This window comes from Roseivirga seohaensis subsp. aquiponti, from assembly GCF_001267955.1.
In the GTDB taxonomy this organism is placed as follows: domain Bacteria; phylum Bacteroidota; class Bacteroidia; order Cytophagales; family Cyclobacteriaceae; genus Roseivirga; species Roseivirga seohaensis.
Genome location: NZ_JSVA01000022.1, coordinates 1 through 57,671, shown reverse-complemented (window position 1 = coordinate 57,671; position 57,671 = coordinate 1). Strand labels below are relative to the sequence as shown.

43 protein-coding genes (1 of these 43 running past the window's edge) are annotated in these 57,671 nt (G+C 40.5%); 28 read left to right on the top strand and 15 right to left on the bottom strand.

Annotated elements, in window-relative coordinates; translation table 11 throughout:
• The 5 genes from secDF to OB69_RS16775 all read left to right on the top strand — a co-directional run.
• On the top strand, nt 1-1,540 hold the 3' portion of the coding sequence (gene secDF, locus OB69_RS16795) for a protein translocase subunit SecDF (protein ID WP_053224920.1). It extends 1,496 nt beyond the left edge of the window; only the last 1,540 of its 3,036 coding nucleotides appear in the window; its start codon lies off the left edge, out of view; it ends in the stop codon at nt 1,538-1,540.
• A 93-nt stretch (nt 1,541-1,633) separates the two neighbouring features.
• The gene (locus OB69_RS16790; RefSeq protein WP_053224919.1) at nt 1,634-1,885 is read left to right on the top strand and encodes a hypothetical protein; all 252 of its coding nucleotides are present in this window, start codon (nt 1,634-1,636) and stop codon (nt 1,883-1,885) included.
• The gene (locus OB69_RS16785) at nt 1,882-2,295 is read left to right on the top strand and encodes a DUF2721 domain-containing protein (RefSeq protein ID WP_053224918.1); all 414 of its coding nucleotides are present in this window, start codon (nt 1,882-1,884) and stop codon (nt 2,293-2,295) included. Before OB69_RS16790 ends, OB69_RS16785 begins: the two co-directional genes overlap by 4 nt.
• A gap of 227 nt (nt 2,296-2,522) precedes the next feature.
• Nucleotides 2,523-2,978, top strand: a complete 456-nt coding sequence (locus tag OB69_RS16780; RefSeq protein ID WP_053224917.1) for a MarR family winged helix-turn-helix transcriptional regulator — start codon at nt 2,523-2,525, stop codon at nt 2,976-2,978.
• Between the two features lie 174 nt (nt 2,979-3,152).
• Nucleotides 3,153-4,166, top strand: a complete 1,014-nt coding sequence (locus OB69_RS16775; RefSeq protein ID WP_082338218.1) for a threonine aldolase family protein — start codon at nt 3,153-3,155, stop codon at nt 4,164-4,166.
• Nucleotides 4,167-4,186: 20 nt separating this feature from the next.
• Here the strand turns inward: OB69_RS16775 and OB69_RS16770 are convergent, their stop codons facing one another.
• Nucleotides 4,187-4,714 carry a DinB family protein gene (locus OB69_RS16770; protein ID WP_053224915.1) on the bottom strand — a complete coding sequence of 176 codons (528 nt, stop codon included), beginning with the start codon at nt 4,712-4,714 and terminating at the stop codon, nt 4,187-4,189.
• A 265-nt stretch (nt 4,715-4,979) separates the two neighbouring features.
• On the opposite strand from OB69_RS16770, the gene OB69_RS16765 reads away from it, so the two are divergent.
• On the top strand, nt 4,980-5,852 hold the full coding sequence (locus tag OB69_RS16765; protein WP_053224914.1) for a lysophospholipid acyltransferase family protein: 873 nt from the start codon (nt 4,980-4,982) through the stop codon (nt 5,850-5,852).
• A 69-nt stretch (nt 5,853-5,921) separates the two neighbouring features.
• Here the strand turns inward: OB69_RS16765 and OB69_RS16760 are convergent, their stop codons facing one another.
• Both OB69_RS16760 and htpG read right to left on the bottom strand, forming a co-directional pair.
• Nucleotides 5,922-8,426, bottom strand: coding sequence for an ABC transporter permease (locus OB69_RS16760; RefSeq protein ID WP_053224913.1), 2,505 nt, complete (start codon nt 8,424-8,426; stop codon nt 5,922-5,924).
• 463 nt (nt 8,427-8,889) lie between these two features.
• Nucleotides 8,890-10,782: a molecular chaperone HtpG gene (gene htpG / locus OB69_RS16755; RefSeq protein WP_053224912.1), complete on the bottom strand. Its 1,893-nt coding sequence runs from the start codon at nt 10,780-10,782 to the stop codon at nt 8,890-8,892.
• A gap of 301 nt (nt 10,783-11,083) precedes the next feature.
• Between htpG and OB69_RS16750 the strand changes: the two genes are divergently transcribed.
• Nucleotides 11,084-12,235: a DUF4221 family protein gene (locus OB69_RS16750; RefSeq protein ID WP_185096919.1), complete on the top strand. Its 1,152-nt coding sequence runs from the start codon at nt 11,084-11,086 to the stop codon at nt 12,233-12,235.
• A gap of 10 nt (nt 12,236-12,245) precedes the next feature.
• Here the strand turns inward: OB69_RS16750 and OB69_RS16745 are convergent, their stop codons facing one another.
• From OB69_RS16745 to OB69_RS16735, 3 genes are all read right to left on the bottom strand, one after another.
• Nucleotides 12,246-15,389: a T9SS type B sorting domain-containing protein gene (locus OB69_RS16745; RefSeq protein ID WP_053224910.1), complete on the bottom strand. Its 3,144-nt coding sequence runs from the start codon at nt 15,387-15,389 to the stop codon at nt 12,246-12,248.
• A gap of 208 nt (nt 15,390-15,597) precedes the next feature.
• On the bottom strand, nt 15,598-16,728 hold the full coding sequence (locus OB69_RS16740) for a P1 family peptidase (protein ID WP_053224909.1): 1,131 nt from the start codon (nt 16,726-16,728) through the stop codon (nt 15,598-15,600).
• A gap of 26 nt (nt 16,729-16,754) precedes the next feature.
• Nucleotides 16,755-22,094, bottom strand: a complete 5,340-nt coding sequence (locus tag OB69_RS16735; protein WP_053224908.1) for a T9SS type B sorting domain-containing protein — start codon at nt 22,092-22,094, stop codon at nt 16,755-16,757.
• Between the two features lie 219 nt (nt 22,095-22,313).
• Here OB69_RS16735 and OB69_RS16730 point away from each other — a divergent pair, with 219 nt between their 5' ends.
• Nucleotides 22,314-23,348: a PorP/SprF family type IX secretion system membrane protein gene (locus OB69_RS16730; protein WP_053224907.1), complete on the top strand. Its 1,035-nt coding sequence runs from the start codon at nt 22,314-22,316 to the stop codon at nt 23,346-23,348.
• Nucleotides 23,349-23,354: 6 nt separating this feature from the next.
• Entirely contained in the window at nt 23,355-24,602 is a 1,248-nt protein-coding gene (locus OB69_RS16725) for a M48 family metallopeptidase (RefSeq protein ID WP_053224906.1), read from the top strand.
• A gap of 3 nt (nt 24,603-24,605) precedes the next feature.
• Here OB69_RS16725 and OB69_RS16720 read toward each other — a convergent pair whose 3' ends face one another.
• From OB69_RS16720 to OB69_RS16705, 4 genes are all read right to left on the bottom strand, one after another.
• A complete protein-coding gene (locus OB69_RS16720) occupies nt 24,606-26,291 on the bottom strand; it encodes a BamA/TamA family outer membrane protein (protein WP_053224905.1) in 1,686 nt (561 codons plus the stop codon).
• A gap of 361 nt (nt 26,292-26,652) precedes the next feature.
• The gene (locus OB69_RS16715) at nt 26,653-27,687 is read right to left on the bottom strand and encodes an NAD(P)H-dependent glycerol-3-phosphate dehydrogenase (protein ID WP_176699981.1); all 1,035 of its coding nucleotides are present in this window, start codon (nt 27,685-27,687) and stop codon (nt 26,653-26,655) included.
• A complete protein-coding gene (locus tag OB69_RS16710; protein ID WP_053224903.1) occupies nt 27,680-29,383 on the bottom strand; it encodes a 1-acyl-sn-glycerol-3-phosphate acyltransferase in 1,704 nt (567 codons plus the stop codon). The genes OB69_RS16715 and OB69_RS16710 overlap by 8 nt, the downstream gene beginning before the upstream one ends.
• A gap of 55 nt (nt 29,384-29,438) precedes the next feature.
• On the bottom strand, nt 29,439-30,569 hold the full coding sequence (locus tag OB69_RS16705; protein ID WP_053224902.1) for an aminotransferase class I/II-fold pyridoxal phosphate-dependent enzyme: 1,131 nt from the start codon (nt 30,567-30,569) through the stop codon (nt 29,439-29,441).
• Nucleotides 30,570-30,630: 61 nt separating this feature from the next.
• On the opposite strand from OB69_RS16705, the gene OB69_RS16700 reads away from it, so the two are divergent.
• The 17 genes from OB69_RS16700 (at nt 30,631) to ftsZ (ending at nt 50,338) form a co-directional block, all read left to right on the top strand.
• A complete protein-coding gene (locus tag OB69_RS16700) occupies nt 30,631-31,578 on the top strand; it encodes a lipid A deacylase LpxR family protein (RefSeq protein WP_082338216.1) in 948 nt (315 codons plus the stop codon).
• A 115-nt stretch (nt 31,579-31,693) separates the two neighbouring features.
• Complete coding sequence (locus OB69_RS16695; protein WP_053224992.1) at nt 31,694-32,668, top strand: polyprenyl synthetase family protein; 975 nt, start codon at nt 31,694-31,696, stop codon at nt 32,666-32,668.
• Between the two features lie 184 nt (nt 32,669-32,852).
• Nucleotides 32,853-33,956, top strand: coding sequence for a CaiB/BaiF CoA transferase family protein (locus OB69_RS16690; RefSeq protein WP_053224900.1), 1,104 nt, complete (start codon nt 32,853-32,855; stop codon nt 33,954-33,956).
• Nucleotides 33,957-34,337: 381 nt separating this feature from the next.
• Nucleotides 34,338-34,784 carry a division/cell wall cluster transcriptional repressor MraZ gene (mraZ, locus tag OB69_RS16685; protein WP_053224899.1) on the top strand — a complete coding sequence of 149 codons (447 nt, stop codon included), beginning with the start codon at nt 34,338-34,340 and terminating at the stop codon, nt 34,782-34,784.
• A 7-nt stretch (nt 34,785-34,791) separates the two neighbouring features.
• Nucleotides 34,792-35,700 carry a 16S rRNA (cytosine(1402)-N(4))-methyltransferase RsmH gene (gene rsmH / locus OB69_RS16680; protein WP_053224898.1) on the top strand — a complete coding sequence of 303 codons (909 nt, stop codon included), beginning with the start codon at nt 34,792-34,794 and terminating at the stop codon, nt 35,698-35,700.
• Between the two features lie 9 nt (nt 35,701-35,709).
• Nucleotides 35,710-36,090, top strand: coding sequence for an FtsL-like putative cell division protein (locus OB69_RS16675; RefSeq protein ID WP_053224897.1), 381 nt, complete (start codon nt 35,710-35,712; stop codon nt 36,088-36,090).
• Complete coding sequence (locus OB69_RS16670; protein WP_053224896.1) at nt 36,080-38,185, top strand: penicillin-binding protein; 2,106 nt, start codon at nt 36,080-36,082, stop codon at nt 38,183-38,185. Before OB69_RS16675 ends, OB69_RS16670 begins: the two co-directional genes overlap by 11 nt.
• 3 nt (nt 38,186-38,188) lie before the next feature.
• Nucleotides 38,189-39,652: a UDP-N-acetylmuramoyl-L-alanyl-D-glutamate--2,6-diaminopimelate ligase gene (locus tag OB69_RS16665; protein ID WP_053224895.1), complete on the top strand. Its 1,464-nt coding sequence runs from the start codon at nt 38,189-38,191 to the stop codon at nt 39,650-39,652.
• Between the two features lie 75 nt (nt 39,653-39,727).
• A complete protein-coding gene (mraY, locus tag OB69_RS16660; RefSeq protein WP_053224894.1) occupies nt 39,728-40,942 on the top strand; it encodes a phospho-N-acetylmuramoyl-pentapeptide-transferase in 1,215 nt (404 codons plus the stop codon).
• Nucleotides 40,943-41,140: 198 nt separating this feature from the next.
• Complete coding sequence (murD, locus tag OB69_RS16655) at nt 41,141-42,469, top strand: UDP-N-acetylmuramoyl-L-alanine--D-glutamate ligase (RefSeq protein WP_053224893.1); 1,329 nt, start codon at nt 41,141-41,143, stop codon at nt 42,467-42,469.
• A gap of 20 nt (nt 42,470-42,489) precedes the next feature.
• Nucleotides 42,490-43,650 (top strand): FtsW/RodA/SpoVE family cell cycle protein, encoded by a 1,161-nt coding sequence (locus OB69_RS16650; RefSeq protein WP_053224892.1) that lies wholly within the window; start codon nt 42,490-42,492, stop codon nt 43,648-43,650.
• 5 nt (nt 43,651-43,655) lie between these two features.
• Complete coding sequence (gene murG / locus OB69_RS16645) at nt 43,656-44,765, top strand: undecaprenyldiphospho-muramoylpentapeptide beta-N-acetylglucosaminyltransferase (RefSeq protein ID WP_082338213.1); 1,110 nt, start codon at nt 43,656-43,658, stop codon at nt 44,763-44,765.
• Nucleotides 44,762-46,138, top strand: a complete 1,377-nt coding sequence (gene murC / locus OB69_RS16640; RefSeq protein WP_082338211.1) for a UDP-N-acetylmuramate--L-alanine ligase — start codon at nt 44,762-44,764, stop codon at nt 46,136-46,138. Before murG ends, murC begins: the two co-directional genes overlap by 4 nt.
• Nucleotides 46,135-46,902 carry a cell division protein FtsQ/DivIB gene (locus tag OB69_RS16635; protein WP_053224889.1) on the top strand — a complete coding sequence of 256 codons (768 nt, stop codon included), beginning with the start codon at nt 46,135-46,137 and terminating at the stop codon, nt 46,900-46,902. Before murC ends, OB69_RS16635 begins: the two co-directional genes overlap by 4 nt.
• Nucleotides 46,903-46,992: 90 nt before the next feature.
• On the top strand, nt 46,993-48,300 hold the full coding sequence (gene ftsA, locus OB69_RS16630; RefSeq protein WP_053224888.1) for a cell division protein FtsA: 1,308 nt from the start codon (nt 46,993-46,995) through the stop codon (nt 48,298-48,300).
• A 57-nt stretch (nt 48,301-48,357) separates the two neighbouring features.
• Nucleotides 48,358-48,711: a four helix bundle protein gene (locus OB69_RS16625; protein ID WP_053224887.1), complete on the top strand. Its 354-nt coding sequence runs from the start codon at nt 48,358-48,360 to the stop codon at nt 48,709-48,711.
• A 61-nt stretch (nt 48,712-48,772) separates the two neighbouring features.
• Nucleotides 48,773-50,338, top strand: coding sequence for a cell division protein FtsZ (gene ftsZ, locus OB69_RS16620; protein WP_053224886.1), 1,566 nt, complete (start codon nt 48,773-48,775; stop codon nt 50,336-50,338).
• A 396-nt stretch (nt 50,339-50,734) separates the two neighbouring features.
• On the opposite strand, the gene OB69_RS16615 is transcribed toward ftsZ, so the two are convergent.
• Nucleotides 50,735-51,331, bottom strand: a complete 597-nt coding sequence (locus OB69_RS16615) for a ribonuclease HII (protein WP_053224885.1) — start codon at nt 51,329-51,331, stop codon at nt 50,735-50,737.
• Nucleotides 51,332-51,385: 54 nt separating this feature from the next.
• Between OB69_RS16615 and OB69_RS16610 the strand changes: the two genes are divergently transcribed.
• On the top strand, nt 51,386-51,934 hold the full coding sequence (locus OB69_RS16610) for an NUDIX domain-containing protein (RefSeq protein ID WP_053224884.1): 549 nt from the start codon (nt 51,386-51,388) through the stop codon (nt 51,932-51,934).
• Nucleotides 51,934-53,298 carry an MATE family efflux transporter gene (locus tag OB69_RS16605; RefSeq protein ID WP_053224883.1) on the top strand — a complete coding sequence of 455 codons (1,365 nt, stop codon included), beginning with the start codon at nt 51,934-51,936 and terminating at the stop codon, nt 53,296-53,298. The genes OB69_RS16610 and OB69_RS16605 overlap by 1 nt, the downstream gene beginning before the upstream one ends.
• A 20-nt stretch (nt 53,299-53,318) precedes the next feature.
• On the opposite strand, the gene OB69_RS16600 is transcribed toward OB69_RS16605, so the two are convergent.
• From OB69_RS16600 to OB69_RS16580, 4 genes are all read right to left on the bottom strand, one after another.
• Complete coding sequence (locus OB69_RS16600) at nt 53,319-53,999, bottom strand: lysoplasmalogenase (RefSeq protein ID WP_053224882.1); 681 nt, start codon at nt 53,997-53,999, stop codon at nt 53,319-53,321.
• A 154-nt stretch (nt 54,000-54,153) separates the two neighbouring features.
• Complete coding sequence (locus OB69_RS16595) at nt 54,154-55,356, bottom strand: MFS transporter (RefSeq protein ID WP_053224881.1); 1,203 nt, start codon at nt 55,354-55,356, stop codon at nt 54,154-54,156.
• Nucleotides 55,357-55,394: 38 nt separating this feature from the next.
• Nucleotides 55,395-56,472, bottom strand: a protein-coding gene (gene prfB / locus OB69_RS16590; RefSeq protein WP_157608615.1) for a peptide chain release factor 2 whose coding sequence is annotated in 2 segments (ribosomal slippage) — nt 55,395-56,411 and nt 56,413-56,472 — 1,077 coding nt in all. Because the reading frame shifts where the segments join, the coding sequence is not laid out codon by codon here.
• A gap of 166 nt (nt 56,473-56,638) precedes the next feature.
• A partial coding sequence (locus tag OB69_RS16580; RefSeq protein WP_053224878.1) for a RagB/SusD family nutrient uptake outer membrane protein occupies nt 56,639-57,671 on the bottom strand: 1,033 nt, incomplete at its 5' end.

Genomic DNA, 57,671 nt, shown 5'->3' with positions numbered 1-57,671 from the left:
AGTAACTTCAATTTTGGCAGGTTTGGCCATTGTGGTTATTTTCATGATTTTCTATTATGCTAAGGGTGGAATTGTAGCGAACGTAGCTTTGCTTTTCAACATCTTCTTTATTCTTGGAATCTTGGCCAACCTAGGTGCGGCCCTTACTTTACCGGGTATTGCAGGTATCGTGTTGACCATTGGTATGTCGATTGATGCGAACGTACTTATTTTCGAAAGAATTAGGGAAGAAATGCGAAACGGTATTCCTGTTTTGCAAGCCATATCTTCGGGTTACCAAAAAGCTTACAGCTCTATTATTGATGCCAACGTAACTACATTCCTAACAGGTGTTATTCTTTACGTTCTGGGTCAAGGTCCATTGAAAGGATTTGCCGTAACCTTAATGATCGGTATTATCTGTTCATTCTTTTCAGCGGTATTTATTACTAGAGTTATCATTACCTACATGACTAAGAAAGGAAATGATAGCAAGCTTAGCTTTGATACCCCGTTGTCAAAAGGTTGGTTAACCAATGTTCACTTCGATTTCTTAGGTAAAAGAAGATTGGCATATGTAATGTCGAGCATTGTAATTGCAATTGGTATTGTATTGATGGCAACCAATGGTTTGAGACTTGGTGTAGACTTCCAAGGAGGTCGTTCTTATGTAGTGAATTTTGATGAGGCAATGACTGCTTCTGACATTAAAACATCACTTTCTGGAATGGAAACTTTCGCTAATTCAGGTATTGAAGTGAAAACTTACAATACTCCGAATATGCTTAAGATCACTACCTCATATATGATCGAAGATGAGTCGGTAGAAGCTGATGCTACCGTTAAAGCAGCATTGACAGATGCCTTGAGTCAAATTACGAATAAGACATTTGTGGATGGAACGGTTGATAATGTTGAAGCTGGCCAGTTTATCATTGGTGGTTCATCTAAAGTATCTCCAACCATTGCAGATGACATTAAGAATTCATCTCTTGAATCATTCGGTTTGGCTATTTTGGCCATCTTCTTCTATATCCTTATTAGGTTCCGAAGATGGCAATTCTCGCTAGGTGCAATTATCGCCTTGATCCACGATTCATTAATCGTATTATCTGCCTTTGCGATTGCGGGCTTATTCGGAATCAATTTCGAGGTAGATCAGGTATTTATTGGTGCCTTGCTTACCATTATGGGTTATTCAATAAACGATACCGTGGTTGTATTCGATAGAATTCGTGAAAATTTACAGCTTAAGGGTTCTAAAGACCTAGTGGGTACTTTCAACGAGTCGATCAACAGTACCATTAGCCGTACATTGATTACTTCAATGACTACTTTGATTGTGGTAGTTGTCTTATTCATCTTTGGTGGAGAGGTACTAAGAGGCTTCTCTTTCGCTTTCATGATCGGTATTATTGTAGGTACTTATTCTTCAATCTTTATCGCATCACCAATTGTGGTTGATTTGTCTAAAAAGACTTTAGGAAAGGCTGCTGATAAGGAGCAGGAATACGCTAGAGCAAAGGCAAGTGCCAAAGCTTCGGCCACTGCGAATCAGTAAAGTTAATAGTCCGAATACATAGAACTTAAAGGAGTCTCATCGAGGCTCCTTTTTTTATGTGTATGTCGTTACATTCTTCATTAACTTTGAAATATGAAATCTAAGATAGAGAAGCGAATAATGGTAGTTCTAGTGATCGTCACTAGTATCTGTTTGGTGCTACAATATGTAGTAGGAGTCGATAACTTCTCTGATCCCGTGATGGCCAAATACTGGATAGAAATTGTTCTTTACCCTTCAGTATTGGCAGTATTGATCCTAGGTTGGCGCCTCACTTTAGATAAAAAAATAGAGGGGAAAGAGCAGCGTAAAAAGAGACATGAAGACTTAAAACGCGAACATTGAATATAGATATCTCAACTCCAGCATTACTTTTTCCTGCCATTACGCTTTTGCTTTTGGCTTTCACTAACCGTTTTGTAGCCTTAGCTACCCTTGCGCGTGGTTTACGGCAAAGGTATTTAGATCATAATGATCCGCCCGCAACAATACTTGGCCAGATTAAAAATTTAAAAGTGCGCCTTTTGCTAATTCGGAACATGCAGGCGCTCGGAATCGCTAGTTTTTTTTGCTGTGTGCTAAGTATGGTGCTCATGTACTTGCGCGAACAACAAACTGCCGACCTTGTGTTTGGAGCCAGCCTTTTTCTTCTACTTGCTTCACTAACACTTTCCTTTATCGAAACCCAGATTTCTACCAAAGCCCTAAATTTAGAGCTTAGCGATTTAGAGAAAAAGTCTATCAAGAAGGTATAGAGTGCCTTTTTAGCCTGATTGAATTCCTGAAAACCGGATTAAATTCTCATTTCTTGTGTCTTATAAACCATTAAGGGCAGAAGCGTATTAGCTATTCTCAATACTTGCTTAATCAGGGTTTGACTCCATGTTTTTTGCGTGATTGAAAATTTGTGCTCATTTTTTTTATTAAAATACTTGTCTGAACAACTATTTTAAGTATATTGAATTAGATTTACCATCTACTTATGGAATTCGGTAAGACTCTCTTTCACCTGAATAGCAATCTTGGCTATAATCTTTACCGTACTTACCTGCTCTTTCACAGAGAGTTGATAAGGGCGCTGAAGGGGTATTCGGTTACTCCTGAACAATGGCAGGTTTTGATTATGCTTTGGAATCACGGAAGTGTAACTCCAACTGAAATCAGTCGGGTTACACTTCAGGATTTACCCTCAATTTCGCGCATGCTAGTGCGAATGGAGCGTAATGGCTGGATTGTAAAAGAAGGGAATGAAGCAGACGGAAGGTCTTTTCGGGTAAAACTTACTCAGCGTGGTGTGGAGAGTAAGGCAGAAATGATGAAGTCTATGGAGGTGCACTTTGCTAAATTTTTAAAGAGTGTGCCCGCACAAACGAATTACAGTATTAAGCAAGAGCTAGTAAAGCTGCGCACAATGCTAGGAGATTACACACCCAAATAATGACAGACGGTCAGGTCATTTTGGAGCTGGTTCAGCTTCAAGTCTCTAATGTTTAGGTTGAAACGGAGATAATCCGGTTAGGAACATAAGGTTCCTGACCGGGAAATGACTCGAATAAAAACATTTGCACTTCCTCCCTTTTCATCATAGATTCCGATCCTAAAAATTACTCACTTGATAGATTTAAGAAGCGATACTCTGACAAAGCCTACACCTGAAATGCATGCTGCTATGATGGCCGCAGAAGTAGGCGATGATATGTTTGGTGAAGACCCAACCGTAGCTGCTTTAGAAAAAAAGGCTGCCTATATGTTTGGGATGGAAGCTGCACTCTATTGTGCTTCTGGCACCATGACCAATCAAATTGGAATCCGGTTACACACCACTTTACAAGACGAGGTAATCTGCCATAAGTATTCGCATATCTATCTTTATGAAAGTGGTGGAATTATGTCGAACTCTGGGGTTTCTGTTCGTCTTTTAGAGGGTGATCAAGGTAGAATTACGGCCAAAGATGTGAAGGCGGCCATTCAGCCAGACGACATTCATTCACCGGTTTCGCGAATGGTTTCGCTAGAGAACACCATGAATAAGGGCGGGGGAAGTTGTTATGACTTTGACGAAATTTTAGCCATTAAAAAAGTCTGTACCGAAAATGGTTTGGCCTTCCATTTAGATGGCGCCAGGCTGTTCAATGCCTTAGTAGCTAAAAACCAGAAGGCAGAAGATTACGGCAAAGCTTTCGATACGATTTCAATTTGTCTTTCAAAAGGTTTAGGCGCTCCGGTGGGCTCATTGTTATTGGGATCTGCTGATAAAATTAAACGAGCCAAACGTGTGCGTAAGGTAATGGGCGGGGCTTGGAGGCAAGCGGGATACATTGCTGCGGCTGGTTTGTATGCTTTAGAAAACCACATTGATCGCTTGGCAGAGGATCATAAAAACGCCCAAACTATAGCCGATACTTTGCAAGGCTTAGATTATGTGGAAGAGATTTATCCTTGTGAAACAAACATCTTGATTTTTAGAATAAGTGACCGATATACCAACGAATCGTTTTTAGCGAAACTTAAGGAGCATGGTGTTTTGGCTTTTGGTTTTGGCCCTCAGCTTATTCGTTTTGTAACCCACTATGATTTTACCCAAGACCATTTGACGGATCTTTTACAGGTTTTGAAAAAGCTATAAAGGGGAGTTTGAGTATTTTCTCAAACTCCTTTTAAGTAAATCTTGATCAGGTTACGATGGTGATCTGCATGATGAATTGTGAAATACATCATTTCACGTACAGTGATTTTACCTAATAATGGATGGGGAAGAATGAACTCGTCTAGTTGTGCTTCGGTCCATTTATCGAGTTTTTGGTTAATGGATTCGATATTGCTTTGAAGCTGATTGATGAGTTTTTCTTTTTTATTGAAATCAACTTTTTGAGGAGAAAAAGCAGCACTTGCTACGCCACCCAAACTCAGTTTTTCTTTATATCGCTCTACCAATTGATCAAAGGTTTTTGAAGAGCGATTGGCTTTGCCAAACTTAAATTTGACCAGAAATTTAGGTAAACCCATAGCCTGATTTAACGGAGAAGTACTTTTTATCAAATGTTCCATTTGCTGCCCAGCCGACCACTTACCTTCTGGGGCATATTCAAACTCATCTTTAGTGAGTGAATTACAGCTGTTTATAAAGTTTGAATAAGCAGTGCTAAGCCTATTTTTAATTTGATCTTTTTCCATTGTTCTTGTCCTTAGAATGAAGGTAGAACATCTTTCTGTGATGGGCAAAAAAGAAAACCGAGTCATCCTTCTGATTGCTCGGTTTTTCAACTAACTAAAACACTTTGTTATATACCACTTTAACTTACGATGTATTGTTCACTAGTGGATTTAGCAGAATGGAAAATAATTTTAAGTTTCTTTAAATCAATTATTAAGGTTGTTGCGATTGCTTTTATAAGCTTTTTTTGAAGTCTCCAATTTCTCATTTCTCTATCTTTGCGCGATGTTTTTAATCAGGCTTATATCATTGCTTCCGTTTTGGTTTTTGTACGCACTTGGGAAGGTGATTTCTTTTTTGCTCTACTATACTGTGGGCTATCGCAGGTCTGTAATTCGTGAAAATTTAAGCAAAACATTCCCAGGCTTATCGAATAAAGAACGCTTCAAAGTTGAAAAGGCATTTTATATTCAATTCACTCAGGTTTTTATTGAGTCGATTAAGGCTTATCGTTTTAAAAGGAAGGATTGGGAAAAGCGTGTGCCGCTAGTGAATGCTGAGGCGATGCTTGAATATTTAGTTCAAGGGCAACCAGTGATTCTACTTTCGGGCCATACTGCCAATTGGGAGTGGCCAGCTTTTTCTATTGGGCAACAGATAGGGTATCCAATGGAGTTTCTTTACAAGCCAGTTAAAAACCCAAAATTTGATCAGTTAATGATCAACCTGAGAACTCGTCATGGAGGCCGTGCGCTACCTAAGGATTCCGCATTAAGGCAAATCATTAAGCGTAAAAATGAACCAAGAATCATAGGTATATTGGCCGATCAGCTGCCTTCAATTGGAGCAGATAAGTATTGGATTGACTTTCTTAATCAGCCTACGGCTTTTTATACTGGGCCTCAAAAGATTGCTCAAATAGTGAATTACCCAGTCTTCTATTCGGCTACCAGAAGAACATCAGAAGGGCATTATGAGGTTGAATTTATTCCCGTAATGACCCCGCCATACCAGAAAGGAGGGCAAGAAATTGTTCAGAAATTTGCGGAACTGCTTGAAGAAACCATTCGCCAGAATCCTTCTGACTATTTATGGTCGCATAAGCGCTGGAAGTATGATCAAAAGAAGGAAAAAGAGGTGCTTCTGGCTAATAAATAATATCGATAAAGGTGGGGTTGTCGCTATAACTCTCCAAAAGTTTTAAACTTTTGGAGAGTTGGATATTCCCTATTCATCCCTCAATGCCTCAACTGGATTCCTATAAGCCGATTTTAAAGACTGGAAACTGATGGTTCCCCACGCTATAAGTAAAGCGGAACCACCAGCAATAATAAATACCGTAGCGGTTATTGGGGTTTGGTAAGCAAAATCGGACAACCAAGTTTTTACTGCATAATAGGCCAAAGGCGTTGCAATTAGGATTGCAATGATTACCAATTTGGTGAATTCACTACTGAATAGGAGCACAATGTCTTTTACGCTAGCACCCAATACTTTTCTTACCCCTAATTCCTTGGTACGCTGCTCTGAAGTAAAGGCTGCCAGTCCGAATAAACCAATACAGGCAATTGATAAAGCCATTACCGTAAAGATATTGAGCACAGATGTCATGCGTTGCTCGGTACGGAAACTGTTTTCGAAATCTTGATCCATAAAGCTGTACTCAAAGGGAAGCCCAGGTTTTATGGAGGCCAATTCGGTTTTTACTTCATCTAATAGCTTAGACATTTTCTCTCCAGAATTTACCTGAGTTGGATCAACCCGGGCAGAAAGGTAGGAGGTGCCAATATTGTAGAGTTCACCATTGCCTTTATGGGCAATCATTAATGGACTGATGCTCATTCTTAGGCTGTTGTAATTAAAGTCTTCTACCACACCAATCACCTCAAACTTTGGGCTCTCTGAACCTGGGAAGGTAAGGTGTTTGCCAAGCGGGCTATCAATGTCATAGGTTTCGGGGCCACCAAAACCTAAGGCTTTTGCACCAGAAACATTCAGAATAATGGCGTACTTGTCGCTCGCCATGTTATCGTCAAAGTTCCGTCCTACAATAAATTTCGGATTTAACAGGTCGATGTAGTCTTCGTCTACAATCAAACGATTAAGAGTAGTAGGGTTATTTTCGGGGCCTTCGGCTTTGTATTTATCCTCATTATAAATATTTGGGGCTACTAAATCTGAATAACCTACCTGGGTAAATGCGGAGTTTTGTTGCAATCTGTTTTGCAAAGCCACAATACTCGAAGGATCCATGAGCTCCAGATTATGTACCTGAAGAATATTTTCTTTTTCGAAACCAACATTATAATTGGCGGTATAGGTCAGTTGCTTCTGAACAAAAAACGTGGTGATAATAAGGGCTACGGAAATGGTGAACTGAAAAACGACTAAGGTATTTCTAATTCCTTTTCCTCTAAAGCCATTGCTAACTTTGCCTTTTAAGGCTTGAATAGGTTTGAAAGAGGAAAGGTAAAAGGCAGGATAACTGCCCGCTATAAGACCCAAACCCAAAATAAACACTAATATTCCCCCTAAAAACAACGGGTTAGATAGTTCGGCTTGAAGTGAAAGGGTTTTGTTGGCAATTGTGTTGAACGAATTAATGAACAGTTCACAAAGAATGAGTGCAATAGTTGTGGCTGCTAGAGCAAAAATTACAGATTCGAAAATGAATTGGTTAGCGATTGATTTTCTACCTGAACCGAGCACTTTTCTAACGCCAACTTCTTTGGCCCTTCCTGCCGATCGTGCGGTAGAAAGGTTCATAAAATTGATACAAGAAAGCATAAGTACAAGGATTCCTACAGCGCCAAATATTTTGACATAAGCGATATTGCCCGAAGGCCCTATTCTATTTCCTGTAATTGGCGAATACAAGTAGGCTTTGCGAATGGGCTGCATGGTGAGTGTCCACTTTTTACCATCAGGAACAAACTCTGCATAGGATTCGCCAAAGGCACGTTCTACGGCTGGGGCCGCCCACTTTGGCGGAATGGCCTGTAGTTTTTCATTGATTTTTGAGAGATCGGCACTGGGAGCGACTTTCACATAAGTCACAAAGGTTGTCCAAACCCATGTCCATTGACGCGCCTCGATATGACGGTAAGTACTCATCGAAGTCATCATATCGAACTGGATATGGGAGTTAGATGGGATGTCGTCTAAAACAGCCGTTACTTTAAACGACCCCGAGTTTTCGCCTTGTCTTACTTCTAAAATTTTACCCATTGCGTCTTCTTCCCCAAAATACTTGGTGGCCATGCTTTTGGTAATGATAATGCTCAAGGGTTCTACTAAGGCCGTTTCAGGGTTTCCTTCTAAAACAGGAAAAGAGAAAAGCTTGAAGAAATTGGCCTCTGCTGAATAAACTCTTGCTTCTTTAAACGAAACAGGATCACCATTTTTTGGTTCATAAGTGACTAAGTTCTCACCAGAATCATGAATGCGCAGTACCTCCGTAAATTCCGGAATATCTTCGCGAAGTGCTACCGCTACTCCAGGGGCAGTGGAGGCAAACTCCGCATCCCAATCGCCCCAAATTAAGGGTTGGTTAATTCGATATACTTGATCGGCATCTTTGTGGAAGTTGTCATAAGACAATTCTTCTTGAACATAAAGGCTAATTAGTAGGCAGGCGGTAATGCCAATGGAAAGCCCAAGAATATTGAGAATGGTGAATTGTTTGTTTGCGATGGCGTTGCGCCAGGCAACCTTGAACATATTCTTCAGCATGGGAATGAATTTAGGTATTTCTGTTGGTTTGTTTCCAAAACGAGTGCCAAAAGAAAGTAGGGGTTTAATAGCTGAAATGGCTGTTTCTGTAGCACATAGCTTTTTGTTTTGTGCCCTAGAGAACAGTAGTGTGCGGTGACGGACGGTGGGGGTGTGTTGAAGTTAGGATGTGTTGAGGTGTTTGGGTGTTGAAGAGTTGAAGTTAAATTTAGCAGTCATGCTGAGCTTGACTCAGCATCCCTAACTATGATACGCATAAATTTCTCTGTGAGAATTTCGGAGAACCTGCAACAGGAAAGAATCCACCCCAGCCCCGCCAGCGGGGTATATTCGAGGTTCATTAAAGTGTTGATGTTCAACTCTAGCAGTCATGTTGAGCTTGTCTTTAGCCATATCTATAGATACAAAAAGCCTCAATCCATTGCTGAATTGAGGCTTCTGATTTGTTGTATGTTGAATAGAATTACTCGCCTAAAATGGCAGTGCTTCTTTTGATGAAATCGGTAAGGGCTTTGCCTTCTAGCAAGCCTTGAGAAAGTAAAGCCAAATCGAATGCTTGTTTTGCCAAACCTTCTTTGTCGCCTTCTTCTGTAGCTTTGATGATTTTATCTACCAATTTATGGTTTCCGTTTACGGTTACATTGTAGTTGTCTGGCATTGAACCGAACATATTGAAACCGCCTCCGCCTGTTGCTTGCATGTCTTTCATTCTTCGCATAAACTCAGGCATGGTTACAGAAACTGGCGCATCTGATGGCGCTAAAGGCTCAACAGCAACGGTATACGCTTTGTTATTGATCGCCTTATCGAAGATGCCTTTTACGGCTTCTTTCTGCTCGTCATTAATCACCAACTCACGCTTTTCATCTTTGTCAATCAGCTTGTCGATGTTGTCGGCATCTACACGCTTGATTTGCGTGTTCTCCAACTTGGTTTCCATGTGGTTAATAAAGTGGCTGTCGATTGGAGTGTCCAATACAATCACATCATAACCCTTGTCAACGGCATCTGTAATAAACGTATCCTGCTTGGCTACGTTGGTAGCGTAAAGCCAAACTTTATTCTTGTCTTTGTCTACTTGATTGGCTTCAATGTGCGTTCCGTACTCTTCCATAGTAAAGTACTTGCCCGCAGTATTTTTCACCAATACAAAGTCTTTTGCTTTGTCATAGAATTTCTCGTCAGAGATCATTCCGTACTTCACAAAAAGACCGATATCTTCCCATTTGCTTTCGTAAGATTCACGCTCTTTTTTGAAAAGTTCGCTCAGTTTGTCAGCAACTTTTTTAGAAATGTAAGTATTGATTTTCTTCACATTTCCGTCCGACTGTAAGTAACTACGTGAAACGTTCAATGGGATGTCTGGTGAGTCAATTACACCATGAAGTAACATCAAGAATTCAGGCACCACATCCTTCGTTTCGTCAGTAATAAATACTTGACGAGAGTAAAGCTGGATTTTGTTTTTCTGAATTTCGAAATCCTTTTTCAGTTTAGGGAAGTAAAGAATACCTGTAAGTTCGAACGGATAATCTACGTTGAGGTGAATCCAGAACAATGGCTCTTCAGAGAATGGGTAAAGCTCTTTGTAGAAGTTTAAGTAATCTTCGTCTGTTAAGTCATTTGGTGATTTCGTCCAAAGTGGCGTAGTGTTGTTAATGATGTTATCCACCTTAACCGTTTTCCACTTCTTCTTGCCCTCTTTGTCTTCACCGTCTTCAACCTGCTTGTCTTTCTCTCCAAATTTCACTTCGATAGGAAGGAACTTGGCGTATTTGTCTAGCACATTTTGAATTCGAGACTCTTCCAAAAATTCTTCAGAATCTTTGTTCACGTGAAGTGTTATGGTTGTACCTCTTTCTTTTCTTTTGCCTTTAGTAATTTCGAATTCCGTAGAACCGTCACAGATCCATTTGGCTGGTTCTGCACCTTCTTGGTAAGAAAGGGTGTCAATTTCTACGTTATCGGCTACCATAAAGGCAGAGTAGAAACCTAAACCGAATTTACCGATGATTTCTTTGGCATCGCCCGCATCTTTAAACTTCTCTACAAATTCAGTGGCGCCAGAGAAGGCGATTTGGTTGATGTATTTTTTGATCTCCTCAGCCGTCATCCCGATTCCTCGGTCGCTGATGGTAATCGTCTTTTTCTTTTTGTTTACGCTTACTTCTACCCTTACCTCTCCGAGGTCGCCTTTGTATTCGCCTAATGCGGCAAGGCGTTTCATTTTCTGACTGGCATCAACTGCGTTCGATACCAATTCTCTTAAAAAGATCTCATGATCTGAATAGAGAAACTTCTTGATGATTGGGAAAATATTCTCGGTGTGAATCGAGATTGTACCTTTTTCTTGCATGGCTTATTGTCAGTTTTTTTAATCCAAGTGCAACAAGACAAAGGCCATACCAAGCGAAAATGGGTGACAGGGTGGCAGAATTGGCTGAGCGTAATGGAAATTTTGGACTCAAATACCACAAATACATAGCATGATTAGAAAATAGAAATGAGCAAATTATTAATTAAAATAAATATGGATTTATATGGTATTGCTTAACTTGAGGCATAGTTGATTCTTGAAAAAAAGCATAATGTATTTAGTAATCAATAGAGTCGGGTTAATAACTAACTCAAATAAAAAATATTTTTTAATCCTGTTTTTGCTGCTCTTCTGGGCTTGTTCAACACAGAAGGAAAATGTAAATGGTGATGCCTTAGGTAAATTTGAACTTGAGAAAGTAGGGGAAAAGGTTTTTTATTTGGACAGTACGTTGGCTCCCTATAACCAGTCCATCTTAACTTTTGAACAGGACGGAACTACCAAACTGTCCATCTTTAATCATTTGAATGTTAGTGTAAATGTTTTTGATTATTCAACTGGTCAAATAGAAAAGCAGATAGGCTTTCTGAAAGACGGCCCAGATGGAATCGGCCCTATTTCAAATATGGGGCACTTTATGCAGAATTCAGATTCCATATTCTTTTTCAATCATTGGCAAAGCAGGGTACACTTAATGAATGCAAAAGGTGAGAAGTTACGTTCCTATGATGTTGGAATAGGGGATGATAGTGAAGAACAGTCAAAACAAGGGTTTCACATGATGGTGTCACCGATTTCTCAAGCTTTCAAAAATGGTGATCGACTTTTTATTTCTGTCCAGAATGCAGGAGCAAATCCTTTTGATGATCAGCGACTGATCTATATGATTGAGTTGAATTTAAGGACTGGAGAACGAGAGTATCATTCGCTTCCACAACCTTTAATGCTGAATAATTTCTGGGGAGTTTATACTCCATTTGCCTCTTCTTTGGCCTTTAACCCAAATAAGGAACAGTTCAGTTTGAGTTACACTAAAAATCCAGAAGTGGATATTATTTCGATTTCAAATTTGGATAGCATTCAAGAAAGTAAGTCGGTAAAATCTGAATACATGAGAGAGATGAAGCCGCTCCCTAAGCGTAACGATACGCCTACTTTGTATGGCTATAGTTTTAATGAACTTTCCGACCTTACTAATATGCAAGGTTTTTATATGAACTACATTTATGACCCTTATAAGGATGTTTATTATCGGGTAGCGCTTCATGAAAGAACGTCTGAACAATATGAAAAAGGTAAAAGTGGTTTTAGGCTTTCAATAATTGTAGTAGACTCAAATTTTGAGAAGCTTGATGAACTTGAATTGACTGAAGGGTTATATGAATATCAAACTTCCTTTGTAAGCAGAGAAGGCCTACACTTGGCACGTCAAATTGATTATCAGCCAGATGAAGATCAGTTAGTATTTGATGTGTTTTCTTCGAAGAAATAGGAAAACTGACCTACTTATACATCACCACCCTGCCTTTGGTTTGGGCGGCTAGTTCGGGGTTGATAGGGTCAGAGTAATCAATTCTATAGATGTAGGTGCCAGTGGGGAGGTCTTTTCCATCTTGTGTGCCGTCCCATTCTCCACCAGTTTCAGAAATGAAAATGGGCTGCCCCCATCGGTTGAAAATGGTGATTTGGTAATTGACAATGCAAGGAGATATCGGCTTGAAGGTGTCGTTAATTCCATCACCATCTGGGGTGAAAATGTTGGGCACAAATAGCTTAGGGTAAGTTTCTTCCTTTTTGATTTCTTTAGAAATAGTACATCCATTGGCATCAGTTACAACTACCTGATAAGTTCCTTTGCCCAAATCATAAATGGTTGGGGCGTTTACGTTTGGTTGTGTCGACCACTGATAGGTATAAGGTTCGGTACCGCCAGTTACACTAATCGTTATGGTTCCGTCTTGTTGCTGTGGACAAATGGCGACATTGTCGCTTACCCGTAATTGAAGCGGAGCAGGGTCTGCTAGTTCCACATAATGATTCGAAGTACAACCATTTTTGTCCGTTACTACTAAAGTATAAATACCAGCAAAGAGCTTATCAAATAGAGGTTCTGATTGTGTTACATCGTAATTGCTAGCGCTAGTGCTAGCAAAAAGATGATAGGTGAAAGGAGCAGTGCCTCCTTTGGGAATTATGCTCACAATACCGTCAGCTTCTCCGTTACAAAATTTAAATTCTTGCACATCGGCTGTTAAAAGCTGAGGAGATGAGATATCAAAGGTTTGGGTTAAGCTACAGCCAATTGCGTCTGTTACAGTTACTTCATATTCTCCAACGGCCAAATCGCTTACATTCGGTGTTAAATCTTTACCATTGCTCCAGGAAATGGTGTATGGTGCTTTTCCTCCTTGAATGGATACGCTGGCTTTGCCGTCATCGGCTCCAAAGCATGAAAGGTCAGTGGTTTGAATGTCGAAGGATATATCTTCGTAAACCAAAACATTTAGTGCTTCGGAAGTTCCATAGCAAGAGTTTTGAAATAGGGTATAGGATATCTTGCCGTTTGGTTCTGTCCAATTCACTTCAATTTGATTCGTGTTTTGGCCTGAAGTAATTGTGCCACCTACTATGTGCCATTCAAAAGTAGCGCCTGTAATCTGGGGAGTATAATAAGTTTGGTTGGCTTTTTCTTGAAAGCATACTTCGGTACTACCAAAAGGTTTGTCAGGACTTAATTCGTCTTTGGCTTCCAATACTACTGGCAGCTCGATCACGGGAATAGTACAGTTAAACACATCCGACACATATACCCTCACTTTGGCTTGCAGGTTGGGAGCTCCCCAGTTTATGGTTACTGTTTCTTGGTTATCAGGACCTACGATTGTACCTCCTACCACTTCCCAATTATAGAAATAGTCACCGTCTTTTATGAGAGTGTAAACCATATTTTCAGAGAAAGGGCATAGTGAAGTAGGTCCCTCTATACGCTCGGCTTTTATTTCATGTACTTCTACTTCCCGAATTAGAGTGTGGGTAGTTAAACAAATATCTTCATCAGTAAACACCTTAGCCGAAATTCTGTACAGTCCGGCTTCACTATAGGTTTTATTTACATTGATCCCTTCAGCCGTAGTGCCATCACCAAAATCCCATTCAATGTGGTTGTATGTGTTTTCAAGCCCTGGCTTGAGATAATTTAAATTGAATTCTAATTCAGTATTTAGGCAGGCGTCTTCTCGTATCACTCCTAACTGCTGATCGTTGATGGCTACTTCGAAATTCAGGTTATTTAAGTTCTGAAAAGGGTTTTGTCCATAGCTGGTTCCGGGACCAAACCCGTATTCGGTTACGGTAAATTTACCTGTACCAGCTTTCAGTCGATAGGTAATGCCAGGCTCTACTGCTACTGTAGCATAGGAAAAACCGCTATTTCCTATGTGGGTAAAATTAACTGCGCCAGGGCTTGGCGAAATACTGAAATTTGGAGCATCTGCTGTTGGAATTGCAATGTTTAAAAACTGATTAACGATGTTCTCGGTTTCCACAATTTCTACCACAGTTTCTTCAATGCCTTGCTCAAAAGGGGATAAGGTAATTGAAAAAGGAGAGCCCATATTTTCACCTAACCTAAAAGGGGAGAAGGCATCACAACCATCTTGTGAAAATGCTTGTTGGGTTACTAGTATAGGCTTGTCTGCTTCAAATGATAAGGCTAAACCAGAAGGTATGATTTTGAATTTACCTTTGTTCAGTACTTCAGTTGAGCTTGTAAGGTTACTAGTAATTTGAATGGTCGTATTGTCTTCGGTAGCCATGTATTTATACATGTATCTTTTTTCTTCTCTTCCAATAAATGGAGCTAAAACGTATTCTGTTCCAATTGCGGAGAGCGGAGGTAATGATTCTACTATATGGCTACCAGAAGCTGGGAATGGACAAAAACCGAAAGGGCGCTTTTGACTTCCTGTATAAACAATTACAGGGTTGCAGTATATAGGTGGAAGCCCTACTCCTCCTGGTGGTGGGGGCGGTCCATTGCTAGGAACAATGGTTTGATCTTTTGATACAATGATTTCTAAACCGGAAAGATCGCTGGTTGATTCGATGGTATAAGTAGACATGGCGTCAAGAAAAAGAGCTTTTTCGGTTCCATCGGGGTGAATTATTTTCAATACGGATTTACCGCCTGTGGCGATTATGTTTACTTGACTAATGTATGGAGGAGGGCCACCGATAATACCTTCCCAGTCGTCAGCAACGATATAGTGATGCCCTGCTGAAATTAAAGGAGTGGCAATGGTAGCATCGGCACTGAAGCTGCCTGAATTACTAAAAGCAAATATTATTTTATTGTCAGAGATAATCTGCGCAGAGGTATTCGGGTTTTCTCCATTTGAAATTGAAGTCGTAATCAGGTTGATCTGTTCGGTAGTTAGTTTAAAGCTCGATTGACCTACAGGAAGGTCATAGCTTGTACTTTGCTTATTGGCAAAGTTGACTTCAACTGTACTTGGCTTTTCGGCTCTAAAATGGAAATAAACCTCTTTTTGAGGTTCGTCATGCGGAAACAGACTTACATAGAATTCTCTACCCCAACTGTCATTCTGCGCAAAAGCAGTATGGTTTAAAAGGAGTAGAAGAAACAATACATATGTTTTCCTCAATAATAGCACTAGTAGAATCCGATTGAACTGATAAAGATATGGAATCGACCGTCATCTCAAAAGAATATTATTTGATTGAAAAATACTTATGAGAAGGTGGTGAGTGAAAAGAAAGAAATACAAGGTCTAGTTTTAGTGTGAGGTTGGCTCGTTATTATACCATCATATAAAACAGTCGGAATCTTTTGGTTTACTTAATAACCCCATATTTCTGGAGTATGGGTATTACCTTTTCCATCGGTAATTGTTGAATCGTATGCCCACCTTTTCCTTTAGAGGTTTCGGCCATAAATAGCGAATTAATAATGGCTTCTTCTGTCGCCTCAATTGTTGCCATGAAAATAGAGCTCATGTGGTCATTTCTTAGTACATCACCAGTATCAAATTTTTCTCTGGTTTGGTAAGGAATTCGCATGGATTCTGCCGTAGAGGCTGCTATAACATAATCGCCACTGCCATTTGAGGCAATGCCTCCTGTTTTTGCCAAGCCCATCATGGCTCTTTTAGCGACTCGTTCTAGTTGGCGAGCGTCTAGTGGGGCATCGGTTAATACTACAATCATGCAGGAACCATCACTTTTTTTGATCGCACTTGAAAATGGATACTGCTCTAACTCTTTTCCAACTGGTGCGCCATTGATGGTAAGTACACCTCCAAAATTTGTTTGTACCAAAACGCCTACGGTGTATCCACCCAAGGATTCGGGTAATTTTCTTGACGAAGTGCCGATTCCCCCTTTAAAACCAAAAGCGACAGTGCCTGTTCCAGCGCCAACATTTCCTTCAGGAACGATGCCTGTTTTTGCATTTTCAATAGCGGCAATCACATCATTTTCAGAAACATGCATTCCTCGAATGTCATTTAAGTAACCATCATTGGTTTCGCCAACAATTGCGTTTACCGACTGAACATTTTCATTTCCTTCTAAAGCCAACGCGTATTTTACGGTGCCCTGTATGCCCATGGGAACACTCAATGTGTTTGTAAGAATAATGGGCGTTTCTAGGTTTCCTAGTTCCTGCACCTGACTGATGCCGGCCAGTTTACCAAAGCCATTTCCAATGTATATGGCGGCAGGCACTTTGTTCTGAAATATATTTCCTGAATGGGGTAAGATAGCGGTTACGCCAGTTCGAACACTATCACCTTTAATGAGTGTTTGATGACCAACTTTTACCCCTGGCACATCCGTAATGGCATTGAGGTTTCCACTTGCCATTACCCCAATTTCAATTCCGTAGTCTCTTGCCCTTTTCTTTTCTTGAGCATTAGAAAAAGTAAAAAGAAATAGAAATGATAGGGCGAAAATGTAGCGTGTCATTCCCGAAAATAGTAATTATTTACGGACTAACGAACTACGGTTATTGCTCCTCTTTGTTCAAACTCACCTCTTTCTGGTTGGAATCTACTTCTGAATTTAATCACATAGGGATAGGTGCCTATTGGAACCAGCTGACCATTAAAAGTACCATTCCATTGAAACTCTAGTGCGCTACTTTGGTAAATCAATTCTCCCCAACGGCTGTAAATGAAAATCTGGAAGTCGGAGACAAAACCGTTTGGAACCACTGAAAATACGTTGTTTGGCGGATTGCCCTCTGGTATAATTACATTTGGAGCCAAAATAACTGGATCACAACTTTCAATAATCTCCATTTGATCCACTCTTACACAGCCAGTAGCTGTAGTCATAGTTACTTGGTAAATACCTGGCGCAGCAACGACCAAGTCTTGGACTGAATGAGCTAAAGGTTGTCCATCTAAAGTCCACTCATAAGTTTCAAAACCAATACCAGCAGTGACTGTAAGTACATTAGAAGAGGTTGGGCAATAGTATTCCAAGTCAGGCAATAACCCTTCTGGAATAGCACTTCTACGAATCAAAATACTTCTTTCAATTGAGCAACCACTGTTGTCGCTAATAGTAACTGTATAGGATCCTTCATCATTGACGTCTAAGAAAGGGACGCTTGTTACGGCAACTTGACTGTTATCGCGGGTCCAAATAAAATTAGTGGCATTTCCAGATAAAACATCCACAGTAAGTGTGATTGGCTGGCCATCATCACAAGCTGGGCTTGAGCTTAAAGTAGCCTCCAATTCTTCAGGGAAATCAATCGTTTCTGAGTAGGTTCCAGTACAAGTTAAATCTCCTGCTTCTCTTACGGTTACATCATAAGTGCCGTCAGCGGTTACAGTAATTCGTTTCGTATTTTCACCTGTCGACCAAGCGAAGTTGTAGGTAGTGTTGGGTTTTTCATTATTGATTTGCGCTTCCAAAACCAAAGTGCCATCACAAAGGTCTCCAACCTGAATAATTTCTACATCTGGCTGAACGGTGAGCGTTACAATAACCGACTCAGAAGTAGGGCAAGCTACACCTGGAGCATCTGCTGTAACGGTATAGGTGCCAGATTCGGTAGCGTTAATGACTGCACCATTTAACGTAGCTCCACTTGGGCTTAGCCAAACATAACTTGTTCCATCAGTTGAACTTGCTGTCAACGTTGTGCTTGGGTTTACATCACATACCTCTGTAGTTCCAGATATTTGCAAGTTTTGAACATCTGTTGGTTGGTTTACCACAATACCCGAAGCGGTAGCAGTACAACCCAAAGCTGTCGAGGTTACTTCAATATTATAAGTACCGCCTTCGAGGCCAGAAATTACAAAGCCGTTGTTGTTTTCAACTGGCACTACTCGAGGGTTGAAACCAGGTTCATCTCTAGTGAGCACGTAGGAAACAGGGAAAACGCTAGCATCATCTAAAGTAATGGTGATGCTCCCATCGGCAGTATCACATGAGGCATCAGCAGTTACCACGGGTTCAATAATATTGAAATTGTTGTTCTGAATTTCAATGCCTGTAAGTTCATCTGTACAGTTTGTACTATTATCTGTTACACTAACAGAATAAATACCTCCGTCTAAACCCGTTACTGATACATCATTTGGTCCGTTTACCGAACTGTTTTGGGCTACTGTAGCGCCAGAGGCATTACTTACGGTATAGCTGTAACTTCCTGTTCCTGCGATATTGAATACAAATTCGCCATCAGGAGTTGGCCCTACTTGTGGGCAACTAGCATCTTGAGAACTCACCAATGACAAATTTGGTGATCCATTAATGGTAACTACAGTCGAATCATTAGCAAAACAGCCTGGTTCAATTGGGTCTTCAATAGAAACTACATATGTGAATATGCCCGGAACACTACTGTCTACCTCTGCAGTTCTTTGGTTTGGTAATGTAGTTGTCGAATTATCGGGGTTGATTCTAGTCCATATGTAGTTGTTGGCGTTCACGTTTGGATCTAAGGTCAGCGACTCGCCTTCACAAAGATTGGCGGTTTCGGGTAATTCAATTTCGAAAGGAGGTGCAGCGTAAACTTCGGCACTGGAAACACAACCCCCTCCACCAATACTGGTAATGGTGATGGTATAAATTTCTTCTTCAGTCACCGAATAATATCTTGAGTTACTTACTACTGCGCCTTGGCTGTTCGTCCATTCAAAACTTAAAGTCGGATCGTCAGGGCCACCGTCTAAGGCATCTAAATCATGGCTAGAGCCTTCGCAAAGCACAACGGCTGTAGGTACGGCTGGCCTAGGTGGAATATCAAATACATCAATGGTTTGAACGAATGTAGTATCGAAGCCACAGCGGTTAGAGATGTTCAACGAAATGTCAAACCTTCCTGCTTGTCCTTGAGGGAAAACATAGGCCGTATCTTGTCCAGAAGCACTAAATACAGTGGTGTTCGCATCGTCAATAATCGTCCATAAGAACTCGTCAATATCAGAAGTTCCTACTCCCGAAAGTTCAATTCTCTCTTCTACACAAGTGCTGTCTGGAGCCGACATTGAAGGTTCCATTGGAGGGTTCACATTATTCTGAACAAAATTAGGTAGCCCTAATCGCGAATTGCCTGTAGTTAATGGAACTTGCATTTGGTTGAAAGAAGAAACCGCGGCAGTGTCTTCATTCACATTAATGGAACCAATAAATGGCGTTCCTGCTGGGTTGCCCGGAATTTCCATAGCTACATACAATTGTCCATCAGGGCCAGTTTGAATAGCACCGTAGTTTACGGTAACAGTAGAACTGGTTGAAATATCGGTTTTAGAAGCCAGTCGCGTAACTTCAGTCGAAGCAGAGTCAATTCTGTATTCTAATATTCTGCCTCCTGGCGCTCCGCCATTGCGGTTGTTCATGGTAGCAAAAAGTTTGTCGCCTCCTGTTGAAAAATGGACGTCATAAACTTGATCGTTTAGCGCTGGTCCGCCTTCTCCTAAATCAATTTGATACAATAAATCAGTTACTTCTCCAGTATTGGCATCAAAACTGAAAAGCTCTACATAGTCTTCATTACCTTCAATCAAAGCAACAGCAATACGTAAACCATCACCCGAAAACTTCATTCCTGCTTGACCGCTTAAAGCATCGTTAATGCTGTGAACAGACCCAACAGAAGATAAGATTGGTTGCCCAATCCCTTGGTTTGTAATGGGGTATGCTCTAAAGGTATTTGTACCATACTCATGTGCCATTAACCAGTAACCACCAGCACCTTCTAAGGCAATCAGTTTTTCTGTGCTTCTGGTAAAGAGTACATTGTCTTTTGAAATTACTGCACCTAATCCGTTGTCTTCTTTGAGGTCAACAACAGAATATTTGAGCATATAGGTGTTGTCACCATGCACTTCTTCTGTTGTAAATACATAGAAGAGTGTTTCGTCATCTTCAAACGGAACAATGACCACAGCTTGAGTAGAGGTAGAATCGCCACCAATTTCAGTTCCGTTTGGCATTATGCCATTGTCAGCATTCCATACCGTTGTTCCATTGGTATAGAAAAGTACTTGGCCGTTGGCATCGGATATGGTGGAGGTGCCTTCTGGTGCGTTCATGGCGTGTGCCGTTGTAATACTTCGAGGAGGCGGAGCCAGCCCATCTACTTCATTAAAGTCTATTCCCGCGCCATTCCCAAAATACCAAATATTGGCCGTTGGGTTTTCGTCACCATATACTTTTACTTCAACCGTTTCGTAAATCGGACAACCTGTAGTAGGGGTAATCACGACCCAGTAATTGCCAGCGTCTGTTACGTCAATAGAAGAAGTGGTTTCTCCTGTGTTCCATCGGTATTCAAATGGGCCGCCAGTTGCTCCGCCTTGCTGGCCTTGACCACCGCTCTGAGGTTCAGCGTCTAAGGTTAAGGTTTCTCCTTCACAAATAGTGGTGTCTTGAAGCGATACCTGAATGTCGTTTTCCATGATTTCACCCATGAGGGTATTGGACATTACTGTGCCAATGCCATCAAATTCTACGGTAAGAGTGGCCATGTACATTCCGGCTTGATCAAATGTAAAAATAGGGGCAATGGCATTTGAAGTAATTCCAAAAGGCTGAATATCCCAAGAATATGAAGTTGGAATAGCTGTCGAGGGGTCAATATTGACAAAGAACTGAACAGGAGTGTTCATGCAGTAATCTCCATCCTCTGAAATAGTTACCGTTGGGCCAATGGCTGCAGGTGGCATAAACTGTTGGAAATAATCAGAAGCAGGGTCTGCTCCTTCAAAAAGTGATTGCTCGTAGTCTAATGCAGTAAGCGCACTATCAGGTTGGTTAATTCTAGCCAATAACCTAGGGCCAGCTGCGGTTTCTTTATATATATGGTAGAGCGAACTGTCTGGTGCAAGCATTACACTTTGGCTCGCGCCTATTGGATTACCGAAAACGGGCTCTACTGAAGCCATAGGGTCAGATAAATCTATTCTGTATAAGTTGCCAGAAGTTGAATTAGCTAAGTTTCTACTGAAATAAAGTTTGGTTCCGTTATTCGACCAGCCAATAGAACCAGTTAGGGTTTGGTTCGGAACAAACGAGTTGGCTACCGAACGGTTGAACATCAGCTCTGGGGTGTCGCGGTTAAAATCTAAAATTTGAATATTGACATTATTGCTTGGGCGAACTGCAATTTGGGTACCCATTGGGTTGAGTGATAAATGCGCAGCCTGAACATTGGTTGTTAATACTGTTGGTGCGCCTTGTGGGTCGAATGGCTGACCTGCTACCGGTATTTCGTGGATTTCGAAGTTTCCGTTGGTGCTATTCTGAGTTACCAACCAAAACTGGGTCATATCGCCTGAAGCTACGGTAAGCATACCATCGCCTCGGCTAATAATTCCTGTTGGTTGATTTTTACTTCCAATTACAACAGCTCCAGCAGGAGGGCCAACTGCCCTGTTTCCTTGAGCACTCATGTCCACCAAAGTGTACAGAATTTCACCTGTTACATTACGATGAAAAACGTAATAGCGTGATTCATTTCCCACACCTGGTACTGGGCTTAAAGCCAACGGTTGAATGGCATTTGGGTCTGTGGTTATGCCAGTTCCATTTTCCATAATGGCATGGCTGGCGTCATAAATATTGATTCCGTCTGAGTAAAATAATAGGTCTCCAGTAGTAGGGTCGGTGGCGGTTAGCTTTTCACCTGCATTGGTTTGAGCTATTTTTCCGTCTGCTATAAAAGATCTTGCGGCTTGTTCTTTACCAAAAATAAGGGCTTGGTCATTGTTGGAGAAATACCAATTATGACGTGTAAAGTTCTGAGCTTGTGTCAGTACCGAGAAAGTGATTCCTAATAAAAGGAGTAAAATGCGAGTTTTTCTTACCACGCTAAATGATGTCTAGTAATAAAACACTGGAGCTAAAATATAACCCTATTACGTGGTTAACGGAGTTTTTATTATATTCATCGCTCCTTAAAGTCAGCCCTAAGATAAGGGAATTCTCTTAGTAAGGTAAGCTTTGAGTGTTGGGTTTCGAGGAAAAAAAATAACTTTACGTTTCACAATAGTTTGAGGGTACTCAAGCGTTAAAGGTTAAAAGTTTAAATGCGCAAAACTTTATTTTTGTTGATTGCCATTTTGGGAATAGGATTGGGAGAGGTTAAAGCTCAGGATCCGCAGTTCTCACAGTTCTATGCTGCACCCTTGTATATCAACCCTGCTTTTACTGGTGCTTCGGGGTTTACCCGATTGGGAATTAACTACCGAAACCAATGGCCATCGCTCGATGCCTCATTTGTAACCTTTTCATTTTATGCCGACCATTATTTGGAAAAATATAATAGTGGTGTAGGGTTTATCGTAACTACTGATCGTGAAGGTGTTGCTGGTTTACAAAGCACAAATGTAGGGCTTACTTACGCTTATCAACTGAAAGTTTCTGATAATCTCGTTTTTCGTCCGGGTATTCAAGCCAATTATTTTATGCGGAATGCCAATTTTTCAGACCTAGTTTTCGCCAGTCAGATTAACCCAGTTACTGGCTTTGACCCTAATTTACCAGGCGACCCAAGAGTAACGGGCAGTAATTTGAATGTTAACTATTTAGATCTTGGAGTTGGGGGAATTCTGTATTCAAGAAATTTATTTCTGGGTGCTTCTGTTCAACATTTAACAGAACCAAATCAGTCGCTTTTAGATGGTGATAGCCCATTGAATCAGCGCGTTAGTATTCATGGAGGGTATAAAATTATGCTGAAGGAAGGGGCACTAAGAAGAGACCTTACCTATACAAGAAAGGAAAGAAGCATTACTCCAATTTTTCAATACAAAACTCAAGGAGAATTTAGTCAGTTAGATGCCGGTTTCTTTTTACACTTAGAGCCAATCAATTTGGGTTTACAATACAGAGGATTGCCAATTAAAACTTTCGAGAACTTCCCTAATAATGAGGCGTTAATTTTCTCTTTTGGAGTTACTACTAGTGATTTTAACTTTGGCTATAGCTACGATTACACGCTCTCTGAATTGAGTAATGCGAGTGGAGGAGCTCATGAAATCTCCATATCTTACTTATTTCAATGGGGTAAACCTTTGAGGCTTCCGCGCGACCAGTGGAGTATTCCTTGCCCGAAAAACTAAATTAGCATGTCTTCGGTACAGCTACTATACCTGATTATAGGAATTGTTTTGGTTGATTATTTCTTTGATCAATTACTCGATTTCCTCAATATGAAATCAGCTAAAAGTAAATTACCAGAGGAACTCAAAGATATTTATCCCCCAGAAGAGTACGCTAAATCACAACGATATTTAAAAGCCAGATCGAAATTCTCATTTCTTACCACCGCGTTTAATACAACACTTACTGTGTTGATTCTTGCTTTTGGGCTTTTCGGAGATTTACATATTTGGCTTTCGGCCCATTTTACAAGCCCAATGCTGCATTCGTTGGCTTTCTTTGGTGTTCTGTTTTTGGTTTCTGACATTATTAATATACCCTTTGAACTGTATTCTACTTTTGTTATTGAAGCAAAGTTTGGCTTCAATAAAACTTCCTTGAAAACATTTTGGGCAGATAAGCTAAAGGGCTATTTGTTGGTCGTTATTTTAGGTGGAGGTCTGGGCTATGTGTTGCTATGGCTAATTTTTGAATGGCAAGAGCAATTCTGGATTTATGCGCTAATCGTTATTACGGCATTCTCACTATTTATGAGTGTTTTTTATACATCACTTATTTTGCCTTTGTTCAATAAACTGACTCCTTTGGCCGAGGGCGAATTGAAGGATAAGATTAACGCCTATGCCGAACGCGTTAAATTCCCTTTAGACAATATTTTTGTAATTGATGGCTCTAAAAGGTCTAGTAAGGCAAATGCCTTTTTCTCTGGAATGGGGAAGAAAAAGAAAATTGTGCTTTACGACACGCTCATTGAAAAACAATCAGATGATGAACTTGTGGCTGTTTTGGCACATGAAGTAGGCCATTTTAAAAAGAAACATGTTATGGTTGGCATGGCTATATCTGTAGTGCAAATGGCGATAACATTATATGTTTTATCTCTTCTTATTTTTAATGAAAATCTTTCCATGGCCTTGGGTGCAGAAGATCTATCGGTTCATTTAAACCTTGTTGCATTTGCGCTGCTTTATACGCCAATTTCGAAACTTACAGGTATTTTAATGAACATGATTAGCAGAAAGAACGAATTCGAAGCAGACGCTTATGCTTCTACAACCTACAATCCTGTTCCATTGCAGTCTGCGCTAAAGAAACTTTCAGTAGATAGTCTTAATAACCTTACACCGCATCCTGCTTATGTTTTTGTAAACTATTCACATCCCCCATTACTTGAGCGATTAAAGCATATGGATAAGTTCAAGAAACCAGAATAGTCTTTATTTAAACAGGCTCGGGGATGGCTTTGTAATCAGGAAATCCGAAAAGTTAAACCCGCTATTCCCAGATAGGCTCAGGTCTGTCATTGGTAGTCCAACTGGGGCATCGGGGTAATAGGCCAAGCGAATTTCAATGGCCTTAAAAGTAAGGTTGTCATTTCTAATCCTAAAGCCTAAACCCATTCCGGATTGAGCCTTTTCGCTAAAAATATTTTTACTACCATTGTTTACCATGCCAAGGTCGTAAAAACCAAAAACAGCTAATTTAAAGTCAGCGGCTTCAAATGGGGTAAAGCTTACCGTTTCAATATTAATTAAGAAACGTTGAGTCCCTCTAAGTGTATTACTTTTCAAACCCCTTATGCCATTTCCGTCTCTTATATCAATGTACTCGTTCGAAAATCGGTCGATGCCGTAGGTGTAATTTACATTTATGAATTGCCTGAACTTCCATCGGTTTAGGTCAATTAATGAGCTGAAAAAACGGAAATCAGCTTTGAATACACCTTGTTCAAAAATTTTATTTTTAAGGAAACTTTCTAACGAAAAACCTCCTAAGAAATAGCCTAGGTTGCCCATGTATCCTCCTCGGCCGGCTTTCCCGCCAAGAAAATAGCGGTGACCAAATTCTGCCCATTCATAACCTCCTAGTAATTCAATTTGATAGCCATAAGGTATATCCTCAGTTCTTCCATAGCCAAAAATGAGTTGATCCTTAAAGTATCTTCTTTGCGAAATTCCGACAGAGCCAATGGCTAAAGTTCGGTTATGGAATGGTTGATTAAGTTCAGTATCAACTTCTGGTCTGAGCGTAAATTTTATGTTTGAAATTCTTCCTGAAACAATAAGCCTTGTTCTTTCATTTCGAATAGGGTCTTTTAAGTTGAGAGGGAAAGCCCTAGCTAGCCAAAAATCTTGAAAGTCATAACGTTGGTTAATTGTTTGAAAGTCATACTCTTCGTCTGAAATGATATTGGATAGTTCAGTAAAACGAAGTCTTTGGTTCGTAAATTCAATACCACCTGCAAACTTAATTTTTGGTGAAATAAACTCACGCTGAAGTTTTATGCTGCTAAAATCTTGATTTACCGTATTGGCGTAATTGGCTTCAAACGAAATAAAAGAACGCTTAATATTGGGCACTCGATAACGTATCTGATAACTGTACCTTTGGTCTGAACTTTGGTCTACGGAAAAACGATTGTCTATTTCGTGCCCAGAACCAAAAATATTTTTGTGGTTTACCCTTAAAACCCCCGAGTCAAAATCGCGTGCTTCAATGTCAAAAGATAAGGCCAAAACGTCTTTCGTTATTATCTCTACATCAACAATTTCGGGGTTATCCTCTCTTGGTTTTAGGTAAATTCGTGCATCTTTAATGTAAGGCAGTTCACGAAGAATTCTTTCATTATCAGCAATGATTAGTGGGTCGACTATATCACCACTAGAAAAAAGCAGGTTGTTCAGAATTACCCTTTCTCTGGTGTTAAAGTTTACTGTATTACCGGTTTTTTGAATAAAGGATTTTGGCTTCTCATCGGGTTTATCCATTCTAGTTCCTAAAGCTTTGAGCTTAATAAGCTCAATGTTTCCTATGGTTTTTCCATTATAATTTTTAAATGGATTTTCACTTATAGAAAACTGAGTGGTGTCGAGCTTGAAATCATCAGAAGGCAGCGAAAACAAAAGGTTGAAAAGCTCTTTTGTTATTTTTCGGTTAGACCATTTGCCTTGAAGGCGTTGATAAAAATTGCCCCTAACTTTGTAAAAGACAGTATCGGGTAAAATTAATATAGTGTCTTTATCGAAAGTATATCGTACATCTTTTAAAATAATGGTGGTGTTTTTGGGTAAGGGTATAGTATCATAGTTTATTTTTTTCTGTTGGGCATATAGCGAAACAGAAGACCAGAAAGTCAGGCAAAGAATGATAATATAGTGTTTCTTGAATTTGATAGCTTGTGATGTTAGAACGCACCTCTCTTAATATAATTGAAATTAGGGGATATCTGATTGAATAGAAAAGGAGATGTTTTGATATCGGCTTTTAAAGAAAGTCGATATCAATATTGCCTGGGTATTTCATTAAATAGCTTAGGCCGTCCTGTGGTTTCATTCCTTCATAAAGAATTTTATAAAGGGTGTCGGTAATTAAAGGTTTAATCCCTTGGGCATCTGCTAATTGCTTAATGATTTTAATCGTGTTTACACCTTCAGCGGTTTCTTCCATCTCGGCAATGGCTTCATCCATGCTTTTTCCTTGCGCCAATTTAAAACCAATAGTGTAGTTTCGGCTGGTTTGACTCGAAGCGGTGGCGACCAAGTCGCCAATGCCTGCTAAACCAATGAATGACGATATTTCTCCACCCAAGGCTTTTCCCAAGTAGATCATTTCAACTAAACCTCTGCTGATCAATAATCCTTTAGCGTTATCGCCAAAACCTAAACCAGAGATGATACCTGAAGCAATAGCAATTATGTTTTTAAGTACTCCGCAAAGTTCGACTCCCTTCAAGTCTTGATTTCCGTAAACTTGAAATTTTTCTGATCTGAGTAACCTTTTGCCCTCATTAATTACCTCATTGAATGGCGAAGCAATTACAGTAGCTGCTGGGTGACCTAAAGCTAATTCTTTTGCCAAATTAGGGCCTGCCATACAACCCACACGCACCACTACACTCTCTTCCCTTATTACCTCACTCATGGTTCTAATGCATGATCGATCCATTTTGAAATCGGTTGGTGTTTCGTGAGGTAGAATTAAATCTAAGCCTTTGGTGCCATGAATGAGTACATGGTATGGATGTAGAAAAGGAGCGAACTGGCGCATCATTTCCCTGAAATTAGATGAAGGAACTACAGGGAAAATAACGTTACACTTTTGCGCAACTTCTTCTAAACTATTTGTAACGGTTATGTTTTCGTGGAGGTGTTGTCCGTTCGAAATTCTGGTCGACTTAATTTTTTCGACTGTTTCAGCATTTCGGGCATATAATAATACCTTGGAATTCTTTGAAAGAATATTTGCTACGGCTGTTCCAAAACTGCCTGAACCAATGACTCCAACACATTCTTTAGACATATTTCTCAAGATTATAACCTACTAAACGGTTGTGATAGTAAAACAGCAAATTTAAATCTTGGGTATAAATATCTCCCTTCTTATTCTTTATCAGCGGACGCTTGGCATGGTACATACCCACGTTGGCCAAACCGTGCGCAATAATCTTATCAGGGTCTCCGGTAAGGTATGGGGAAACACTAACTTCTCCCTTATTATACATTTCATGAACTCTTCTTAAAACTGTTTGGAAAACCGTCTTAAATTCCTCATAAGGAATGATTTGGTCTTCTTCCGGAATTCTCAAAAAGTTATACAAGTCCAGTTTATTGAATTTCTTTTGAAGCATTTCAAAGGCTACAAATGCCACCAAATGACTGGCAAAAACCTTATTGATTCGATGGAATTCTTCAACTATTCTATCACTCAACATGCGGGTATATTCATCTTCGCGTTGCTGGTCGTGCGAAATGATTTTTCCGTCTTTAGTAAAGTACTCTTGAGTATCTATTTGACGGCCACTTTTGTCATAACTATTGCCATCTGTATCTACATAATTCCCCAGCACATCTAAACCTCTTCCGATGGACACTGATATGTCTGAACCCTTGGTAAAGAATTTAAGCAAGAAAGCAAAGATTTTATATGAGGTAGAGTACTCATCGTTTTCTACATAGTAGCGCTCTTGCCCTTTTAGTCTTAAGTATTCACGAATAAGAGAAGGCGCCTCAAGCACAAAATTGTAGTTTAAAGTTACTGGAACAATAAATATTTTGTGCAGACCGTCTCTTTTCCCTTTCTGATAGTTGACACGCTGAGCTTCAATAGCTGTGCTTAAAAGGCCAAGTTTCAATCTCTTTTCTATTTGTCCTGAGCGTGAACGGGTTCCGCCAGGGAAGAAAAGGCTATGGCAACCTTTCTGAATTGCAAGACTAGAATAACTCTTTAGGGTTTCTAAATAGAGTAGGTTTTTCTTTCTTCTGTCTACTTTATAGGCCCCAAGGCTTTCCATAAAGTAGGCAAATATTTTTATGTTGAAGAGGTTTAAGCCAGCACCATAAATAAAAGCAGGCAAGCCCAAAGCACTAATTACCCAGCCTATTAATATAGAATCAAGATTACTGAAATGGGTAGGCACCATAATGATCGTTCCTTTTTTGGCCAAGGTGCGTAATTCCTCTACTTCTCCAGTAATATGAATTTTATCTTGAAGCGAATATCGAGTACTGAAAATCGACCAAAAACCTCGGGCACGAGATGCGTTTAAAAGCCTAGCAAAACCAAAAGTAACAATGGAACGAGCCATTCTGTACCTTGACTTCTTGAAGTTTCCAGCAATTTCACTGGCGTAGCGCTCTATAATTTCTGAAAGTATATCTTCTAAAGTCTCATCAATGTCTTCCTTGTCGTCATTTGTCGATATTTCAAGAAGTCTATCTTTGATGGATTGAAGAAAGTCAGCTTCGTCTGGTGGGTCAACCGCCCATGGATTTCTTTTTACCCTAAGCTTTTCTCTAAAAAGAGTGGTTTCAATTTCCTCAATTAAGCTTGAACGCTTTGGGGTGAGTTTTTTTATACGCTTAATACTTTCAGCGGTCACTTCCTTAATAAAAGCATCCCTGTTATTGCTCAAGCTCACGACCGGCCACTCGTCAATTCCTCCCGGAACCACCTGGTCGTACTTCTTCTTTACGTAGTCTTTGCCGATTGGCTTCATTCAGTTTTTAAAAACCCCAAAGATATGATAAAAATTCTTCCGCTAGCTTCCGCTGTTAACAAAGTAAGGAATTCAGCGCATGCGCCAAACCCAATACTTCATTTTTACTATTAAAACTATGTAAGCAGATTCTCAAGCGTTCTTCCCCTTCTTTTACCGTAGGCGAAAGAATTGCACGAACATCGAATCCCATTTCTTGAAGTTGCTTTGACGTAGATTTTGCTTTTAAGTTGCCTTCGGTAATTACCACTTGTATAGCGCTAGTAGATAAATAACGCGGAGGTCTTTGTGTCTTAATTGCTTGGTTGAAGGTGGAAATGTTTTCTTTTAAACGAATAGCCAAATCTGGGTGGTTGGTTAAAAACTGGAAAGCTTGCTGTATTGATAAAAACTCAAAAGGAGAGGGTGCGGTAGTGTATATAAATGGTCGCGAATAATTGATCATATAATCAATTACTGTTTGGTTTGAAGCTATGCAAGCACCATGAATGCCCATTGCTTTACCAAATGTGTATACAACCGCATACACTTGTTGTGATAGATCTAACTCTGCTACTAAGCCCGCCCCATTTTTACCAAATACACCTGTGCTGTGTGCTTCGTCTACAATGAGTTTTGCATTGTATTTTTCTGAAAGTTCACAGAGTGCTTTTAGAGGAGCAAAGTCGCCATCCATAGAGTAGACGGCTTCGCAAGCGATATAAACCTCACCTTCACTTAATTTTAATTTTCGCTCAAGATCGGCCAAGTCGTTATGCTTAAAAGGCATTGATTTGGCCAAACTCAATCGGCTACCATCTTTAATGCATGCATGTGAAAGCTCATCATATAGAATAGTATCGCCCCTTTGAGGAAGGCAAGAGAAAAAGCCAAGGTTAGCAGTATAGCCAGAGTTAAAAACCAGACTGGCATCATAACCAAAAAGCTTGGCTAGTTCTGATTCTACCTCGGTGGCTAAGGCTGAATTTCCCGTCAATAGCCTTGACCCAGTTGATCCATTTTTATCCGCTAGGCTTTCATAGCTGTTTAGAATTCGGTTTTTTAAATCTTCAGACCTCGCAAAACCTAAATAGTCGTTTGAGCTGAAGTCTATCAGTTTTTCATTCACTAATAATAAACTGCGTTTATTGCCCAGCAATGCTCGTTTATTTAGTTGTTCCTCAATTCTTAAATTCTTTTTATCCATTTGCCAATAATACGCTGGCTAAAATTATAAATAATTGAGACTTTAGCGCCTCAAATTAAATATCACTGTAATCAAGTCGATTCTTATTTTTTTCTCACTGCTCTATACGTTGCCAATTTTAGGGCAGGTAGACTACCGTAAATCTGAATTTTCATTCACCACCGAAAATGATGTTTACTTACTGAACAGGGATGACGAGTACTATTCTAATGGCTTTCTTTTTCATTATAGATATGTTCCCAAGAAACCTGATTCTTTAAACACAAAAAAAATTATAGATATAAGTCTTACGCATAAGTTCTATACGCCTGACGATTTGCTTTATGATGAAATCTCTGAATTGGATAGGCCATACGCAGGCTTGCTCTATGCTGGAATTTCAAAGTCTATGTTCAAGAATGATAATTCACGATTTAAATATGGTTTGGAGTTAGGTACAACGGGCAAAGCCTCGGGAGCAGAAGCTTTGCAGAAGTGGTATCATAATGCCGTGGGGTTTAAGCAACCAAGAGGATGGCAGCATCAAATTAGAACGGCTTTGGTTTTAAATGCCACTGCTGAATATAATCGGCAGTTTAGTTTGGTGCCGAAAAGTATGGATTTCATTAGTTCATCATCAGCAACATTAGGAACAGGTCATACGAACATTGCCCAGAATTTCGATTTTAGAATGGGGCTATTGAACGTTTTGAACAAGTCGCCATTTGCAAATGCTATGATTGGCGAAAATAGCCAAGGCCTAGAGCGGGTAGGCTATGTAGTTTTTGGTTACGGAGTGTCCTATATTTTCCATGACATTACTGCTTCGGGTAGTTTATTCAATAATAAAAGTCCGCATACAGAAAGGCAGATGCCTTGGGTGAGTACTTTTAGGGTGGGTTGGGCTACTGGTAATGAAAAAGCGACATTTAAAATTATGTTTCATTGGTTGAGTAAAGATGTACAAACAGCAAAAAATGACGCTTATATTTCTTTCGTTTTTGATTTTAGACTAAAAAACAAGGACTAAGAATAAGTTCAGCGTAAAATTTTTAAACAAAGGGCTTCTACTTTTCTTATCAAATAAAACTGCCCTCACTTTGCCGTTGAAGCATTACCTGTTAATATTGTGGCATTCTACTGATATGGCGTTAAAGCTTTCCGAAATACAGGCCCCCATTGCTAGTGAAATGACTGAGTTCGAACAGAAATTCAGGTCATTCATGAAGAGTAAAGTATTTCTGCTCGACCAAATCATGAGTTACATTGTAAAGCGCAAGGGCAAGCAAATGAGGCCTATGTTTGTGTTTTTGGCAGCAGGGGTTACAGGAAAAATATCAGATAGAACTTATAGAGGCGCCTCTCTAATAGAATTACTTCACACCGCCACTCTGGTTCACGATGATGTAGTAGACGACTCAAATTACAGAAGAGACTTCTTTTCAATCAATGCCCTTTGGAAGAATAAAATAGCCGTTTTGGTAGGTGATTATTTACTTTCGCGCGGTTTACTGCTTTCCGTAGATAATGAAGATTTCGATTTTCTAAAAATTGTTTCCCGAGCGGTGCGCGAAATGAGTGAAGGTGAATTGCTTCAAATGGCCAAAGCCAGGAACTTAGATATTACCGAGGATATCTATTATGATGTAATTCGTCAGAAAACCGCTTCGCTTATTGCCTCATGCTGCGCTGTTGGCGCTACCGCCTCCAATGCTTCTCAAGAAGACGTAGAAAAAATGCGAGAATTTGGGTTAAAAGTCGGAATGGCTTTTCAAATCAAAGATGACCTTTTTGACTACGGTACTGAAGAAGTGGGTAAGCCCCTAGGTATTGATATTAAGGAGCAGAAAATGACATTGCCGCTGATTTATTCTTTACAAAACGCCAGTAGTAGCACCAAACGAAGAATAATCCGAACCGTGAAAAGCAAAGGAGATCATTCAAAAAAGGTGAATGAAGTAGTTGCTTTTGTAAGAGAAACTGGCGGAATTGAATATGCCCAAAAAGTAATGAATCAGTATTACCAAGAGGCAATACAGATTCTGGAAACATTTGAGCCAAGTATTTACAGAGATTCTCTTTCTCAGCTAGTTACCTACACAATAGAGCGGTCTAAATAAAAAAAACAACGCCATATTTTGAGATATGGCGCTGTTCAGTTAGTTAGTAGTAAATTTGTTTTTTGCTATAGCCCAATAGTAAAATTACGCTATGGCAGATGCTAAAATAACAACCTGTCGGAGAAAAGACCTTATATAAAAGCCGGTTTTTTTAAAAAAAAATCACCAACCACTTTCAGCACCAATGAAAAAATTAAAAATAATTGAGTTGGCTTCGGTTCTAGCTGGGCCTAGTGTTGGGCAGTTTTTTGCAGAATTGGGTGCAGAGGTAATCAAAGTAGAAAGCCCTAAAACTGGCGGAGATGTTACTCGGTCATGGCTGTTCAAGGGGGAAAAAAGAAATGGTACCGTTTCGGCTTATTTTACTTCGATAAACTGGGGTAAAAAATCTTTGTCTATTGATTTGAGCAATAAGGAAGAAAGGGCAATAGTTTATAAGCTTGTCAAGAATGCAGACATGGTAATTGCTAGTTATAAACCTGGTGATGCCGAAAAATTGGGTGTAGACTTCAACACTCTAAAAAAGATTAACCCAGCGCTTATTTATGGTCAAATTACAGGGTATGGCCTAAACACTTCAAAAGTGGGTTATGATGCTGTTATTCAGGCAGAATCGGGATTTATGAGCATTAATGGTGAGCAAGGGGCTGCTCCGTTAAAAATGCCTGTCGCTCTGATTGATGTTTTAGCAGGGCACCAACTGAAAGAGGCACTGTTGGTAGCTCTTGTTGAGCGTATGGAAAGTGGTAAAGGAAAGTTTGTTCAAGTGGCTTTGATTGATGCTGCCATCAGTGCTTTGGTAAATCAAGGTGCAAATTGGTTGGTAGGAAAAAATGAGCCAAAGTCAATGGGTAATCTTCACCCAAATATTGCACCTTATGGCGAACTTTTTGAGACCAAAGATTGTCGCCAATTGCTGTTGGCTATTGGAAATGATAAGCAATTCTACAAGCTATGTAGTGTTCTGAGCATTAATGAGATGGATGGTTTTTCGACCAATCAAGAAAGAGTAGTAAACAGAGATGAATTGAACACAATTCTTGCTGATAAAATCCGACTATGGCCTTCAGGTGAATTAATGGAATTGCTGGTCAATCAGCAGGTGCCAGCTGGCTTGGTAAATACCATAAATGCTGCCCTAGATGAAGGCGAACCTCATTGGTTTTTAGAAGCCGAAGGCATTACAGGTTTACGCTCTTTTGTGGCTTCGGGCTTCGATCGCCTTTCGCTGAGTCCGCCTCCCCAATTAGGGCAGCATAATCAAGAAATTCTGGATGGTTTGAATTGACTTCTTCCACCGAACCTTATTTTACCGCAAACGAATGTTTTTTAGTGATTTTTCTCCCACTTTACTCCACATGATCTAAAATCGGGTTGGTTAAGCCTTTTTTTATGTCCATTTGGTCATTTGTTCTTGCCTTTAAAAAAAACTCATGCATGTTAATTTTGTACCTAAAATCCATTTTTAAGCCTAGTTTTCCGAACAGTTAAAGCCTTTCTTATTCATCAGAAATGGACTTTTTACCTCCTTTATCTTTCTAGTGATATTTTTCGATCACACTTGTTTTTCTGTATAGAAAAAGATACTTTTCATAAAAAGTGGGGAAAAGTGAGGAAAAGTGGTGAAGTGTGGGAAAAAATCTTACTTTTGTAAAGGTTCAGGTGTGTAATGGCTTTTTTTACAAGTGAATATGACTGTAAGCTCGATGTAAAGGGTAGGTTGGCTTTACCTTCAAAGGTAAGGGCTGCACTGCCAGATAATGCATCAGAAGAGCTTGTGCTAAGACGAGGTTTCGAGCCTTGCTTGGTGTTATATCCTATGCTTGAGTATAAAAAGATCTATGCGAAGATAAAGGGACTAAGCGAATTCAGTGAGGAGTACCGCAGGTTTCAGAGAACTTTTTTTAGGGGAAATGTAGACGTTGAGTTAGACGGAGCAGGAAGAATCAATATCCCTAAAAAGATGATGGAATATGCGGGGCTTGAAAAAGAAGTTGTGTTGGTAGGGTTGGGAAATAGAATCGAAATCTGGAATCCTGACCAATATGAGGAATACCTCATCCAAGACGCAAGTGAGTACTCCAAGATGGCGGAGAAATTTTTGGCAGACGAATAATTAAACTATGTCAGAGTATCATGTGCCAGTTATGCTTAAAGAATGCGTTGATGGCCTCTCTATCAAGCCGAATGGAATCTATGTAGATGTCACCTTTGGAGGTGGCGGACATTCAACCGAAATATTAAAGCATTTAAATAGTGAAGGCAGGCTCTTTGGTTTCGATCAAGACGTTGATGCTAGGGCTAATGCTGAAAAAATAGACAATCGTTCTTTCACATTTGTACAAGCCAATTTTAGGCACATCAAGCGATACCTCAAGTTGTACGGGGTAAAGCAGGTAGATGGGATTTTGGCGGACTTGGGAATTTCATCTCATCAAATTGATGAGCCAATGCGTGGGTTTTCTACCCGTGCAGAAGCTGATTTAGACATGAGGATGGATTTGAATGGTTCGCTTACTGCTGCCGATGTGGTGAATGAGTATTCAGAAGAGCAATTACATAAGCTTTTGGGTATTTACGGAGAGGTAAAAAATGCAAAAACTTTGGCTGCGGCTATTGTTTCGGAGCGTTTTTCTAATCCCTTCAAAACCACCAAAGACCTGATTCAATTATTGGATCGATTGGCGCCAAGGCATAGAGAGTATAAATATTATGCTCAGGTTTTTCAGGCCATCCGCATCGAAGTAAACGATGAGATGGGAGCATTGGAAGATTTCTTGAAGCAATCGGCTGAGGTAATTAAGCCCGGGGGGCGCTTGGTGGTAGAGTCTTATCATTCGCTAGAAGATCGAATGGTGAAGAACTTTATTAACAAAGGAAAAGTGTTTGGCGAGGTTGAAAAAGACTTCTTCGGAAATCAGTTGAAACCATTTAATGCGATCAACAGGAAGCCGATTGAAGCAAATGAAGAAGAGTTAAAAGTAAATAACAGGGCAAGAAGTGCAAAACTTCGTATTGCCGAAAAAATATAAGTAAAGAAAGTGGCAGCGAATAAATTCAAAGCGAAAAGAGATGAGAAATCCGGCACAGCAGGTGGTGGCTTATTTGGTCTTTTGTCGAAGCTGAAAATAGCTGGAAACTTAGAAACGGGGCTTCCAGTGAAGCACCTGCCGAAAGTAGCTTTCGCACTAGTGTTGGGTGTGTTTTATGTATGGAACAGCCATTATGCTGAAAAGGCAAATAGAAATATTAAGAAACTAGAAACAGAAGTTGAGGATTTAAGGGCCGATGTTACCACGCTAGAGGCAGATTATATGTATAGCAGTAAGCAGTCGGAAGTAGCCAAGAACGTAAAGAAACTAGGATTAGAAGAAAGTAAAGAACCGCCATATAAAATTGTTGTAGACGAAAGTGAATATTAAGCAGTCGATATTACTGAGAGTAAGAATAGCTTTTTTAGCTGTGATTGCCTTTGTCTTGGTAGTAATCTACCGGATTGCAGACATTCAGTTTGTGCAAGGCGATGATTGGCGAAAGCAAGCACAAGAAATTGGGTTGGATTATAAAACAATAAAGGCCACCCGTGGAAGTATTTATGCTGATGGTAACGACCTGATGGCAACCTCACTTCCCTTTTACAAAATTGCATTCGATCCTTCGCTTGCAAACGATAATACCTTTAAAACAGGTATTGACTCCCTTTCACTACTATTGTCGAAATTTTTTCGAGATCTCTCTCCTGGCGAATACCGGAAGAAGATCTCGGAAGCTCGACAGTCTCGCAAACGGTATTTGGTTCTAAACAACCGCCTCATTAATTATCAGGATAAGGCCATGATGGAAAAGTGGCCGATTTTTCGGGAAGGCCAAATGATTGGGGGAGTAATATTTGACAAGGAGGATAGGAGACATCGTCCTTTTAAAGCTTTAGCCCAACGTACAATTGGCGGTTTAAATATAGATGGTGTAGCTACCGTAGGAATAGAAAAAAGCTTCGATCATTATTTGGCAGGTCAAGATGGAAAAGGTTTGTATCAAAGAATTGCAGGCGGTAACTGGATGCCAGTAAATGTAGCTTCAGATGTAAAGCCTAGAAATGGCTATGATGTGTACACTACTATCGATATCAACCTTCAAGATGTTGCTCAAAACTCGCTTTTGAGGCAGTTAGAGAAGTTTGAAGCGGCCTACGGTACGGTAGTTTTAATGGAGGTGAAAACAGGTGAAATCAAAGCCATGTCTAACCTTACCAGAACAGAAAGTGGTACTTATGTAGAAGATTATAACTATGCAGTACAAGGGTTGAACGACCCAGGCTCTACCTTTAAACTGGCTTCAATGCTAGCCCTCTTAGAAGCAGATAAAATTGAGCTTACCGATTCAGTAGATACCAATGACGGTACTGTTAAATTTTATGACCGCACCATGGAAGATCAAAGTGCTTGGAAAGGCGGTTATGGTAAATTGACTGTTCAGGAAGTCTTCGAAAAATCATCTAATGTGGGTATTTCCAAACTGGTAGATCAATACTTTGGTAAAGACCCTCAAAAATACATAGACATTATAAAATCAACAGGTTTAGGGAAGCCACTCGATTTTCAAATGATAGGTGAAGGTATCCCTTATATTAAAAATGCTGATGACAAATCATGGAGTGGAACAAGTTTACCGTGGATGTCAGTAGGGTATGAAACAAGTATTACTCCGCTTCAAACCCTAGCTTTTTACAATGCAGTGGCCAACGATGGAAAAATGATTCAGCCCATTATTGTAAAGAGTATTAGGAAGGGAAATCAGATCGTAGAAGAGTTTGACGCTAAAACACTTGATAAGAAGATAGCCTCAAAAGCTACACTAGAAAAATTGAAAATCATGCTTGAGGGCGTGGTGGAAAGAGGTACCGCAAAAAACATTAAAAACGATTATTACAAGATCGCTGGAAAAACGGGAACCGCTCAAAAATTGATTAATGGGCGATATTACAAGCAGCGCTATTATGCGTCTTTTGCTGGTTATTTCCCTGCCGATGAGCCTTTGTATTCTTGCATTGTGGTGATTGATGACCCTAAAGGTTTGAATAGTTTCGGAGGAGATGTTTCTGCGCCTGTTTTCAAAGAAATTGCTGATATGATATTCGCTTTAGACCTTGACTTACACGATAAGTTTGAAGGAGAGCGCTTGGCCAAAGAGGGAACCTTCCCTGTAATCAGGGCTGGAAATTTTGATGAATTGAATAAGCTGTTAAATCAGTTTGGTATTTCAAATCATATGGAAGAAGAAAATGTAGAGTGGGTAAGGGCTAGTGTTAATAATAATGCGATTGCTTGGAAACCCAATCATTCTCAGTCGAACCTTGTGCCTAATGTGGAAGGAATGACGCTTAGAGATGCGCTTTACATATTGGAAAATAAAGGATTAAAAGTTAATGTTTCTGGTACAGGTCGAGTGCTTAGGCAATCGATTTATGCAGGAAGAAGAATAGAAAAAGGAACAACCATCACGATAGAACTAGGGTAATTCATGTCTGCATTAAAAGACATATTGTACAAAGTGGCTTTACAGTCAGTATCTGGCGATACAGCTGTAGAAGTGGCTGCATTGGCTTTCGACTCAAGAAGAGTAGAGGCCAATACAGCCTTTATAGCTACGCGTGGTACTCAAGTCGATGGTCATGATTATATAGAACAGGCCATTGAAAAGGGCGCTGTAGCTATAATTTGTGAAGTATTGCCCGAAAGCCTAAATACTGCCATTACCTACGTTCAGGTGAAAAACAGTAGTGAAGCTTTGGGTATCATGGCTTCCAATTTCTTCGGAAACCCTAGTGCAAAGTTGAAGTTGGTAGGTGTTACTGGCACCAATGGAAAAACTACTTGTGTAAGCTTATTATTCCAGTTGTTCAAACAGCTCGGCTATAATGTTGGCTTGCTTTCTACGGTTGTTAATAAAATCAATGACGAGATAATTGTGGCAACCCACACTACGCCCGATGCCATTCAAATGAATGAGTTGATGGCGAAAATGGTAGCCAAAGGTTGTTCTCATTGTTTTATGGAAGTCAGTTCTCATGCCTTGGTACAACATCGTGTTTCAGGACTCACTTTCACAGGAGCGGTTTTTACCAACCTCTCTCACGATCATTTAGATTATCACAAGACTTTTGATGAGTACATCAAAGCAAAGAAGATGCTCTTCGATGGGCTACCCTCTTCTGCCTTTGCTTTAACCAATACTGATGATAAGCGTGGGTCGATAATGCTTCAGAATACAAAAGCAACGAAACACAGCTATGCTTTAAAAACCATGGCTGATTTCAAAGCAAGAATTCTTTCCAATACCCTTCAAGGTTTGGAATTAGATATTGAAGGCCATAATGTTTGGTTCAAGTTGATTGGTGATTTCAATGCTTATAACCTAATGGCGGTTTATGGAGCGGCTATTTTGCTAGAAGAAGAACCCGCAGATGTGCTTCAAACCTTATCGAATTTAAACCCAGCGCCAGGTCGTTTTGAACAGGTGCTTACCGATACAGGAATCACCGCAATTGTGGATTACGCCCATACGCCTGATGCTTTAGAGAATGTGCTTTCTACCATTAAAGTTTTCCGCAGTGGAAATGAGAAGGTAATTACGGTAGTAGGCTGCGGTGGAAATCGAGATACAACCAAAAGGCCTGAAATGGCAAAAATTGCTTGTGAACTAAGCGATAAAGTGGTACTCACTTCAGATAATCCACGATTTGAGGAGCCAATGGCGATTATCGAAGACATGCAAAAAGGTGTGAGCCCGAGCAATTATAGAAAAACACTGGTAATGGCAGACAGAAGAGAGGCGATTAAAACCGCATGCTCTATGGCCGAACCTAAAGATATTATCCTAGTGGCGGGAAAAGGTCACGAAACCTATCAAGATGTAAAAGGGGTAAAATCCGATTTCGATGATAGAAAAGTATTGAAAGAAATGTTAAACCTGATTCATAAATAAAATACGATTGACGATGTCAGAGCTCAGAAAAGCGATCTTCTAAACTCTAGCGTCTAAAATCTAAAATCTAATAGAATGCTATACTACCTATTCAATTATTTAGATAGAGAGTTTGATTTGGTTGGCGCGGGAGTGTTTCAGTACATCTCTTTCCGTGCGGGTATGGCTGTGCTTTTATCTTTGTTAATCACCATTACTTTCGGTGAGAAGCTGATCAACATGCTTCGAAACAAACAAGTAGGCGAGAGCATTAGAGATTTAGGTTTAGAAGGCCAAATGGCCAAAAAAGGTACACCAACTATGGGTGGACTTATCATTATAGCTGCCATTGTAATTCCAACTTTGCTCTTCGCGAAGCTTGAAAATATTTACGTTATCCTTCTACTTATCACCACTTTGGGTTTAGGAGCCATTGGCTTTTTGGATGATTACATCAAGGTTTTTAAGAAGAACAAAGAGGGGCTTGCCGGTAAATTTAAAGTGGTAGGTCAGGTAGGCATTGGCCTCTTGGTAGGAGCTGTACTTTACTTTAACGATGATGTAGTGGTAAGGGAATTCAACCCTGGTCCACAAGAGCAAACTATTTCAGTAACAGAAGCGCCAAATTATGTTGATAGCAAATCTACTACAACCACAATTCCTTTTGTGAAGAATAATGAGTTGGATTACGATGCTTTCAACCCAACGGATAACAAGTGGATTACTGCGGCCATTTACATTTTGGTGGTGATTTTCTTTGTTACAGCCATTTCTAACGGAGCCAATATTACGGATGGAATTGACGGATTGGCTGCGGGCACATCGGCCATTATAGGCCTTACGCTGGCAATTTTCGCCTACATATCGGGTAACGCTATTTTCTCTGATTATCTAAACGTGATGTTCATTCCAAATTCTGGAGAGCTCGTAATTTTCTGTACTGCCTTTGTGGGGGCTTGTGTTGGCTTTTTATGGTACAACTCTTATCCGGCCCAAGTTTTTATGGGCGATACAGGTAGTCTGTCATTGGGTGGAATCATCGCTGTGCTGGCTTTGGTACTCCGAAAAGAACTTTTGATTCCAGTATTGTGCGGAATCTTTGTGATCGAAAATCTCTCTGTAATTATTCAGGTGAGTTATTTCAAATACACAAAAAAGAAATATGGTGAAGGAAGGAGAATCTTTAGGATGTCGCCTTTACATCACCACTATCAAAAAATGGAAATTCCAGAAGCCAAGATTGTAACAAGGTTCTGGATTGTGGGAATTCTGTTGGCGATTATAACATTGGCAACGCTTAAACTGAGGTAAAAAAGTTGATCAGAAAACAGGAAAACGGTCCCGAAGTATCGGGAAGAAAACGGGAAAAAGAATTAAAAAAACTGGGAGTCAGGGAACTCAATTCTCTGAAAAAACTCAGCCATAACTGATAACTGATAACTGATAACTGATAACTGATAACTGATAACTGATAACTGATAACTGATAACTGATAACTGATAACTAAGCTTGAAACGAAAACTAACCATACTAGGCGCAGGCGAAAGCGGAACAGGAGCGGCATTGCTTGGGAAAGCAAAAGGCTATGACGTGTTCGTGTCTGATATGGGGCAGATCAAAGCAGCTTATGTTCAGGAGTTAGAAGCCAATGATATTGAGTTTGAAAGCGGAAAACATTCAGAAGATCGAATTTTAGAAAGTGACTTGGTAATTAAGAGTCCTGGAATTCCAGAATCAGCTCCTTTGATCAAAAAACTCAGAGCCAAAGGAAATTTAATCATTGGCGAAATAGAATTTGCAGCACGGCATACGGCCGCAAAGTTGATTGGTATTACAGGAACAAACGGTAAAACCACTACCACGCTTTTGACTTATCATCTCTTGAAAGAAGGAGGGTTTAACGTAGGTCTTGGCGGAAATGTAGGAAAAAGTTTAGCACGTCAGGTGATCGAAGATCAACACGATTGGTATGTGCTAGAATTGAGCAGTTTTCAGTTGGACGACTGTTACGAATTGAAATTAAACATTGCAGTAGTATTGAATATCACTCCAGATCATTTGGATAGATACGATTACGACTTCGAAAAATATATCGCATCGAAGATGCGCATATTTCACCTTGTACACCTGGGAGGTCATGCCATTTATTGGAACGATGACCACCAAATTGGGAAGAACATTTCTAAAGCCGCTCGCGGCCTGAAAGTTCATCCTTATTCGCTTGGAGGAGACGCTTCCGAGATAAACAATGATAGGTTGTTTTTTACCCCTTTAAACGTTGAGGTATCTGCCCCCAGAGCAGATATCTCAATAAAGGGGCAACACAATATGCTCAATGCCAAAGCTGCTGGCTATGCCGCAAGTTTGGCGGGGGTAAGTGATGAAGCCATTATTCGTGGTTTTAAAAACTTCAAAAATGCACCGCACCGATTGGAGCCAGTAAGGGAAATCAATGGAGCGAAATATATCAATGACTCAAAAGCAACCAATGTAGATTCGGTTTACTACGCTTTGGATGCGGTTGATGCACCTATTGTTTGGATTGCAGGTGGGGTAGATAAAGGAAATGATTACAGCCTAATTCAGGCATTGGTACAGAATAAAGTAAAAAGCTTGATCTGTTTGGGAAAAGATAATTCGAAACTCTTTACGGCTTTCGAAAACATAGTGCCCAGCATTCAGGCAACGGACGATTTGATTAAAGCAATTAGAATGGCCAAGGAATTGGCTGAACCGGGCGATACGGTGTTGTTATCTCCGGCTTGTGCAAGCTTCGATTTGTTCAAGAATTATGAAGATCGCGGAGATCAGTTTAGAACAGCAGTTTTAGCCATTTAAAATAGAATATAAAAAATACGATGTTAGTAAAATTGAAAACATGGACCGATAAACACCTTCAGGGCGATCCCGTCATTTGGGTGGTGGTGCTATGCCTTTCTCTCATTAGTATTTTGGTGGTTTATAGTGCAACGGGCTCCTTGGCTTACAAACAAATGGGGGGAAATACCGAGTATTATCTTATTCGTCATACCATTATGGTGGGTTTGGCTATGGTGGTAATGTGGGTGGCTCATAAAATCGACTACCGCTATTATTCTAAAATTACACGATACGCACTTTTCGTCTCTGTGCCATTATTGCTCTATGCATGGCAAGCAGGCTCAACTGTAAATGAAGCTTCTCGTTGGATTGAGTTGCCATTTATTGGTCTGCAGTTTCAGCCTTCTGATTTAGCAAAAATGGCCCTGATTGCTGGTTTAGCTAGTATGTTGGCCAAAAGGCAACAGAATATTGCCAATATCAAAGAATCATTGATTCCAATGTTGGCATGGTGTGGCGCAATTTGCGGCCTTATTGCAATGACCAATATTTCGACCGCAATTTTACTCTTCCTTACCTGCATGTTGCTTTTATTCATTGGTCGAGTACCGCCTAAATATTTGGCCATGTTGGTGGTGGTTGGAGCATTTGTAGGAGTTCTTGCGATGAGTTTTGGTCAGCGTGGTGGAACTGCCATTAGCAGGGTAACCGACTTTATCAGTCAAGAAGAAGTGCCTTATCAGGCTCAGCAATCCTATATCGCTATCGCCACAGGCGGAGTAATTGGAAAAGGGCCAGGCAAGAGCGATCAAAGAAATTTCCTTCCATATCCTTATTCAGATTTTGTGTATGCCATCATTATCGAAGAGTATGGAATGATTGGAGGCGTGTTCGTTTTGTTCCTCTATTTAGTACTGCTCTATCGAGGAATGCGAGTAATGGCCAACAGTGACAGGGCATTTGGAGGACTGCTTTCAGCAGGGCTCAGTTTCGCCATTGTAATTCAGGCTTTGGTAAATATTGGCGTTGTGGTGGGCTTAGGCCCTGTAACAGGTCAAACATTACCATTAATTAGTATGGGCGGAACCTCACTGTTATTCACTGGCCTTTCCTTGGGGATTATCCTGAGCGTGAGCCGAGGAGAACAAGAAAGTTTTTCGCCTATCAATGGCGATTTAAGAAATACAGCTAAAGCATAGTAACCATAGAAAAGAAACAACCATATCGAATCATTATCAGCGGAGGCGGCACAGGCGGGCATATATACCCAGCCATTGCCATTGCCAATGCTTTTAAAGCGCGCTTCGATGATGCTGAAATTCTTTTTGTGGGTGCCGAAGGAAAAATGGAAATGCAAAAAGTGCCTGAAGCGGGTTATAAAATCATCGGTCTATGGATCAGTGGTTTGCAGCGCAGACTCACTTTCGACAATCTTCTTTTTCCAGTAAAACTGGTGAATAGTCTCAGCAAAAGTGCGGGGATTATTAGAAGGTTTAGGCCACATGCAGTGGTAGGTGTTGGTGGTTATGCTAGCGGTCCTTTATTAAGAGTGGCTTCGCGAAAGGGAATTCCTGCGGTGATTCAGGAGCAGAATTCATATGCAGGCCTTACCAATAAATTATTGGCAAAGAAGGTGCAAAAGATATGCGTAGCGTATCCTAATATGGAGCAATTCTTCCCAGCCAATAAAATCGCTTTTACAGGAAATCCTGTAAGAAAGGATATAGTGGATTTAGCAGGAAAGAAAGAAGCTGCATTGAAGCATTTTGGTTTGAGTGATGCACCAGTTTTGATGATTTTAGGAGGAAGCCTTGGCGCCAGAACGCTGAACGATAGTATGGTTCTAGGCTTAGAGAAATTGAAGGCAGAAGGTGTTCAAGTGATTTGGCAGTGTGGCAAGTTTTATCATGCTGAAATGAAACAGAAACTTGAGGCTTCTGGAGATGCAAACGGTATTCTTCTTTTCGAGTTTTTGAAGGAAATGGATTTGGCCTATGCCGCAGCGGATGTAGTAATTTCTAGGGCAGGTGCTTTATCTGTTTCCGAACTAAGCATTGCTGCCAAGCCGACAATTTTTGTGCCTTCGCCCAACGTAGCCGAAGACCATCAAACCAAAAATGCGAAAGCTTTGGTAGATAATGATGCTGCCATTTTGGTAAAGGATGTAGAAGCCAGAGAGAGATTAATAGACGAAGCCATTGCGCTGATCCGCGATCAGGAAAAGCAAGAGAGGCTGAGTGAAAAAATAAAGGCATTGGCCAAACCCAATGCTGCTGAAGAAATAGTTGACGAGATTTTAAAATTGATAGCGTGAAGCTGAGAGACATACATAACGTATATTTTCTTGGGATCGGGGGGATCGGGATGAGTGCTTTGGCCAGATGGTTTAAGCACAACGGTAAAGCTGTGTCTGGTTACGATAAAACGCCAACTGCGCTTACGAATCAATTAGAAGGCGAGGGAATTGCCGTTCATTTTGAAGATGACCCTGCGCAAATTAGCGATAAAATAAAAGGTTCGAAGGAATATGCTTTGGTAATCTACACGCCAGCAATTCCTAAAGATCATAAAGAGTGGGCTTGGCTCAAGGCAGAGGGTTTCAATATTATGAAACGCTCTCAAGTATTGGGCTTAATTACCGAAAGCATGATTTCTGTGGCCGTGGCCGGAACGCATGGTAAAACCACTACTAGTTCTATGATCGTCCACTTGATGAAAACTGCAGGCATTGATTGCACAGGTTTTTTGGGAGGAATTTCGACCAACTACGGTACAAACATGGTGATGAATGAGGAAACGAATTCTATAGCTGTGATTGAGGCCGATGAATTTGATCGTTCGTTCTTAACGCTTCGTCCAGATGTGGCTGTGGTTACCTCTATCGATGCAGATCATTTAGATATTTACGGTGATAAAGACGCTTTGAAAGAGTCTTTTGCACTGTTTGTAAGTAAAATTGAAAAGAAAGGTAAACTCTTCGCAAAGCAAGGAGTGGGGAGCCAGATACTGGGTGATGAGAATAGAATTCATCATTCTAGTTATGCCTTGGAGTCGGCCGATATTACAGCCGAAAACCTAAGAATTGAAGAGGCAGCTTTTGTTTTCGATTATAAAACGAGCAAGAAAACGATTACAGGTATTAGGTTGAATGTGCCTGGCTTTCATAATGTAGAAAATGCTTTGGCAGCCATTTCTGTTACTAAATACTTTGGTGCCGATGATGACTCTATTCGCGAAGGAGTAAGCACCTATAAAGGTGTGAAAAGGCGTTTTGAGTACATCATTAAGTCTGAAAGCTTGGTGTATATCGATGACTACGCACATCACCCTGTGGAGATTGAATCACTATTGAAGTCGGTGCGAGCGCTTTACCCAAACAAAAGAATTACAGCTGTTTTTCAACCGCACTTGTTCAGCCGTACAAGAGATTTCGCTCCAGAATTTTCGGAGAGTTTGAGCTTAGCAGACGAGGTGATTTTGTTAGATATCTATCCTGCCAGAGAGCAGCCAATTGAAGGGGTTACTTCAGAAATGTTGCTTGATAAAGTAACAGCAGAGAGAAAAACAGTTTGCGCAAAAGAAGCATTACTTGAACAAATTAAAGCTTGGCAGCCAGAGGTGCTTTTAACCATTGGCGCTGGCGACATCGATAAATTTGTAGAACCTATAAAAACTGAATTGTCATGAGAGCAAAAGAAACAATTTGGAGGATCGTAGGGATTACAGGGGCTTCAGTGCTTCTTTTATCTATGATCAGTTTTATCGACAAAAGAGAGCTGGGCTACAGAATTGATGACATCGAAGTGGACATCGTAAACACCTTCGAGAATTTCTTTATCGATGAGGAAGATGTAATGTCGCTCATTTTCGAAAACAAAGGAGACACTGTATTAGGTGATGCTTACGGCAGGGTGAGTTTGAAAGAAATAGAGCAAAGGGTGGAATCGCACAGTTTTGTAAAAGACGCCCAAGTGTTTAGAGATTTAAATGGGCATTTGGTGGTGAAAGCCATTCAGAATAAACCCATGGCAAGAATTATAGCTGATAATGGAAAACATGCTTATTTGGGGGAAGAGGGTGATATTTTGCCAGTTTCAAGTAAATACACGGCAAGGGTTATTGTGCTTTCAGGGAAATATATGGATGAGTTGACTTCTCGAAAAAGCATTGAAGAAAATGAATATGACCAAAAGCTTTATGATTTGATCGAATACATCAACAAAGATAAGTTTTGGAGCATGCAAATCGCTCAGTTGGTAGTAAGCAAAAACGGAAAAGTAGTGATGATTCCACAAGTAGGAGATCAGAAACTTGAGTTTGGTTATGCTGAAGATTTTAAGTCGAAGTTCAAGAGGTTGGAAATTTTCTTTAAAGAAATTATGCCAACAAAAGGTTGGAATACCTACAGTAGAGTAAATGTAGAATACAAAGATCAACTCATTTGTGAGTGATCGAAACAAAGGAATTTAAAGTGAAAGTGAATGTAGAAGTAACAGGTTTACAAACACAGAAGCTCTGAAATATAAAATACAAACAACGCCATGCAAGAAGATAAAATAGTTGTCGGACTAGACATTGGAACCACAAAAATCTGTGTGATTGTGGGGACTAAGAATGAGTATGGAAAACTCGAAGTATTAGGAATGGGTAAAGCCGTTTCTGATGGAGTTATCCGTGGAATAGTGACCAATATTGACAAAACCGTTATTGCAATTGAAAAGGCAATTGCCGAAGCAAGTGAGCAATCAGGTATCGAAATCAATGTGGTAAATGTGGGCATTGCAGGCCAACACATTAAGAGTTCGGTGCACCACGGTAGCATCACCCGCGATGTAGTTGAAGACGAAATTACGGTGAGCGATTTAACTCGTTTGTCGAATGATATACACAAAATTGTAATGCCTCCAGGCTGTGAAATTATTCACGTAATGCCACAGGATTACATTGTGGATTATGAAGAAGGAATTAAAGATCCGGTGGGTATGTCGGGCGTTAAGCTTGAAGCAGATTTTCATGTGATTACTGCTCAAACTAATGCCATCAGAAATATCAATAAATGCGTGCGCAGGGCTGGTTTAGAAATCGAAAATTTGATTTTAGAGCCTTTGGCATCAAGCATGTCGGTATTAAGTGATGAAGAAAAAGAGGCTGGCGTTTGCCTTGTAGATATTGGTGGTGGTACTACCGACATCGCAATCTTCCACGATAATATTATCCGACACACAGCAGTCATTCCTTTTGGTGGTAATATCATCACCTCCGACATTAAGGAAGGCTGTAAAGTAATGCAGAACCAGGCTGAGCTGTTGAAAACAAAATTCGGAAAAGCCATTGCAGAAGAGGCCAATCCAAATGAAATCGTTTCGATTCCTGGCTTAAGAAATAGACCGCCAAAGGAAATTTCGATCCGTAACCTTGCCAATATTATTGAGGCTAGAATGGAAGAAATTATTGAGTTGGTACATGCCGAAATTATTACTTCTGGTTACGCAAGCAAGTTGGCTGGTGGAATCGTGATTACTGGAGGTGGTTCACAACTGGGTTATGTAAAACAGTTGTTCGAATACATGACGGGCATGGACGCCAGAATTGGTTACCCCAACGAGCACCTTGGTAAAAGTAAAATTGAAGCGATCAAGAGCCCAATGTATGCAACAACGGTTGGTTTAGTGCTTTCGGGCTTTAGGGCCATAGATGAAAGAGAAAACCGCTATATGCAAAACCAAGTGGCTTCTGGAAAGAAAACTATGAAGAGCGCAAAGAAAAGCTCGGACTTCTTCAAAGGCCTTATTGATAAAACAAAAGGTTTATTGATGGATGATTTTCAGGATAAGGGCGGAGAGTATTGAGGAGTTGGAAGATGGAAGGCCGAAGTTGGAAGTCAGTTTGGAAATAATATTTGAGGTATGAGTTTCAAATTTGAGAGTTTATTGATCTGGCAGAAAGCAATGGATTTAGGAGAGGTTGTGAATAGCATGACGCTGAAATTTCCTGATAGGGAAAAATTCAATCTATCTTCTCAAATGTCTAGAGCTGCCGATTCTGTTGCTCTTAATATTTCAGAAGGCTCAATCGGGCAGTCAGGCCCCGAGTATAGAAAGTTCATGGGGTACGCCATTCGTTCTTTGGCCGAAACAGTGACTTGTCTTTACAAGGCTGACAGAAGAGAATACATAACAAAAAGTGAATTCAGTGCTGTTTATGACGCATCATTCAACTTGATGAACATGATGACAGCATTTAAAAATAAGATAAAATAACAAATACCTGATTTTGTCTTCGGTCTTCGGGCTTCAGACTTCAGGCTTAAACATAATAATCATGGCAGAATCTTATATGTTCGAAATTCCTAAGCACCACAAATCGATCATTAAAGTGATTGGAGTTGGTGGCGGAGGAAGCAACGCAGTAAACCACATGTATAATCAGGGGATTAAAGATGTGGAATTTATCGTTTGTAACACCGATGCACAAGCATTGAAAAGCAGTCCTATTCCAAATAGGTTGCAAATTGGTATTGGTCTAACCGAAGGTCTTGGTGCTGGAGCCAGCCCTGAAGTGGGTAAAAATGCCGCTTTAGAAAGCAAAGAAGACATCCGTCAAATGCTGGGTGATGATACCAAAATGGTATTTATCACTGCAGGAATGGGTGGAGGTACTGGAACAGGTGCAGCTCCAATCATTGCCAAAATTGCACGCGACATGGACCTACTTACCGTAGGTATTGTTACCGCTCCTTTTGGTTTTGAAGGAAGAAAGAAAATGAATGCGGCTAATGAAGGTATTGCTGCATTAAAGGAAAATTGTGATACTGTTTTGGTGATCCTCAACGATAAACTGAGAGAAATCCACGGTAACCTACCAATCAGTAAGGCATTTGCCGAAGCTGATAACATTTTGACTACGGCTGCCAAAGGAATTGCCGAAATCATTACCGTTCCGGGGTATGTAAATGTCGATTTTATGGACGTTCAAACCGTAATGAAAGGCGCAGGTGCTGCGGTGATGGGTTCTGCTTCTGCCGAAGGTGAAGGAAGAGCACTAAGAGCTGCAGAAATGGCCATCTCTTCTCCATTATTGAATAGCCAAGATATTTTGGGTGCTAAGAAAATCTTGCTTTCTATTATTTCTGGTGAAGAAGCCGAACTTCAAATGGATGAGCTTACTGAAATCACTGAGTACATCCAAGACAAAGCAGGTGACGATGCTGAGGTAATCTTTGGTCACGGTATTGATGTTGATCATGGACAAAGCATTAGCGTAACCGTTATAGCAACGGGCTTCGAAACTCCATTAGTGGAAGCTAGACCTACTACTAAAAAAACGGTGATTGATTTAGAGAGTAATCAGCCAATTGAACGAAATGTTGAAAAACCATCTTTTGTTCAAAAGCCAACACAGTCATCTTTATTTAGCGCGGGCTTCGAAAAACCAGAACCTCGGCAAGAAATTGATGAGGTAGAGAATAAAGATGACAGTGATGATGATAACATCACTTCAGGTTATACTTTCTTGTCTAGGTTGGCTCAGAAATATGATATCGAAGAAGTTGGGCCTGAAGCCAATGATGATCCTGAAATTCGTATGCGAAATGAGCGCATTGAGTTAGATCATGAAGAGCAACGTTATAAGGATTTCTTGGAAATGAAGCGTAATAAACTTCAACAACAAGCCAGACTCAGAGAAGAAAAACTGCGTAGCTCTGGAAATTACCACATTAAAAATGATGACATCAAAGAAAAGTTAGAGATTCCTGCTTACCAGCGTAGGCAAGTGAGGTTAAACGATGCACCGCCTTCATCTGAAAGCAATGTGTCGCGCTATAACTTGAACGATGATGATGAAATTATGGGTAACAACAAATTTCTACACGACAATGTAGATTGATTAAAATCTTTCACCTAAATACAAAAGACGACCTGCTGCCATGGGTCGTCTTTTTTGTGTAGTCCCACCTTTTGGAGGGTTCATAACCCTCCAAAAGTTTATTCAAACCGTGTGTGCTGGCCATAGCATTCACCTTACGCCTGAGTATCAGCTTTCCTGTGTTACTGAAAAGGATGCTTACAGCATGACTTAGCTTTGAACTTAGTGCACGGAATTTTTGAATGCTGATAAGCTAGCTACTCAGTCATCCCGTAGGCCCCGATACTTCGTGGGTTTTCACGCAACACAAGTCATGGCTATTCATGAGTTTCTGAAATTCCGAGACTTCGAAACTTACAACATCACTTAGCTTTTATGTACTACCTTTTGGAGGGTTTCAAACCCTCCAAAAGTTTATCAAAACAACTCCATCTGCTCAGGCAACAACCTAAACGATTTCCTGTGCAAAGGAGTAACACCTAAATCTCGAATAGCTTGACGGTGCTTTTTAGTAGGGTAACCCGCATTGCTTTCCCAACCATAACCAGGGAATTGTTGAGCCGCCTCACTCATAATTCTGTCTCTTTCTACTTTGGCTAAAATGGAAGCCGCAGCAATGGATAAATACTTTCCATCGCCCTTTATAATACACTCATGCGGAATACTCTGATAGACCTTAAAGCGGTTCCCGTCAATAAGTAATAGTTCGGGCTTGATTTGCAATTGATCAATAGCGCGGTGCATGGCTAAAAATGAGGCGTTCAAAATATTGACTTCATCAATTTCCTCTGGACTTACTTCGCAAACCGCCCAAGCCAAGGCTTCGGCTTTGATTTCAATTTCAAGCTGCTCTCTGTGTGCCCTTTTCAGTTGTTTAGAATCATTGAGCAGCTTATTCTCGTAATCCGCTGGTAGAATAACGGCTGAGGCCACTACTGGACCCGCAAGAGGGCCACGGCCAGCTTCATCACAACCCGCTTCAATCTTTCCAGAACCAAAATTTGATAATAACATGCCCAAACTTAAAACTTTGATTTGGATGCTGAAACATATGTCTAATTTTGCGGCATGGAATCGCATAAAAACCCTTGGAAGACTTTAGATGGAAAACTGATTTACGAGAACCCATGGATTAGAGTCGATGAGTTTAATGTGATCAATCCTTCGGGCGGAAAAGGGATTTATGGGAAGGTGTCTTTCAAAGGCCGAGCGGTAGGTATTCTTCCCATTGATGAAGAAATGAATACATGGCTGGTTGGGCAGTATCGATATACCTTGAATGAATACAGCTGGGAAATTCCTATGGGGGCAGTACCTGAAAACGAAATTTTAGAAGAAGGGGCAAAGCGCGAATTGAAAGAGGAAACAGGGCTAGATTGCCAACAATTAGAGTTTCTGTGTAAAATTCATACCTCCAACTCTGTAACTGACGAGGTAGGTTTCGCCTATTTAGCAACTGGCCTTACCGAGGGTGAAACCAACTTTGATGACACCGAAGACATTTCAATCAAGAAATTACCCTTTACCGAAGTGTTAGAAATGGTGCTCGATGGCCGCATTACCGATAGTTTAAGCGTAGCGGCAATCATGAGGTTTGCTAGAATAAAAGGAATCTGATGTTGGAGAAACTATCGTACAAACAACATTTCAGCAAAACTATTAACCTTGCCTATCCTGTAATGTTGAGCCAAGTAGGTCATGTTACCGTGGGGATTGTAGATAGCATCATGGTAGGCCAAATTGGGCCAGAAGCATTGGCAGCATCTTCTTTTGCCAATAATGTACTCATGGTATTTCTGATGTTCGGCATTGGCATGTCGTATGGCATCACTCCATTAGTCGCTCAGGCCGATGGTGAGGGCGACCGCAATAAAATCACCCGACTGCTCCGCCATGGGATTGTTTTGTGTTTGGGCACCAGCTTAGTATTGGTCTTATTAGGCTACCTCTTGTCTTTTGGTTTTGGAAGTTTTTCTCAACCCGAAGAAGTAATAAGACTAGGGAAACCATACTTCTATGTCATCCTCTTTTCGATGATTCCGATGATGCTTTTTCAGAATTTCCGACAATTTGCCGAGGGGCTTTCTATCACCAAACCGACCATGTTTATTACCATTAGTGCTAACCTGATCAATGTGTTATTCAATTACATTTTAATTTATGGAAAGTTCGGTTTTCCTGAATTGGGCTTAATTGGAGCGGGTTGGGGAACACTAATTTCTAGGGTATTTATGGCCGTAGGCATGATGCTGTATGTAGGGAGGAGTAAAAGAACACAGTATTACAGCGCTGCTTTTAAAATCTTTAACATTACCGCTGCCTACTTTAAACCCATGCTCAAAATTGGAGTGCCGAGCGGAACCCAGTTTGTATTCGAGGTAAGTGCTTTTGCAGGAGCAGCGTTGTTGATGGGAAGGCTTGGGGTAGTGCCTTTGGCTGCGCATCAAATTGCCTTGAGCTTGGTTTCACTCAGTTATATGATGGCCACAGGTATTGCAGCAGCTTCTACCGTGCGTATTGGTAACCAAGTGGGGAGAAGAGATGCTTTCAACCTGAATCGCGCTGGCAATACCAGTTTTATGATGGCGCTTATTTTTATGGCCTGTTGTTCTGTGGTCTATATTGTCTTCCATAATTTTTTCCCCACACTCTATATCGATGATCCAGAAGTAATAAGAATAGCAGGCTCATTGATTATTGTGGCAGGTTTTTTCCAGTTGTCAGATGGCGTGCAAGTGGTGGGGCTAGGCTCGCTTAGAGGGATGTCTGATGTTCGAGTGCCTACTGTAATCACTTTTGTGGCCTATTGGGTACTCGGTATTCCGGTTAGTTATTTGTTTGGTTTCACGTTAGGCTTTGGCCCCGAAGGCGTTTGGTATGGCCTGCTAACCGGCTTAAGCATAGCAGCCATCACCCTCTTTATCCGCTTTAAGGTTTTGGCGAAAAGGAAGGCGCTTTCTTTTGGGACGGAAGGCAAATAGATTAATGCCTGTGTCGTCTTTTATTCACTTGCTTTAAGACCTTTAATAAACTCTACAATCCCCCTAACTATCATAAATTGGGCTATAATGTAAGTAAGCATAATCAAGAAACCCGCTTGCGGAAAAGGGGTTCCAAATTGGTTAATGGCCAAAATGCTATCGCTGATAATGAAGAAAAAAGCGCCAATCATAACCCACCAAAAACTGGCTTTGTCTGTTTTGCCCCAGCGCTTGCTGGCGGTAATGCCCATAATACAAATCACGATGGTGTAGAGCAGCGCTGGAATCATCATATCTCCCAATCCTGGTTTGATTTGCTGAAATATAACGAGGCCGTAAAAACCAAAGAGTAAATCATGCCACCTGAATTTTAGTTTTCGGTCTTCCGTATCTACCAAATTGAGGTTTAGAAAAATGTAAATGAGGTGTGCTAGTAAAAATGAAGCCAAACCCAGCAGAAAGAAGATGGGCTGAGCTTTCGAAAAAATCAAGAAAACATCACCTAATAGAGAAAGAAAAAGAGCCGCATTCACAAATTTGCTCAGTACCGTTTTCGGCACTTCATTATTGAAATAAATCATCAAGCCTACCATTAAAAGTGGTTTGGTGAAATCGGCCATGGTAGGAAAATCCATAAGCTTGGCCAGCAGGTGAAGAAAGGAAAATGCAAAAAAGGGAAGCAGTGTCTTTGGTGTTTTCATGATTTTTAAATCTAGGAATAACCCTCCAAAAGTTCTGTATATTAAATGGTTATAGGTTATTTGGGGTTGTCGTTAAATATATTAATTACCGCTCTCTAAATGATGGGATACCGAAACAAGTTCAGTATGACTGGGTAAGGAGGGTTCGATTCTATTAAACCGTACTCTTCACAAACCGCTTCGACCAATTTAAACCAAAAGTTAGAAATAAGAAACCGATAAAGGAAAGCGCAGCACAAAGCAAAAAGGCTTCGCGAAGGTTTTCAATGTGGTTTGCGTAAATCCATCCAGCAATGAGCGCTCCTGAACCAATACCAATTTCTAGTGCAATGTACATAGTGGCCAAGCCTTTGCCACGCAAGTGGTCTAAACTCAAGTCAATCGTCCATGCATAAATGGTTGGGGTATTCATTCCTACTGCAACTCCAAACATTACTGCGCTAACCATTAGCATGGTTTGAGTGTGCGTATAGGCGATAAGAACATCAGAAACGACTATCGCCAATGCCGCAATTTTCAAAACGATTATCCTTCCATATTTATCGGAAGCCTTGCCTGCCAAAAGTCGAATGGCTAATGATGAAATCACGAACACGGTAAAGAAAATTCCTTTTTCACCTTGATCATAACCTAGTTGTATGGTAAGGTCTGGCACTAAAGTAAGTACTGCTCCAAATGAAAAAGCGGTCAATAAAAAGAGGAGAGAAGGGTTGAACACTCTTGGCTCAATCACTTCATTCCATTTGATTTTGAGTAACCTTGGGTGGAATTTCACCTTTTCTTGCAAGGTTTCTTTCATGCCAGCTAGTATAATTACTGATAATATTGCAGCCACAGAAGAGGTATAGAATGTCATATCCAAACCATAGGCGGCTGTAATCTTCGGGCCAATGGATGGGCCAGCGGCCATGCCTAAGCTCCCGAAAAAGCCAGAGAGCCCCATGGCTTCACCTCTTCTGGTGGAAGGTACAATATCGGCTATATAAGCTGAGGTACCTGTAGGTTTAAAACCCGTTGAAAATCCATGTAAAAACCGGAGGAGTAAAAGCGCCCATACCGTGCTAACCATTGGATAGAGAAAGCCCATTACAAAGCATACACTAGCACCAAAGATCATTACAGGTATTCTACCAATCGTATCGGATAATCTGCCGCTAAAGGGTCTTGAAAGTCCTGCCGTTACGGTAAATAGAGAAATGATTAAACCCTTGTATTCGCCCCCACCCAATGAAGTGATGTAATCATATAAATCGGGTACGATCATATTAAAGCTACCGAAGAACAGAAAGGAACTTAGGCAAAGTAAAAAAAACTGTAAGGTGTAAATACTGGGCGTTCCTGTCTTTCTTTTGAGCATAGTTGTAAATAAAAAATGGAGCCGAGACTCCATTTGATTTATTGCTGCATTAAATAAGCCTTTATGTAATCGTCTAAATCACCATCTAACACATTTTGTACATCGGTGCGTTCAAAACCTGTTCGGGCATCTTTGATTAGTTTATAAGGATGTAGTACATAGTTTCTAATTTGAGAACCAAAATCGACCCTCTTTTTTTCGCCTTCTACTATATCTCGAGCTGCGTTGCGCTTGTCCATCTCAATTTGATAGAGCCTCGATTTAAGCATTGAAAGCGCTTTTTCCTTATTGCCCAGCTGCGATCTACCTTCTGTATTTTCAATTGTAATGCCCGTAGGAGCGTGTTTTAGACGTACCCCAGTTTCTACTTTGTTTACATTCTGTCCACCAGCTCCTCCCGATCGGAAAGTATCCCAACTGATATCAGCAGGGTTAATTTCAATTTCAATGGTGTCATCAACTACTGGGTAGGCAAATACAGAGGCAAATGAGGTATGTCTTCTTCCGCCAGAATCGAAAGGAGAAATACGAACCAATCGATGCACTCCTGATTCGGCCTTCAATAGCCCAAAAGCAAATTCGCCTTCGAATTCAAGCGTACAGGATTTACAGCCTGCTACATCGCCTGGTTGATAATGAATTTGTTTAACCTTATAGCCCTTGCTTTCGCCCCACATGATGTACATACGCATCAATATTTCGGCCCAGTCGTTACTTTCAGTTCCGCCTGCGCCTGGGTTGATTTCAATCATGGCACTCAGTTGGTCTTCTTCACCACTGAGCATCTTTTTGAATTCAATTTCTTCGAGAATTTCCAAGGCCTTTCGGTATTCTTTTTCTACCTCTTCTTCCGACACTTCGCCCATTTCGAGAAACTCGTTTAGGGTGTCAACGTCTTCTAAGGCAGTTAAAACGTTTTCAAAGCTGGTGGTCCATACTTTCTTTAAACGTATTTGTTTTAATACTTTTTCGGCTTCTTTTGGATCGTTCCAAAACTCTGGTTGGGCTGTAACCAGCTCTTCTTCTTCTACTTCACGTTTCTTGACATCGTAGTCAAAGATACCCCCTCAAAGCCGCTACTCTGGCTTTTAAATCTTTCAGCTGATCTGAAGTCATAGTTTGTGATTTTTTGAAGCGCAAAGGTGGTGAAATGTAGGGGATAATTCAAGGTTGAATTGGGTATGAATGATACTTTGGTAGTATTAAAAAAGAAGAAGCCCAATTTATACAATTGGGCTTCTGTCATTTATTGATGTGAAGGTTTTAAATCTTCATCGTTTTATTAATCGTTCTGAACCAAGTTAGGGTTCACGTTAATAGCGCTAATAGGGAAGAACCACTGCCACTGTAAATCACCAGCAGGAATTTCTGTGATTCTAGCCTGAGTAAGGCTGAAGCTACCTCTAGTTGATCTTTTCAAAGGCAAGTTTGCTCTTTTAAGATCAAGGAAGTTGAATCCTTCACCCCAAAGCTCAATTCTTCTTTGAACTAAGATTTCATCGATAAGTGCTTGTCCAGTGTTAGTGCTGATTACAGCATTTGGATCACGCTGAGAAACTAAAGAGAATAGAGCAGTTCTAGCTGCTGGTTCGTTAGCCACACCTAAACGAGCATTCGCTTCGGCTTCAATCAAGATCATCTCAGCAGTACGCATCAAAACGATGTCACCATCACCAAGTGTTCCAGCGCCAGGTGAGTTGAACTTAGTGTTCATGTAAGGGTATTTTCTGAAGTTGCTTGGAATGTCAATTGCATCCATTTCTGCCTGAGTAACTGCCCAGAAACCTTTTCTCACATCTGTTGCAGGAATCATATCATAAAGATCAGCATTGATACACTTAGGGTTGTTTCTAATGTGTGAAGAGCTGTAGTTGTATGACATGTAAGCAAAGAATGAAGAGAAGTAAGTTCCTTGGTCAGGAATAATACGGCTCGACCAAATCCAACCAGTTGCACTATAATTGTTGAAACCTTCTTGGATTTGCGCTGCAGAAGTTAAAGGGAAACCTTGTCTTGCAGCTTGTGCATAAGTAATGGCATTGTTCCACTCTCCTTTAGTCAAATAAACCCTTGCAAACATACCGTTTACAACGTTTTTGCTGATTTGAGATTTGTCAGAGGATGTTACTGAAGAGGCATTTAAGCTTTGTAAAGCAGTAGTAAGGTCAGCTTCAATTTGAGCATAAACTTGGTCTACTGTTGAGCGAGCTTTTGCTTCGCCAAGGTTGTTCAAGTCATCAAGGTTGATAACAATACCCAACTGATCATTGGCCTGTCCTGCTTTGTATCTTTCAGCATAAAGCTGAACAAGCATA

Bases quoted from the DNA above. Each gene is read 5' to 3' on its own strand.
- OB69_RS16790 (WP_053224919.1), top strand. From the start codon at position 1,634: ATGAAATCTAAGATAGAGAAGCGAATAATGGTAGTTCTAGTGATCGTC.
- mraY (WP_053224894.1), top strand. From the start codon at position 39,728: ATGCTATACTACCTATTCAATTATTTAGATAGAGAGTTTGATTTGGTT.
- OB69_RS16605 (WP_053224883.1), top strand. From the start codon at position 51,934: ATGTTGGAGAAACTATCGTACAAACAACATTTCAGCAAAACTATTAAC.
- htpG (WP_053224912.1), bottom strand. From the start codon at position 10,782: ATGCAAGAAAAAGGTACAATCTCGATTCACACCGAGAATATTTTCCCA.
- OB69_RS16635 (WP_053224889.1), top strand. From the start codon at position 46,135: ATGAGAGCAAAAGAAACAATTTGGAGGATCGTAGGGATTACAGGGGCT.
- OB69_RS16595 (WP_053224881.1), bottom strand. From the start codon at position 55,356: ATGCTCAAAAGAAAGACAGGAACGCCCAGTATTTACACCTTACAGTTT.
- mraZ (WP_053224899.1), top strand. From the start codon at position 34,338: ATGGCTTTTTTTACAAGTGAATATGACTGTAAGCTCGATGTAAAGGGT.
- OB69_RS16665 (WP_053224895.1), top strand. From the start codon at position 38,189: ATGTCTGCATTAAAAGACATATTGTACAAAGTGGCTTTACAGTCAGTA.
- OB69_RS16765 (WP_053224914.1), top strand. From the start codon at position 4,980: ATGTTTTTAATCAGGCTTATATCATTGCTTCCGTTTTGGTTTTTGTAC.
- OB69_RS16695 (WP_053224992.1), top strand. From the start codon at position 31,694: ATGGCGTTAAAGCTTTCCGAAATACAGGCCCCCATTGCTAGTGAAATG.
- OB69_RS16770 (WP_053224915.1), bottom strand. From the start codon at position 4,714: ATGGAAAAAGATCAAATTAAAAATAGGCTTAGCACTGCTTATTCAAAC.
- OB69_RS16625 (WP_053224887.1), top strand. From the start codon at position 48,358: ATGAGTTTCAAATTTGAGAGTTTATTGATCTGGCAGAAAGCAATGGAT.
- OB69_RS16650 (WP_053224892.1), top strand. From the start codon at position 42,490: ATGTTAGTAAAATTGAAAACATGGACCGATAAACACCTTCAGGGCGAT.
- OB69_RS16600 (WP_053224882.1), bottom strand. From the start codon at position 53,999: ATGAAAACACCAAAGACACTGCTTCCCTTTTTTGCATTTTCCTTTCTT.
- OB69_RS16690 (WP_053224900.1), top strand. From the start codon at position 32,853: ATGAAAAAATTAAAAATAATTGAGTTGGCTTCGGTTCTAGCTGGGCCT.
- OB69_RS16730 (WP_053224907.1), top strand. From the start codon at position 22,314: ATGCGCAAAACTTTATTTTTGTTGATTGCCATTTTGGGAATAGGATTG.
- OB69_RS16725 (WP_053224906.1), top strand. From the start codon at position 23,355: ATGTCTTCGGTACAGCTACTATACCTGATTATAGGAATTGTTTTGGTT.
- OB69_RS16740 (WP_053224909.1), bottom strand. From the start codon at position 16,728: ATGACACGCTACATTTTCGCCCTATCATTTCTATTTCTTTTTACTTTT.
- ftsZ (WP_053224886.1), top strand. From the start codon at position 48,773: ATGGCAGAATCTTATATGTTCGAAATTCCTAAGCACCACAAATCGATC.
- OB69_RS16610 (WP_053224884.1), top strand. From the start codon at position 51,386: ATGGAATCGCATAAAAACCCTTGGAAGACTTTAGATGGAAAACTGATT.
- OB69_RS16705 (WP_053224902.1), bottom strand. From the start codon at position 30,569: ATGGATAAAAAGAATTTAAGAATTGAGGAACAACTAAATAAACGAGCA.
- OB69_RS16615 (WP_053224885.1), bottom strand. From the start codon at position 51,331: ATGTTATTATCAAATTTTGGTTCTGGAAAGATTGAAGCGGGTTGTGAT.
- OB69_RS16760 (WP_053224913.1), bottom strand. From the start codon at position 8,426: ATGCTGAAGAATATGTTCAAGGTTGCCTGGCGCAACGCCATCGCAAAC.
- OB69_RS16780 (WP_053224917.1), top strand. From the start codon at position 2,523: ATGGAATTCGGTAAGACTCTCTTTCACCTGAATAGCAATCTTGGCTAT.
- ftsA (WP_053224888.1), top strand. From the start codon at position 46,993: ATGCAAGAAGATAAAATAGTTGTCGGACTAGACATTGGAACCACAAAA.
- rsmH (WP_053224898.1), top strand. From the start codon at position 34,792: ATGTCAGAGTATCATGTGCCAGTTATGCTTAAAGAATGCGTTGATGGC.
- OB69_RS16710 (WP_053224903.1), bottom strand. From the start codon at position 29,383: ATGAAGCCAATCGGCAAAGACTACGTAAAGAAGAAGTACGACCAGGTG.
- OB69_RS16715 (WP_176699981.1), bottom strand. From the start codon at position 27,687: ATGTCTAAAGAATGTGTTGGAGTCATTGGTTCAGGCAGTTTTGGAACA.